General features: G+C 62.2%; 56 protein-coding genes (2 of these 56 cut by a window edge). 32 read left to right on the top strand and 24 right to left on the bottom strand.

Features of this window, described 5'->3' with window-relative positions:
• From C4J83_RS13690 to C4J83_RS13665, 6 genes are all read left to right on the top strand, one after another.
• A protein-coding gene (locus tag C4J83_RS13690) for an FAD-dependent monooxygenase (RefSeq protein ID WP_124417300.1) crosses the window boundary here: on the top strand, positions 1–640 show its 3' portion. 494 nt of this gene lie to the left of the window's left edge; 640 of the gene's 1,134 nt are visible here — the last part of the coding sequence; its start codon lies off the left edge, out of view; the stop codon is at positions 638–640.
• The gene (locus C4J83_RS13685; protein WP_124417299.1) at positions 637–1,434 is read left to right on the top strand and encodes an alpha/beta fold hydrolase; all 798 of its coding nucleotides are present in this window, start codon (positions 637–639) and stop codon (positions 1,432–1,434) included. Before C4J83_RS13690 ends, C4J83_RS13685 begins: the two co-directional genes overlap by 4 nt.
• A gap of 14 nt (positions 1,435–1,448) precedes the next feature.
• A complete protein-coding gene (locus C4J83_RS13680) occupies positions 1,449–2,201 on the top strand; it encodes a maleate cis-trans isomerase family protein (RefSeq protein WP_119739596.1) in 753 nt (250 codons plus the stop codon).
• 294 nt (positions 2,202–2,495) lie between these two features.
• Positions 2,496–3,128, top strand: a complete 633-nt coding sequence (locus C4J83_RS13675; protein WP_106577952.1) for an N-carbamoylsarcosine amidohydrolase — start codon at positions 2,496–2,498, stop codon at positions 3,126–3,128.
• Between the two features lie 294 nt (positions 3,129–3,422).
• Positions 3,423–4,733 (top strand): MFS transporter, encoded by a 1,311-nt coding sequence (locus tag C4J83_RS13670; protein WP_119735313.1) that lies wholly within the window; start codon positions 3,423–3,425, stop codon positions 4,731–4,733.
• Positions 4,734–4,761: 28 nt separating this feature from the next.
• Positions 4,762–5,838: a nucleoside hydrolase gene (locus C4J83_RS13665; RefSeq protein WP_124417298.1), complete on the top strand. Its 1,077-nt coding sequence runs from the start codon at positions 4,762–4,764 to the stop codon at positions 5,836–5,838.
• A gap of 41 nt (positions 5,839–5,879) precedes the next feature.
• Here the strand turns inward: C4J83_RS13665 and metC are convergent, their stop codons facing one another.
• The 10 genes from metC to C4J83_RS13615 are packed head-to-tail and all read right to left on the bottom strand — an operon-like array spanning position 5,880 to position 16,360.
• Positions 5,880–8,579, bottom strand: coding sequence for a cystathionine beta-lyase (gene metC, locus C4J83_RS13660; protein ID WP_124417297.1), 2,700 nt, complete (start codon positions 8,577–8,579; stop codon positions 5,880–5,882).
• A gap of 27 nt (positions 8,580–8,606) precedes the next feature.
• Positions 8,607–9,254, bottom strand: a complete 648-nt coding sequence (locus C4J83_RS13655; protein WP_124417296.1) for a glutathione S-transferase family protein — start codon at positions 9,252–9,254, stop codon at positions 8,607–8,609.
• A gap of 43 nt (positions 9,255–9,297) precedes the next feature.
• A complete protein-coding gene (locus C4J83_RS13650) occupies positions 9,298–9,894 on the bottom strand; it encodes a cysteine dioxygenase family protein (RefSeq protein WP_124417295.1) in 597 nt (198 codons plus the stop codon).
• Between the two features lie 16 nt (positions 9,895–9,910).
• Positions 9,911–10,735, bottom strand: coding sequence for an amino acid ABC transporter ATP-binding protein (locus C4J83_RS13645; RefSeq protein ID WP_124417294.1), 825 nt, complete (start codon positions 10,733–10,735; stop codon positions 9,911–9,913).
• Positions 10,722–11,405 (bottom strand): amino acid ABC transporter permease, encoded by a 684-nt coding sequence (locus tag C4J83_RS13640; protein ID WP_106577945.1) that lies wholly within the window; start codon positions 11,403–11,405, stop codon positions 10,722–10,724. Before C4J83_RS13640 ends, C4J83_RS13645 begins: the two co-directional genes overlap by 14 nt.
• Positions 11,395–12,120 carry an amino acid ABC transporter permease gene (locus C4J83_RS13635; protein ID WP_106577944.1) on the bottom strand — a complete coding sequence of 242 codons (726 nt, stop codon included), beginning with the start codon at positions 12,118–12,120 and terminating at the stop codon, positions 11,395–11,397. Before C4J83_RS13635 ends, C4J83_RS13640 begins: the two co-directional genes overlap by 11 nt.
• Complete coding sequence (locus C4J83_RS13630) at positions 12,117–13,319, bottom strand: aminotransferase class I/II-fold pyridoxal phosphate-dependent enzyme (RefSeq protein WP_124417293.1); 1,203 nt, start codon at positions 13,317–13,319, stop codon at positions 12,117–12,119. Before C4J83_RS13630 ends, C4J83_RS13635 begins: the two co-directional genes overlap by 4 nt.
• On the bottom strand, positions 13,316–14,737 hold the full coding sequence (locus tag C4J83_RS13625; protein WP_124417292.1) for an FAD-binding oxidoreductase: 1,422 nt from the start codon (positions 14,735–14,737) through the stop codon (positions 13,316–13,318). Before C4J83_RS13625 ends, C4J83_RS13630 begins: the two co-directional genes overlap by 4 nt.
• Complete coding sequence (locus tag C4J83_RS13620) at positions 14,730–15,536, bottom strand: transporter substrate-binding domain-containing protein (protein ID WP_124417291.1); 807 nt, start codon at positions 15,534–15,536, stop codon at positions 14,730–14,732. Before C4J83_RS13620 ends, C4J83_RS13625 begins: the two co-directional genes overlap by 8 nt.
• A 2-nt stretch (positions 15,537–15,538) precedes the next feature.
• A complete protein-coding gene (locus C4J83_RS13615) occupies positions 15,539–16,360 on the bottom strand; it encodes a transporter substrate-binding domain-containing protein (RefSeq protein ID WP_124417290.1) in 822 nt (273 codons plus the stop codon).
• Positions 16,361–16,604: 244 nt separating this feature from the next.
• On the opposite strand from C4J83_RS13615, the gene C4J83_RS13610 reads away from it, so the two are divergent.
• Positions 16,605–17,456 (top strand): LysR substrate-binding domain-containing protein, encoded by an 852-nt coding sequence (locus tag C4J83_RS13610; RefSeq protein ID WP_106577939.1) that lies wholly within the window; start codon positions 16,605–16,607, stop codon positions 17,454–17,456.
• 990 nt (positions 17,457–18,446) lie between these two features.
• On the opposite strand, the gene pdxR is transcribed toward C4J83_RS13610, so the two are convergent.
• Positions 18,447–19,835: a MocR-like pyridoxine biosynthesis transcription factor PdxR gene (gene pdxR / locus C4J83_RS13595; RefSeq protein ID WP_124417288.1), complete on the bottom strand. Its 1,389-nt coding sequence runs from the start codon at positions 19,833–19,835 to the stop codon at positions 18,447–18,449.
• Between the two features lie 132 nt (positions 19,836–19,967).
• On the opposite strand from pdxR, the gene C4J83_RS13590 reads away from it, so the two are divergent.
• The 5 genes from C4J83_RS13590 to C4J83_RS13570 all read left to right on the top strand — a co-directional run bounded on the left by C4J83_RS13590 (position 19,968) and on the right by C4J83_RS13570 (position 26,229).
• Positions 19,968–20,444 (top strand): carboxymuconolactone decarboxylase family protein, encoded by a 477-nt coding sequence (locus C4J83_RS13590; RefSeq protein ID WP_119735317.1) that lies wholly within the window; start codon positions 19,968–19,970, stop codon positions 20,442–20,444.
• Complete coding sequence (locus C4J83_RS13585; protein ID WP_106577936.1) at positions 20,437–20,877, top strand: GNAT family N-acetyltransferase; 441 nt, start codon at positions 20,437–20,439, stop codon at positions 20,875–20,877. Before C4J83_RS13590 ends, C4J83_RS13585 begins: the two co-directional genes overlap by 8 nt.
• Positions 20,874–21,467: an FMN-dependent NADH-azoreductase gene (locus tag C4J83_RS13580; protein ID WP_124417287.1), complete on the top strand. Its 594-nt coding sequence runs from the start codon at positions 20,874–20,876 to the stop codon at positions 21,465–21,467. Before C4J83_RS13585 ends, C4J83_RS13580 begins: the two co-directional genes overlap by 4 nt.
• A gap of 59 nt (positions 21,468–21,526) precedes the next feature.
• Entirely contained in the window at positions 21,527–22,672 is a 1,146-nt protein-coding gene (locus tag C4J83_RS13575; RefSeq protein WP_124417286.1) for a MalY/PatB family protein, read from the top strand.
• A 209-nt stretch (positions 22,673–22,881) separates the two neighbouring features.
• A complete protein-coding gene (locus C4J83_RS13570; protein ID WP_124417285.1) occupies positions 22,882–26,229 on the top strand; it encodes a hypothetical protein in 3,348 nt (1,115 codons plus the stop codon).
• Positions 26,230–27,281: 1,052 nt separating this feature from the next.
• Here the strand turns inward: C4J83_RS13570 and C4J83_RS13555 are convergent.
• Positions 27,282–27,497: a TOBE domain-containing protein gene (locus tag C4J83_RS13555; protein ID WP_003173733.1), complete on the bottom strand. Its 216-nt coding sequence runs from the start codon at positions 27,495–27,497 to the stop codon at positions 27,282–27,284.
• Between the two features lie 319 nt (positions 27,498–27,816).
• Between C4J83_RS13555 and C4J83_RS13550 the strand changes: the two genes are divergently transcribed.
• Genes C4J83_RS13550 through C4J83_RS13540 form a run of 3 tightly spaced genes read left to right on the top strand, consistent with a single transcriptional unit; the run spans position 27,817 to position 30,339 of the window.
• Complete coding sequence (locus C4J83_RS13550; RefSeq protein WP_124417282.1) at positions 27,817–28,788, top strand: aliphatic sulfonate ABC transporter substrate-binding protein; 972 nt, start codon at positions 27,817–27,819, stop codon at positions 28,786–28,788.
• A 10-nt stretch (positions 28,789–28,798) separates the two neighbouring features.
• Positions 28,799–29,626 carry an ABC transporter permease gene (locus tag C4J83_RS13545; protein ID WP_124417281.1) on the top strand — a complete coding sequence of 276 codons (828 nt, stop codon included), beginning with the start codon at positions 28,799–28,801 and terminating at the stop codon, positions 29,624–29,626.
• On the top strand, positions 29,623–30,339 hold the full coding sequence (locus C4J83_RS13540; RefSeq protein WP_106577929.1) for an ABC transporter ATP-binding protein: 717 nt from the start codon (positions 29,623–29,625) through the stop codon (positions 30,337–30,339). The genes C4J83_RS13545 and C4J83_RS13540 overlap by 4 nt, the downstream gene beginning before the upstream one ends.
• 262 nt (positions 30,340–30,601) lie before the next feature.
• Here the strand turns inward: C4J83_RS13540 and C4J83_RS13535 are convergent, their stop codons facing one another.
• The 3 genes from C4J83_RS13535 to C4J83_RS13525 all read right to left on the bottom strand — a co-directional run bounded on the left by C4J83_RS13535 (position 30,602) and on the right by C4J83_RS13525 (position 32,747).
• Positions 30,602–31,522 (bottom strand): FecR domain-containing protein, encoded by a 921-nt coding sequence (locus tag C4J83_RS13535; protein ID WP_124417280.1) that lies wholly within the window; start codon positions 31,520–31,522, stop codon positions 30,602–30,604.
• Positions 31,519–32,037 carry a sigma-70 family RNA polymerase sigma factor gene (locus C4J83_RS13530; protein WP_106577927.1) on the bottom strand — a complete coding sequence of 173 codons (519 nt, stop codon included), beginning with the start codon at positions 32,035–32,037 and terminating at the stop codon, positions 31,519–31,521. Before C4J83_RS13530 ends, C4J83_RS13535 begins: the two co-directional genes overlap by 4 nt.
• Before the next feature lie 92 nt (positions 32,038–32,129).
• Positions 32,130–32,747 carry an LbetaH domain-containing protein gene (locus tag C4J83_RS13525; protein WP_124417279.1) on the bottom strand — a complete coding sequence of 206 codons (618 nt, stop codon included), beginning with the start codon at positions 32,745–32,747 and terminating at the stop codon, positions 32,130–32,132.
• Positions 32,748–32,860: 113 nt separating this feature from the next.
• Between C4J83_RS13525 and C4J83_RS13520 the strand changes: the two genes are divergently transcribed.
• Together C4J83_RS13520 and C4J83_RS13515 are read left to right on the top strand one after the other, a co-directional pair.
• The gene (locus C4J83_RS13520) at positions 32,861–33,826 is read left to right on the top strand and encodes a threo-3-hydroxy-L-aspartate ammonia-lyase (RefSeq protein WP_124417278.1); all 966 of its coding nucleotides are present in this window, start codon (positions 32,861–32,863) and stop codon (positions 33,824–33,826) included.
• Complete coding sequence (locus C4J83_RS13515) at positions 33,823–34,203, top strand: RidA family protein (protein WP_124417277.1); 381 nt, start codon at positions 33,823–33,825, stop codon at positions 34,201–34,203. The genes C4J83_RS13520 and C4J83_RS13515 overlap by 4 nt, the downstream gene beginning before the upstream one ends.
• Here C4J83_RS13515 and C4J83_RS13510 read toward each other — a convergent pair.
• Complete coding sequence (locus C4J83_RS13510; protein ID WP_119735328.1) at positions 34,191–34,817, bottom strand: helix-turn-helix transcriptional regulator; 627 nt, start codon at positions 34,815–34,817, stop codon at positions 34,191–34,193. The two genes, C4J83_RS13515 and C4J83_RS13510, sit on opposite strands and share 13 nt — an antisense overlap.
• A 70-nt stretch (positions 34,818–34,887) precedes the next feature.
• On the opposite strand from C4J83_RS13510, the gene C4J83_RS13505 reads away from it, so the two are divergent.
• Complete coding sequence (locus C4J83_RS13505; protein WP_124417276.1) at positions 34,888–35,991, top strand: DSD1 family PLP-dependent enzyme; 1,104 nt, start codon at positions 34,888–34,890, stop codon at positions 35,989–35,991.
• A gap of 56 nt (positions 35,992–36,047) precedes the next feature.
• Here C4J83_RS13505 and C4J83_RS13500 read toward each other — a convergent pair whose 3' ends face one another.
• Positions 36,048–36,524 (bottom strand): GNAT family N-acetyltransferase, encoded by a 477-nt coding sequence (locus C4J83_RS13500; RefSeq protein ID WP_124417275.1) that lies wholly within the window; start codon positions 36,522–36,524, stop codon positions 36,048–36,050.
• Between the two features lie 271 nt (positions 36,525–36,795).
• On the opposite strand from C4J83_RS13500, the gene C4J83_RS13495 reads away from it, so the two are divergent.
• Complete coding sequence (locus tag C4J83_RS13495; protein ID WP_034108883.1) at positions 36,796–38,046, top strand: ribonucleotide-diphosphate reductase subunit beta; 1,251 nt, start codon at positions 36,796–36,798, stop codon at positions 38,044–38,046.
• Between the two features lie 152 nt (positions 38,047–38,198).
• Positions 38,199–38,687 carry a DUF1289 domain-containing protein gene (locus C4J83_RS13490; RefSeq protein WP_124417274.1) on the top strand — a complete coding sequence of 163 codons (489 nt, stop codon included), beginning with the start codon at positions 38,199–38,201 and terminating at the stop codon, positions 38,685–38,687.
• Positions 38,688–38,812: 125 nt separating this feature from the next.
• Here the strand turns inward: C4J83_RS13490 and mdeB are convergent, their stop codons facing one another.
• On the bottom strand, positions 38,813–41,491 hold the full coding sequence (mdeB, locus tag C4J83_RS13485) for an alpha-ketoglutarate dehydrogenase (RefSeq protein ID WP_124417273.1): 2,679 nt from the start codon (positions 41,489–41,491) through the stop codon (positions 38,813–38,815).
• On the opposite strand from mdeB, the gene C4J83_RS13480 reads away from it, so the two are divergent.
• The 4 genes from C4J83_RS13480 to C4J83_RS13465 all read left to right on the top strand — a co-directional run bounded on the left by C4J83_RS13480 (position 41,490) and on the right by C4J83_RS13465 (position 44,434).
• Positions 41,490–41,669: a hypothetical protein gene (locus C4J83_RS13480; RefSeq protein WP_124417272.1), complete on the top strand. Its 180-nt coding sequence runs from the start codon at positions 41,490–41,492 to the stop codon at positions 41,667–41,669. The two genes, mdeB and C4J83_RS13480, sit on opposite strands and share 2 nt — an antisense overlap.
• A 13-nt stretch (positions 41,670–41,682) precedes the next feature.
• Positions 41,683–42,597, top strand: coding sequence for a class I SAM-dependent methyltransferase (locus C4J83_RS13475; RefSeq protein WP_124417271.1), 915 nt, complete (start codon positions 41,683–41,685; stop codon positions 42,595–42,597).
• 149 nt (positions 42,598–42,746) lie between these two features.
• Positions 42,747–43,466: a phosphatidylcholine synthase gene (gene pcsA / locus C4J83_RS13470; protein ID WP_106577916.1), complete on the top strand. Its 720-nt coding sequence runs from the start codon at positions 42,747–42,749 to the stop codon at positions 43,464–43,466.
• Between the two features lie 188 nt (positions 43,467–43,654).
• Positions 43,655–44,434, top strand: coding sequence for a TSUP family transporter (locus C4J83_RS13465; protein ID WP_119741946.1), 780 nt, complete (start codon positions 43,655–43,657; stop codon positions 44,432–44,434).
• Here C4J83_RS13465 and nudC read toward each other — a convergent pair.
• Positions 44,402–45,235, bottom strand: a complete 834-nt coding sequence (gene nudC / locus C4J83_RS13460) for an NAD(+) diphosphatase (RefSeq protein ID WP_119741944.1) — start codon at positions 45,233–45,235, stop codon at positions 44,402–44,404. The genes C4J83_RS13465 and nudC overlap by 33 nt on opposite strands.
• A gap of 5 nt (positions 45,236–45,240) precedes the next feature.
• Positions 45,241–46,053, bottom strand: coding sequence for a crotonase/enoyl-CoA hydratase family protein (locus C4J83_RS13455; protein ID WP_119741942.1), 813 nt, complete (start codon positions 46,051–46,053; stop codon positions 45,241–45,243).
• 192 nt (positions 46,054–46,245) lie between these two features.
• Between C4J83_RS13455 and C4J83_RS13450 the strand changes: the two genes are divergently transcribed.
• Together C4J83_RS13450 and C4J83_RS13445 are read left to right on the top strand one after the other, a co-directional pair.
• Entirely contained in the window at positions 46,246–47,514 is a 1,269-nt protein-coding gene (locus C4J83_RS13450) for a chloride channel protein (protein ID WP_124417270.1), read from the top strand.
• A 60-nt stretch (positions 47,515–47,574) separates the two neighbouring features.
• On the top strand, positions 47,575–48,129 hold the full coding sequence (locus C4J83_RS13445; RefSeq protein WP_119741937.1) for a UPF0149 family protein: 555 nt from the start codon (positions 47,575–47,577) through the stop codon (positions 48,127–48,129).
• A 7-nt stretch (positions 48,130–48,136) separates the two neighbouring features.
• On the opposite strand, the gene C4J83_RS13440 is transcribed toward C4J83_RS13445, so the two are convergent.
• Positions 48,137–48,766 carry a lytic polysaccharide monooxygenase auxiliary activity family 9 protein gene (locus C4J83_RS13440; protein WP_106577910.1) on the bottom strand — a complete coding sequence of 210 codons (630 nt, stop codon included), beginning with the start codon at positions 48,764–48,766 and terminating at the stop codon, positions 48,137–48,139.
• Between the two features lie 329 nt (positions 48,767–49,095).
• Between C4J83_RS13440 and C4J83_RS13435 the strand changes: the two genes are divergently transcribed.
• Complete coding sequence (locus C4J83_RS13435) at positions 49,096–50,352, top strand: 3-phosphoshikimate 1-carboxyvinyltransferase (protein ID WP_106577909.1); 1,257 nt, start codon at positions 49,096–49,098, stop codon at positions 50,350–50,352.
• A gap of 32 nt (positions 50,353–50,384) precedes the next feature.
• Positions 50,385–50,774 (top strand): hypothetical protein, encoded by a 390-nt coding sequence (locus C4J83_RS13430; protein ID WP_106577908.1) that lies wholly within the window; start codon positions 50,385–50,387, stop codon positions 50,772–50,774.
• Position 50,775: 1 nt separating this feature from the next.
• On the opposite strand, the gene C4J83_RS13425 is transcribed toward C4J83_RS13430, so the two are convergent.
• Positions 50,776–51,375, bottom strand: coding sequence for an NAD(P)H-dependent oxidoreductase (locus tag C4J83_RS13425; protein ID WP_119741930.1), 600 nt, complete (start codon positions 51,373–51,375; stop codon positions 50,776–50,778).
• An 81-nt stretch (positions 51,376–51,456) separates the two neighbouring features.
• On the opposite strand from C4J83_RS13425, the gene C4J83_RS13420 reads away from it, so the two are divergent.
• Entirely contained in the window at positions 51,457–52,059 is a 603-nt protein-coding gene (locus C4J83_RS13420) for a TetR/AcrR family transcriptional regulator (protein WP_124417269.1), read from the top strand.
• Positions 52,060–52,171: 112 nt separating this feature from the next.
• Complete coding sequence (locus C4J83_RS13415; RefSeq protein WP_119741926.1) at positions 52,172–52,549, top strand: COG4315 family predicted lipoprotein; 378 nt, start codon at positions 52,172–52,174, stop codon at positions 52,547–52,549.
• A 63-nt stretch (positions 52,550–52,612) separates the two neighbouring features.
• Here C4J83_RS13415 and C4J83_RS13410 read toward each other — a convergent pair whose 3' ends face one another.
• Positions 52,613–53,284, bottom strand: coding sequence for a GNAT family N-acetyltransferase (locus C4J83_RS13410; protein WP_106577904.1), 672 nt, complete (start codon positions 53,282–53,284; stop codon positions 52,613–52,615).
• A 56-nt stretch (positions 53,285–53,340) separates the two neighbouring features.
• Positions 53,341–53,505: a type 2 periplasmic-binding domain-containing protein gene (locus C4J83_RS13405; RefSeq protein ID WP_372239304.1), complete on the bottom strand. Its 165-nt coding sequence runs from the start codon at positions 53,503–53,505 to the stop codon at positions 53,341–53,343.
• Positions 53,506–53,782: 277 nt separating this feature from the next.
• Between C4J83_RS13405 and C4J83_RS13400 the strand changes: the two genes are divergently transcribed.
• Positions 53,783–54,634 (top strand): CAP domain-containing protein, encoded by an 852-nt coding sequence (locus C4J83_RS13400; protein ID WP_119741924.1) that lies wholly within the window; start codon positions 53,783–53,785, stop codon positions 54,632–54,634.
• 172 nt (positions 54,635–54,806) lie between these two features.
• Positions 54,807–55,464, top strand: the start of a protein-coding gene (locus C4J83_RS13395) for a response regulator (protein WP_124417268.1). It continues 1,529 nt past the right edge of the window; only the first 658 of its 2,187 coding nucleotides appear in the window; it begins with the start codon at positions 54,807–54,809; the stop codon falls past the right edge of the window.

The raw sequence follows: 55,464 nt of genomic DNA, 5'->3' as shown, positions 1-55,464 counted from the left end.
CGGCGTGGAAAAACCGCTGTACAGCGGCTGGGTCGCGCACCGCGCATTGATCCGTGGCGACCAGTTGGCCAAGTACGACCTCACGTTCGAAGACTGCATCAAATGGTGGACCGAAGACCGCCACATGATGGTGTATTACACCACCGGCAAACGCGACGAGTACTACTACGTGACTGGCGTGCCGCATGCCGAATGGGACTTCCAGGGCGCGTTCGTCGACAGCAGCCGCGAAGAGATGTTCGAGGCGTTCCAGGGCTACCACCCCACCGTGCAGGCCCTGATCGAGTCCACCGAAAGCGTAACCAAATGGCCGCTGCGCAATCGCAACCCGCTGCCACTGTGGAGCCGAGGTCGCCTGGTGCTGCTCGGTGACGCCTGCCACCCAATGAAGCCGCACATGGCCCAGGGCGCCGGCATGGCCATCGAAGACGCCGCCATGCTCACCCGCTGCCTGCAGGAAACCGGCATCGGCGATTACCGCACCGCGTTCCAGCTCTACGAAGCCAACCGCAAGGAACGCGCCTCCCGCGTGCAGGCAGTGTCCAACGCCAACACGTGGCTGCGCACCCAGGAAGACCCGGACTGGGTGTACGGCTATGACCTGTACGCGCAGCCACTGAAATCGGGGGTGGCCGCGTGAGCACCTTTCTCTATGGCGGCAATGTCCAGGCCAACGGCATTCGCCAGCACTACCTGCGCTACGGCGGCAGCGGCCCGGCGCTGATTTTGATTCCGGGCATCACCAGCCCGGCGATTACCTGGGGGTTTGTGGCCGAACGCCTCGGCGCGCACTTCGACACGTACGTGCTGGATGTACGCGGGCGCGGCTTGTCGTCCACCGGACCCGAGCTGGATTACAGCGCCGAGACCTGCAGCGATGACATCGGCGCATTCGCCGATGCACTGAAGCTGGACCGTTACCACCTGGTCGGCCACTCCATGGGCGCGCGCTTTGCCGTGCGCAGTGCGGTCAAGCATCCGCAAGGCGTGAACCGTGTGGTGCTGATCGACCCGCCAGTGTCCGGCCCCGGTCGTCGTGAATACCCGAGCAAATTGCCGTGGTACGTCGATTCGATCCGCCAATCCCTGGTTGGGATGGATGCACAGGCCATGCGCGCCTTCTGCGCCACCTGGACACCCGAGCAACTGCAACTGCGCGCCGAATGGCTGCACACCTGCTTTGAGCCCGCCATCGTGCGCGCCTTCAATGACTTTCATACGGTGGACTTTCATCAGGACCTGCCTCACCTCAAGGCCCCTGCCCTGTTGATGGTAGCCGGGCGCGGCGGCGTGATCCTCGATGAAGACATCGCCGAAATCCAGAACCTGCAACCGGCCCTCCAGGTCGTGCGCGTACCCAACGCCGGGCACATGATTCCGTGGGATGACCTCGAGGGCTTCTTCGACGCCCTCGGCGACTTCCTCACCCACTAAGAACGGAGACCACCATGCAGAAGCTTTACCGCATCGGCCAGATCGTGCCGAGTTCCAACACCACCATGGAAACCGAGATCCCGGCGATGCTCAACGCGCGCCAGGCCATCCGCCCGGAGCGTTTTACTTTCCACTCCAGCCGCATGCGCATGAAGCAGGTGCGCAAGGAAGAACTGGCGGCAATGGACGGCGAGTCCGACCGCTGCGCCATTGAGCTGTCCGACGCCAAAGTGGATGTGCTGGGGTACGCCTGCCTGGTGGCGATCATGGCCATGGGCTTGGGTTATCACCGCAAATCCGAGCAGCGCCTGCGTCAGGCCACTGCCGATAACGACGCCAACGCCCCGGTGATCACCAGCGCCGGCGCACTGATCGAAGGCCTCAAGGTCATGGGGGCTAAACGTATCGCCATCGTCGCGCCGTACATGAAGCCGCTGACCGAACTGGTGGTGAATTACATCCGCGAAGAGGGCTTTGAGGTGGTGGACTGGCGGGCGCTGGAAATCCCCGACAACCTCCAGGTTGCGCGCCACGACCCGGCCAACCTGCCGGCCATCGTCGCGGGCATGAACCTGGAAGGCGTCGATGTGATCGTGCTCTCGGCCTGCGTGCAGATGCAGTCGTTGCCAGTGGTCGCCAAGGTCGAGGCGCAAACCGGCAAGCCGGTGCTCACTGCCGCCATCGCCACTACTTACGCGATGCTCAAGGCCCTGGATTTGGAGCCTATCGTGCCCGGTGCCGGCGCCCTGCTCTCCGGTGCGTACTGAACATGCTGTCGTGGCTGGCGGGCTTGCTGTGCCAAGCGGGCCTGTCGTGGCTGGAGGGCTTGTCGTGGCGAGCGGGCTTGCCCCGCGTTGGGGCGCGAAGCGGCCCCTCGTCCAGGCAATGGGTTTCGTCAGGCAAACCGCATGGCAGGTTTTGGGGCCGCTTCGCAGCCCAACGCGGGGCAAGCCCGCTCGCCACGACAAGCCCGCTCGCCACAGTAAACCCGCTTGGCACAGTAAACCCGCTAGCCACAGTTAACCCGCGCGCCACGACGCAGAGAATGAGGTGAAAAACCAATGAGCGAACAATCTGCCGACGCCAACTACCAAGGCGTCTGGGGCAATCGCATCGGCTTCGGCAAAAAGGCCGCGCTGCTGATGATCGACTTCATGCAGGGCTACACCACCGAAGGCGCGCCATTGTTCGCACCGGGCGTGGTCACGGCCGTGGCCGAAAGCGTCGAGTTGCTGGCCACTGCGCGCCAGCATGGGATTGCGGTGGTGCACACCAATATCCGCTACCATCGCGGCCATTTCGCCGATGGCGGCATCTGGGTCAAGAAAGCCCCGGTGATGAAAGACATGGTCGAGGGCAACCCACTGGCGGCGTTCTGCGCCGAGGTGCTGCCCCAGGACGATGAGGTGGTGATCACCAAGCAGTACGCCAGCGCCTTTTTCGGCAGCAGCCTGGCCCCGATGCTGCACGCTCAAGGCATCGACACCGTGGTACTGGCCGGCTGCTCCACCAGCGGCTGCATTCGCGCCACGGCGGTGGATGCGGTGCAACACGGGTTTCGCACCATCGTCGTGCGCGAATGCGTCGGCGACCGACACCCGGCGCCCCACGAAGCCAATCTGTTCGACATCGACAGCAAGTATGGCGACGTGGTGAGCAAGCAGGAGGCAATGAGCAAGTTCAGGGAGCAATAACGATTCACCAGGAACCACGACAAAGAGCGTGGTCCGGAAAAAACTGAGCGTCTCCCACTTTGGAATGCAATCGAATGTGGGAGCGGGCTTGCTCGCGAAGGCGGTCTGTCAGGCAAAAATGCACTGACTGATCCACCGCTTTCGCGAGCAAGCCCGCTCCCACACTTGATCTCCTCTAACAGGGAAATCTCAGTCTTCTGACACTGCCTTTGGAAGTCGCTTTTACAGCACTCCGAAGTGCTGGAACAAAAGCGGCTGTATAAAAACCATAAGTCACCGCCAGGAGACACCCCAATGCCCATTGCGAATGCAGCGCCCGCGACCACCGTCGCCGACCCCGTCACCACGCTCTACCACAAGATCACCTGGAAGCTGATTCCGTTTCTGTGTTTCTGCTACCTGGCCGCTTACCTGGACCGCATCAACATCGGCTTCGCCAAACTGCAGATGCTCGACCAGCTGCACTTCAGCGAAACCGCGTTCGGCCTTGGCGCCGGCTTGTTTTTTGTCGGCTACATCATCTTTGAAGTGCCGAGCAACCTGGTGCTGGAACGGGTCGGCGCGAAAATCTGGATCGCGCGCATCATGATCACCTGGGGCCTGCTCTCGGCCTGCACCATGCTGGTCACCTCTACCACGCAGTTCTACATCCTGCGCTTTCTGCTCGGCGCCGCCGAAGCCGGGTTTTTGCCGGGTGTGTTGTATTACCTGACCACCTGGTTCCCGACGCATCGGCGCGGACGCATCATCGCGCTGTTCATGATCGGGCTGCCGCTGTCCAGCGTGATCGGCGGTCCGTTGTCCGGCTGGGTCATGAGCCACTTCGACAACCTGGGTGGCCTGCGCGGCTGGCAGTGGCTGTTCCTGATCGAAGCAGTGCCCAGCGTTTTGCTCGGCGTGCTGACTTTCTGGGCGCTGCCCAATACTTTCCAGCAAGCCAAATGGTTGTCGGACGACGACAAGGCCCTGCTCGAAAGTGAGCTGCGCAAGGACGAAGCCGATGCCACAGGCAGCAAGCACAGCTTCCGCGACGGCTTCTTCAACCTCAAAGTGTGGATGCTCGGCGGTATCGACTTCTCGATCCTGCTCAGCGCCTACGCCATGGGGTTCTGGATGCCGACGTTCATCCGCAACGCCGGGATTACCGACACGTTCCATATCGGCATGCTGACTGCATTACCCAGCGTGGCGGCCTTGCTCGGCATGCTGTTGATCGGCGCCAGCTCCGACAAACATCGCGAACGCCGCTGGCACATTATTGTGCCGTTCCTGGTCGGTGCGGCCGCCATGGCCACCAGCACATTCTTTACCCATAACGTGGTGGCCACGGTGGTGCTGTTCGCCATCGCCTCGGCCGCGATCATCGGCGCCGTGCCGGTGTTTTTCAGCCTGCCGGCAACCTTTCTCAAAGGCACCGCAGCAGCCACCGGCTTTGCCCTCGCCTGCTCGGTGGCGAACATCGCCGGCCTGGTGAGCAACTCGCTGATGGGCGTGGCCATCGACGTCACCGGCAGCAGCGCGGGCGCCTTGTGGTTTTTCGCCGGCTGCCTGATCCTCAGCAGCTTCCTGGTCATCGCCTTGCCGGCGAAACTGGTGAACCGTTAACAACAACAATTTCTGCGGATGAATCACCATGCAAGGTTTGTTTAAAAGCTGTGCGCTGCTTGTTGCGGTCGGCCTGTGTGCCGGCACCGCGCACGCGGCGGAAAAAGTCATCTTCGACACCGACTTCAACGTGCTCAACGATGACGGCCAGGCCTTTATCATGCTCGCCCAGCTGCAGGCGCAAAAACGCATCGAGCTGCTGGGCATGACCCTGGTCAGCGGCAACGCCTGGGTCGACCAGGAACAGGTCGATGCCCTCAAGGCCGTGGAACGCATGGGCGTGGAAAAAGAGGTCGGCGTCTACTCCGGCGCCGCCTACCCGCTGCTGCATGACTACGCCACTTACGAGGCAGAGAAAGCGCTGTTTGGCGCGGGTTGGCCGGGCGCGTTCAAAAACCCGCGCCCTGCCTCGCCCTCGCAGTTGATCGCGCCACCGGATGGCCTGGCGACGCACACCCAACTGCGCAGCGAGACCGCCGCGCAGTTCATTGTGCAAAGCGTGCGCGCCAATCCCCATCAAGTGACGATCCTCGCCGTCGGCCCCTTGACCAATATCGCCCTGGCGATTCGCTCGGCGCCGGACATCGTGCCGCTGATCAAGCGCATCGTGTACATGGGCGGTGCGTTCCAGATCCCGGGCAACACCACACCGGCGGCGGAATTCAACTGGTGGTTCGACCCGGAGGCGGCGAAGATCGTCCTGCGCTCACCCATTGAGCACGTGATTTTCCCGAATGACGTGTGCGAGAAAGTCACCTTCGACAAGTCGGTGTACCAGCGCGTGGTTGCGCAAAAAGGCGCGATTGCCGACCTGTACAAGCACGAGTTCGGCCCGCTGTTCGATAAAGACCCCAGCTACCACAGCTTCACCTGGGACAGCTTGCCGGCGCTGTTCCTGGTCAGCCCGGACATCGTCACCGAGTCCCGCGATTTGTGGGTGGATGTGGACGCAACGTTCGGCGCCGACTACGGCCGTGCGCTGGGCTACCAGAAAGGTGCACCGGTTGGCACGCAGAAAGCCAAGGTGGTATTTGGCGTCGATCAGCAAAAGTTCTGGGACAGCTACGTCGGCCTGGTGACGCTGCCGACGCCGGTCAAGCACTGATAAAAGGCATCGCTCCCACCTTGCGTGGGAGCGATCTTCACTCAGCCTGCCAGGGCAAAGCCGCGCTGCAGATCCTCGATCAGCGCCGCCACGTCTTCCAAGCCGATATGCAAGCGCACCACAGGGTTCAAGGCCCGGTCGGTCGCGCTTTCACGGTCGCGCGTGTCTGCCACGGTGACCAGGCTTTCATAGCCGCCCCACGACGCGCCCAGGCCGAACAACTGCAGGCCATCGATAAAGCGCTCAAGGTAAGCCGCGTGCGCATTCGCCAGTTCGAACGACAGCAGACCATTGCTGCCGCTGAAATCCCGACGCCACAACGCATGCCCTGGATGCTCCGCCAACGCCGGATGGAACACGCGCCTGACCTGCGGTTGCGCCTGCAACCACTGGGCAATTTCGACGCCCTGGCGCTCGTGCACATCCAGGCGCGAAGCCAGGGTGCGCGCGCCACGCAGGATCAAGTAGGCATCGTCGGCGCTGACCGCATTGCCGAAGGTGTCGCTCATTTTGCCCAACGCCGGCCAGGCAGCAGCGGTCGTGCAGACGCTGCCCATCATCACGTCGCTGTGGCCGCCCAGGTATTTGGTCAGGGCCATGATCGAGATGTCCGCGCCCAGTGCCAGCGGTCGGTACAGGTAGCCCGAGCCCCACGTATTGTCGACGGCCAAGAGGATATTGCGCGGCTTACACAGCGCCGCAATCGCAGGCAAATCGCACAATTCATACAGCAAAGAACCGGGCACCTCGGCGTACACCAGCTTGGTGTTGGCTTGCAGCTGCGCTTCCAATCCCTTGCCATCGGGTGAGAAATAGCTGACGTCGATGCCAAACGGCTGGAGAAACTCGCGGGCCAGTTTGCGCACGGGCGAATACACGGCGTCGGTGATCAAGACATGATCGCCGGGGCGCAGGTAGGCCAAAAAAACCTGAGCCGCTGCCGCCAGGCCAGTGCCGTAGAGCCGCGTGCGATAGCCGCCTTCCAGCTCGGTGACCAGATCCTCCAGGGCATGGGCCGTGGGATTGCCGCGCGCACCGTAGCTCAGCACACGTTCGCTGTCGCGCCGGGCACGGGCGTCGCGCATTTGCGCCAGGTTATCGAACAGCACCGTGCTCAACCGCGTGATCGGTACATTCACGGCACGGCCGCCGTGGCCTTTTTCAGTGCGCGCGGCGTGGATCAAGCGCGTGCGCACCCGCGAGGCGGGCGTCAGCGGTTTGAGGCTGGCGATCTCGGCATCGCTCATCTGCGCCAACAGGCCGATTTCCCAGGCCAGGTACTGGCGCGCGGCATCCTTGTTGCCGCTGTGACGGTCATGGGTGAAAAACAGGAAATCGATGCACTGTGCGTCGGGCAAAGTTTGCGGGCCCTCATTGACCGGTAAACCGGCGGCGGCCCAGGCCGCGAAGCCGCCGTCCAGCAGCCTTGCCGACAAGCCTTCGGCAGCAAAGGCCGCCACCGCCGGATCATCCGCGACCAGCACCAAGGGCCGGTGATCGGTTTTGAGCAACGAGCGAATCGACCACTGCGAGCCGGCAATATGCCCTTTGCGATACACCATGCTCGGGCGCAGGTCGATCAGGTTGACGTCGTTCAATGCCAGCGCCAGTGCCTGAACACTGATCAACGGCAGTGGCTCATACGCCACCGGCTGCAGCACCGGCAAGGCCAGGCCGCTGTGGATACCGCCGCTCAACACATAGGCCTCATGCCCCAGCTGGCGCAGCCAGCTGGCCACAATCGGCGCACGCACGCCGTCGCTGTCCACCAGCACAACGCGCGCCTGACGCACGCCGATGTACAGGTCGGTGGATTGGATCAACTGCCCGCCCGGCGTGTGCTGGGAACCCGGCAAGCTGCCGACGGCAAACTCTTGGGCGGTGCGCACGTCGCACAGGAACAGGCTGCGTTGCGCATCGTCCGCCCAGCCTCGAACCTGATCCGCCGAGACATCCACCACGCCGGCCCGCTCGGCCAACTGCCGCGCGGCCAGGCGCTGGCGGGTCAAGTCGCCGCTGACCTGCTCGGCATAGCGCCGGGTGCTGCCGTGCTCCAGCTGAAAGTCTTCCAGGTACCAGCCCTGGGTGCCGTTTTCCAGGGCATAGATCGGGTTTTTCAAGCCGAGGTTGATCAGCGTCTGCGCGCCGATAATGCTGCGCGTGCGTCCGGCGCAGTTGACCACAATCGGCGTGCTCTCATCCGGCACCAGATCATGCACGCGATACCCCAGCTCGCCATTCGGGCAGCAGATGGAACCGGGAATGGTCATCTTGCGGTATTCCTCGAACGGCCGCCCATCAAGCACCACCAACGGCTCGCCACGCGCCTGCCATTCGGCCAATTGCTGGGCGGTGACGTGGGGCGTGTGGCTGGCCTCTTCGACCAATTCGCCAAAGGCTTTGGACGGCACGTGCACCCCGGCAAACAGCTGCAAGCCCGCTGCTTGCCACCCCTGGGCGCCGCCTTCCAGCACCTGCACGCGGCTGTAGCCAAGCGCATGCAACCGCGCCGCCGTGCGCGCCGCCACCTCGCCGCCGTCCTGATCGTAAATGACCAGGCGCACCTGAGGATTGGGCGCCAGGCGACGGACCTCCAGCTCCAGGCGGCTATAGGGCAAATTCACCCCGTGGAACAGGTGGGCTTCGCCGTATTGCCCGTGCTCGCGCACGTCGAACACGGCGATTTCCTGCCCGTCGAACAGCCATTGCTGCAGTTGACTAGGGGTGATGGTCTGGCTCATGGAAGTCCCAACAAAGTAAGAAAAGAGTTACTGCAACGCCAGCGAACGCTCGCCCGGTGCTACTTCGCGCCCCTTGGCATAGGCACGCTGCACCGCCGGCCGGGCCTTGATACGCAGGCGCCAGGCCTGGATATGCGGGTAGTCCGCCAGGTCCTGGCCCTGGCGCAATGGTTGAATCCACGGGAAGATCGCCATGTCGGCCACCGAGTATTCACCGGCCACGAACGGCACCTCGGCCAGGCGCTGTTCCAGCACGCGGTACAGGCGCGTGGCTTCGGCATTCAGCAGGTCCAGGGCGAACGGAATCGGCGCCGGCGCCTTTTCCTTGAACACCTGCAACTGGCTCAGGTACGGGGTGATATGCCCGACTTGCCAGAACAGCCATTCCTGCACCTTTTGCCGCTCGGCAGTACCGGCCGCCGGCAGGAATTGCCCGGCGCCGTCGGCCAGGTAATTGAGGATCGCACCGGATTCGAACAGGCTCAGCGGCGCTTCAGGGCGATGATCGACAATCGCCGGGATCCGCCCGTTGGCGCTGATGCGCTGGAAGCTCGCCGTCTTTTGCTCGCCTTCGCGGATGTTCACCGGCAGCAGGCGGTAGTCGAGACCCAGTTCTTCGAGCAGGATGCCGACTTTCAGGCCGTTGCCGGTTGGCCAGTAATACAGGTCAATCATGAAAACCTCTGGATGAACACCGAACAGTTGATCGGGGGCGTGCTTAGGAATAAGCCTTGATCGACGGCGCCATCTGCGAGGCGTTGTAATTGAGAATGCGCCCGTCCGCTTCCACGCCGTAACGGCCGTTCAGCGACTCCAGCGGCAAGCCGTAGAGGTGGAAGTGCAACGTCGCCTGCTCGCCTTCAACCTTGATGCCATGCAGGTCTTCACCCAGGAACGAGATCGACGTACCGGGCTGCACGAGCACTTCTTTTTCCAGTGTCAACGTGGTGAAACCCGGCTCGCGGCCCTCGTCATTGCGCGCGTAGACGTAGTTGATTTCCTGGCCCTCGATGGCGCTGATGATCGCCCAGGTCTCATGGTTGTGAGGGATCGTGCTTTTGCCCGGCAACAGCGAGTTGAGGTACAGCGTCGGGGTGTCACCGTCGTCATTCAGGCGATAGCGAAACGCGGTGCTGCCCTGCCCTGGCACCGGCGCGGGGAATTCGTCAAAGTTGAACAGGTCGCGGCGCTCGGCCAGGGTTTCCAGCAGGCCGACGATTTCCACCAGGGCCGCACGGTCTACGCCGCGCTGATTGATGACGCGGATGTGCTGCAAGAACGCTTCGATAACGCCAGCACGGTTTTCGCTACTCATGACGGATTTCCTCTTATCAGACGGACAGGCTGTAACGGCTCAAATTGGTCAACAGGTACGGGTCGTGGGCGATGGGGCCACGGCGCCCCGAATCGCCCAGGGCATGGCGCAGGAACGTCTGGGTGCGTACGCTGGCCGGGCTCTGGAAGATCTGTGCAGCGCTGCCGTGCTCGACAATCACGCCGTTTTCGGTGAAGTACACGTGGTCGCTGATTTCTTCGGCGAAGCGCATTTCGTGGGTGACAAGCACACAGGTCATGCCCTCTTCGGTCAGCTCGCGGATCACCGTCAACACTTCGCCGACGGTTTCCGGGTCGAGTGCCGAGGTCACTTCATCGAACAGAATCAACTCCGGGCGCATCGCCAGGGCGCGGGCAATCGCCACGCGCTGCTGTTGACCGCCGGACAACTGGCCGGGATAGGCGTCGGCCTTGTGTTCCATGCGCACCTTGGCCAGCAACGCTCGCGCCTCTTTTTCGGCGTCGGCGCGGCTGCGGCCCAGCACTTTGCGCGGGGCGATCACCAGGTTCTGCAGCACCGATAAATGCGGGAACAGGTTGTATTGCTGGAACACAAAGCCAACGCGCTTGCGCAACTCGATGCGCTGGGCTTCATGGGCCAAGGTATCGACGCGGGTTTCACCCACGCGAATGGTCCCACGCTGCGGCTGCAACAACCCGGTGATGCAACGCAGGATCGTCGACTTGCCCGAGCCCGACGGGCCGATGATCGACACGGCCTGGCCGCGATGCACCTCCAGGTCGATGCCCTTGAGCACCGCATTACTGCCGAACGACAGGTGCATATCCCGCAGGCTCACCAGGGGTTCAATAGAAGGCATAACGGCGCTCCAGGTGTTGGGTCAGGCGGGAAATCGGGTAGCAATAGGCAAAAAACAGCACCAGCAGGCTCAGGTAGATCACCACGGTAAAGCCGGTCAGGTTCACGGTGTTGCTGGCGATCTGCGCGGTGTCGATCACGTCATGCACGCCCACCAGTGAGGCCAGCGCAGTGCCCATGGTCACCACGGCGTAGAGGTTCATCCAGGGCGGCAACATGCGCTTGAAACACTGCGGCAGGATGATCGAGCGAAACAGCTGGCCACGGGTAAACGCCAGCGACCGCGCCGCTTCCCATTGCGTGCTGGGGATCGAACTGATGGCCCCCCGGAAGATCTCCGCCACGTTGGCACTTGCCGGCAAAGCCAGGCCGATGGTGACCTTGACCCAGTCGGGGAACGACACATAACTGCTGCCGATATGAATCTCGAACGGAAACACGTAGGTGGTGAAGTAGATCAGCACCAGCCAGGGCGCATTGCGAAACACCTGCACCCACAGCCGCGCGACAAACCCCAGCGGCGATAACGCCAACGCGCCGATCAACAGGCCAAGCACCGAGCCGATGGCAATCGCCAACAGGCTGATCAGGATGTTCTGACCAAAACCTGCCACCAGCGCCGGTGACCACTGCCACAAGGCCGACAGCACCGGAAATGATTCAATGGCCATAGCCGGGCATCCTCAGGCGCGCTTCCAGCCAGCGCCCCACACAATTGACGGTAAAACTCAGCAGGCCGAAGAAGCTCAGGATCAGGATCATCAGTTCCAGCACGTTGTCGCTCTGGGTCCAGATCATGATTGCGGCGTAGGTGATGTCGCCCACGGCAATGGCCGATGCCACGGCGGTCATCTTCACCAGGTCGATCAGGTTGTTGATCAGCGACGGCAGGGCAAAGCGCAGTGCCAGCGGCAACTGCACATTCCACAACAGTTGGCGTCTGTTGAAGGCCAGCGAACTGGCGGCTTCCAGGGTGACTGCGGGCACTGCTTCGATGCCGGCGCGCAAGGCCTCGGCATGGAACGCGCCCTTGTGCAGGGAGATCACAATCACCACCCACGCGAACGGCGTCAGCGGGTTGGCCGCGCCTACCGCCTGGGTCAGCAACATGTTCAACACCAGAAACGCACAGTACAACTGCACCAGCGTTGGCGTGTTACGCGTGACTTCGACAAACACCCGCGCCGGCCTGGCCAGCCAAGGGTTGCCCGAGGTGAGCATGGCCGCCAGGCTGATGCCCGCCAGCAGGCTGCCGATGATCGTGAACAGGCACAGCCAGCCGGTGGTCAACGCGCCCTGAACCAGCGTGCCGCGCTGGTAGGCGTCCAGCAGGAAGTTGTAGTTCAGGCCAAAGCCGGCAGCCCAATGGACGAACGCCTCCATCATCGCAACTGCCTGCAGGCCGCCGCGATGCGCCGCCCCGCCTCTGCGACATGCTCGGTGGCGGTGGCGATGGACAAGCGAAACCACGGCGACAAGCCGTAGGCACTGCCCGCCACACCGGCCACGCCCTCTTCGAGCAGCCAGGCGACCACATCGCCGTCGTTTTCAATGCGCTGGCCGTCCGGCCGATGACGGCCCAGCAGTCCGGCGCAGCGCACGAACACGAAAAAGCCGCCCTGGGGTTCGAGCACGTCCAGGCCTGCAACGGTTTTCAGCGCTGCAACCAGCGTATCCCGACGCAATTGATAGGCCGCGACCTGCTCGGCGAGGAAATCCAGCCCGCCGTTATAGGCCGCCAATGCCGCCGCCTGCCCCACCGATGAAGCGCCGGAAGTGGATTGCGATTGCACCACCGCCATCGCGTCAGTCAGGGTTGTTGGCCCCGCGCCAAAGCCGATCCGCCAGCCAGTCATGGCGTAGGTCTTGGACACACCGCCCACCAGCAGGCAGCGGTCCTGCAAGTCCGGTGCGAGGTTCAACAAGCTCTGGGCCGGGCGACCATCGAAGCGGATGTGCTCGTACAGCTCATCCAGCAAGATCAGCACGTGGGGATGGCGACGCAGCACCGCGGCCAACGCGTGTAATTCAGTTTCGCTGTACACCGCACCGCTGGGGTTGCCCGGGCCATTGAGAATCAGCCAGCGCGTGCGTTCAGTGATGTGCTGTTGCAACTGCGCCGGCAGCAACTTGCAGCCCTGCTCCAGCCCGCACTCGATGAACACCGGCACGCCGCCGTTGAAACGCACGCTGTCCGGGAATGACGGCCAATACGGCGTCGGCACCAGCACTTCATCGCCGTCATCCAGGGTGGCGGCGAAGGCATTGAAGATGATTTGCTTGGCGCCGTTGGCGATCACGATGGACGCCAGCGGGTAGTCCAGGTGGTTTTCTTCGGCGAGCTTGCGCTGCACCGCAACGCGCAAGGCCTTCACGCCTGGCGTTGGCGTGTACTTGGTCGCGCCGGCGGCGATCGCGGCATAAGCGGCCTGCTTGATGTGCTCAGGCGTATCAAAATCCGGCTCGCCGGTGGTGAGATCGAGGATATCGCGGCCTGCATCACGCAATTCGGTGGCGCGGGATTTGGCGGCCGCGTTGGCCGACAGCGACACGCGCTGCACGCGTTTGGACAAGCGTACGGTCATGGCTGCACCTCAAGGACTTTGCCGGGGTTGAGCAGGTTATGCGGGTCCAGCGCCTGTTTGATGCGGCGCATCAGGTCCAGCTCTACCGGGCTTTTGTAGCGCCCCAGCATGCCGACCTTGCGCTGGCCGATGCCGTGCTCGGCGCTGATCGAGCCGCCATGGGCGTGGGCGCTGTCATGCACCAGCGCGCTCAATTGGGCGTAATGCGCCATGTGTGCGTCTACCGTCGAACCCAGCGGATGCGCCACGTTGTAATGCAGGTTGCCATCGCCCAGGTGGCCGAAGGTGAAGTTGCGCACGCCCGGAAAATGCTGCTGCAGCAACGCATCGGTGTGCGCGACGAATGCCACCACTTGGGAAATCGGCACCGAGATATCGTGCTTCATGTTGCGCCCGGCACGCTTTTGCGCCTCGCTCATGTTCTCGCGCAACAGCCACAGCGCCTCGCTTTGCGCCAGGCTTTCGGCGATCAGGGCATCACTGATCAGTTGCTGTTCGAAGGCATCGCCCAGCACGTGCTCGAAGGCTTCCCGCGCGTGCGCTTCGCCGTGATTATCAGAAAGCTCAATCAATGCAAACCAGGGTTGGCGTGCTGCTTTGAACGGCTGCGGGCCGTCCGGAAACTGCTCGCGCAACACTGCCAGGCAATCGGCGGACAGCAGTTCGAAGGCCGTCAGGTTGGCGCCAAACCCGGCACGCGCATGGGACAGGAACGCCACTGCCTGCGCCAACTGGTCAAACGCCAACAGCGCCGTGGCCTGAGCCTTGGGCAGCGGGAACAGCTTCAAGGTCGCGGCGGTGATAATTCCCAGCGTGCCTTCGCTGCCGATGTACAAGTCGCGCAGGTCGTAGCCGGTGTTGTCCTTGCGCAAACCGCGCAGGCCATGCCAGATCTCACCTTCGGCGGTCACCACTTCCAGGCCCAGGGTCAGCTCGCGGGTGTTGCCGTAACGCAGCACTGCGGTACCACCGGCGTTGGTGCCCAGGTTGCCGCCGATGGTGCAACTGCCCTCGGCGCCCAGGCTCAACGGGAACAGGCGATCGGCCTCGCGGGCCACCGCCTGGATGTTTTGCAGGATGCAGCCGGCTTCCACGGTGAGCGTGTCGTTGTCGGTGTCGACATGGCGCACGCGGTTCATGCGGTCGAGCAACAGCAGCACCGAACGCCCGCTGGCGTCCGGCGTGGCGCCGGCCATCAGGCCGGTGTTGCCGCCTTGCACCACCACAGGCACGTGCAATGCCACGCAGGCGCGCACCACCGCGGCCACCTCGTCGGTGTTGGCCGGGTGCACCGCCGCGACCACCTGACCGGTGTAGCGGCCCTGCTTGTCGGTCAGGTACTGGGCCGCTTCAGCACTGGTTTGTACATGGGCGGCGCCGAGCAGTTGTTGCAAGGTGGCGAATAGCGTTTCACTCATGGCTGTACTGCTCGTGCAGGTCACGCAGAGCCTGGGACGGCGCCATGCCGGTGCGTTCGCCGAGGGCGATCAGGAAGCCGGTTTTATGCCAGTCGCGCACGATGGCATCGAGCTTGGCCTGGGTGTCATGTTCGCCCTTGCGAATCCAGATCACCGACTTGGACGGAATCAGGTCGCCCGGCAGCGGAATTTCATAGCCGTCCCACTCGGCATCGCTGAGCAGCGCATGCATGGTCGGGCTGACGTGCACCGCCGCCACGCAACCATTGCCGCGCAACGACAGCAGCGATTCGGACTGGCTGCGGAACGCCTTGATCTGCGCGCCGTAGGTCTCCTGCAGCGGCTTGATGAAGTTGCTGCCCTGGGACACGCACACCGGCTTGTCCTTCAGGTCAGCCCATTGCTTGATGCCCGCACCTTTGCGAATCAACGCCGCGCCGCCGACTTCTTCGTACGGGGTGGGTACGTAGTCGAGGATCTCGGCGCGCTCTTCGGTGAACTGCATGTTAGCGATCAGGATGTCGACCTTGCCTTGTTGCAGGAACTGCACACGGTTGGGCGCCAGCACCGAGACGGTCTTGGTCTCGACACCCAGCGCCTGGCCGATGCCTTTGGCCAGTTCGACGTTGTAACCCAGGTGCTCGCCAGTCTTGGGGTCGAGGGTGCCGAACGGCGGGCCGCTGAGGATCACGCCGACGCTGATGGCATGGCGTTGCTGGATTTTGTCGAGGGTGGCATCGGCGTGGACGAGGCCGGCGCACAGGGCCAGGCCGAGTGCTGTGAGGGTTTCAAACCGCATGCTCAGGCGCCCTTGAACTGTTGTTGAAGTTCTACCAGCGCCGGCGATGCCGGGCTGATGCGGTTGCGGGTCTGGGCCTCGATCAGCCAGCCGCTGCGGTGCAGCTGCTTGACGATCGGGTCGAGTTTGGCCTGGGTGTCGCCTTCGCCGCGACGGGTCCAGATCACCGATGGCGCCGGGTTAAGCTCAGGGCCGATGGTGCGGTAATCCTTCCATTCGGCGCTGTCGTTGATCAGCGGGTTGATCAGCGTGGAGTCATGCACCGCCGCCACACAGTTGTTGCCGCGCAGGGCCAGCAGCGATTCCGACGAGCTCTTGAACGCCTTGATCTGCGCCCCGAACTCGGTCAGCGGCTTGACGTAGCTGCTGCCTTGGGAGGTGCACACCGGCTGGCCCTTGAGGTCTTCCCAGCGGGTGATCGCGCTGTCTTTAAGCACCGCCGCGGTGCCGCCGATGCGGTAGAACGGCGTCGGCACAAAGCCCAGGATTTCACCGCGCTCGGCGGTCCACTCCATGTTGGCGATCAGCAGGTCAACCTTGCCTTGCTGCAGGAATTGCACGCGGTTGGCGGGCAGCACCGGCACCAGTTGCACCTGGGCGTTGAGCTGACGGCCCAATTCGTTGGCCAGGTCGACGTTCAGGCCCTTGGGCTGCTGCGTGGCGGGATCAATGCTGCCAAACGGCCCGCCGGACAACAGCACGCCAACCACCAGCACATGGCGCTGCTCGATTTTGTCCAGCGTGGCATCGGCCTGGGCCGCGACACTGGCGCCCAGGGCGATCATCGATCCCAGGGCCACCGGCAACCACTTCTTGAACATCATTGGACTTCCCCCTGGCTAATGATCGGCGTACCCCGACCTGATGGAGGGGCATGCTAGGGAGACTGGGGTAGCAACGGAAATTCAAATATCTCATATCGTTATAACTTGCCGTGTATGGGCGACCTTTGATTCAGGCATAACCCCTGATTTGTTGGCCCTTGGAAAAATCCGCTTCAACAACACATTAAAATCTGTAATGTTTAAGTTCATACCCTTGATGTAAAACTGCCTTTGGAAATGGCCTATGTCGACACTCGACCTGGAGTTGCTGCGTACCTTTATCGCCGTGGTTGACCACCACAGCTTCGCCGGAGCCGGCACGTATCTGGCGCGTACCCAGTCGTCCGTGACTCAGCATATGCAGCGCCTGGAGCAGCAGGTGGGCGTGAGCCTGTTTGAAAAGCGCGGGCGGCAGAAGCAGCTGACCGAGCCGGGTATGCAGCTGCTGCGGCATGCGCGGCAGATGCTCTCGCTCAATGACGATGCGTTGAATTCGCTGCGTGAAAGCAGCTTGAGTGGCGTGTTGCGCATTGGTTCGCCGCATGACATCGCTGACACGATCCTGCCGCCGATCCTCAGCCACATCGCCCGCTCGGCACCGCGCCTGCGTTTGGAGATTGATGTGGGGCGTAGTCCGTTTTTGATGGATGACTTGCATCGGGGCAAGGTGGACATGGTGATTTCCACGCGTTCAGATCCGAATCTGGAGGGGTTTGCGTTGCGTACATCGCCGGTGTGGTGGATATGTTCGGCGCAGTACATTCACCAGCCGAGTGAACCGTTGCCGTTGATTCTGGTGGATGAGCCGAGTATTTATCGGCGGTATGCGCTGGAGGCGCTGGAGCGGGCGAACATTGCGTGGCGGCAGGCGTATCTGGCGTCGAATTTGATTGGGATCAAGGCGGCGACCCGCGCGGGGTTGGGGGTGACGCCGCGCAGCATGGAGATGTTGGGGCCGGACATGCGGGTGCTGGGGGAGACGGATGGGTTGCCGCGCCTGCCTGAGGTTACGTACTACTTGTGGATTCGGCCGAATACGGCGAATCCGATTGCGCGTAAGGCTTATGATTTGATTCGGGGGAGTCAGGGGTTGTAGTGGTTGGGGTGGGGTATATCCGTTATTTGAGTAACGGCCGCTATGGGTTCCGCTCTTACAGCGGGTCACTTTGGAAAAGCCCCAAAGTAACCAAAGGGCTCTTGCCCCACCACTCGGCACCTCGCCTAGGCTCGGTGTGCCCGAACGAAGGCTTGAATCCGTGGGCCGCCGTGACGGGCCATCCATGGCCCAACACGGCTAACCCGGCGTCCTGCCGGGTTACCCACGGATTCAAACCTGCGTTCGGCCAGCGTGGTTTAACGGGGCGCCTAAGATCAAAGTCAAAAGCAGATCAAGATCAAGATCAAAAGCAGAGCACGGCGGCCTAGTAGCCGACCTGAGTGGTTAGATCAAAAGCAAAAGCGAGGCGGCCTGACAGCCGACCTGTTCTTGGAAGCTGAACCCAATTCAATGTGGGAGCTGGCTTGCCTGCGATGGCATCAACCCGGTGTATCTGATAGACCGAGGCGCCTGCATCGCAGGCAAGCCAGCTCCCACAGAAAAGCAAAGCAGTGCAGTGCTGGCGGCTGAACTCGGTCAACTTGTGGGAGCGGGCTTGCTCGCGAAGGCGGTGGGTCAGTGACATATGAGCTGACTGAACCACCGCATTCGCGAGCAAGCCCGCTCCCACATTTGGATCTCAGTGCATCAGATAGAAGTGTGTTGCTGTGCTGTTGCCCTGCTTTTGCTTCAACCACTCAGGTCGGCTACTAGGCCGCCGTGCTCTGCTTTTGATCTTGATCTGCTTTTGACTTTGATCTTAGGCGCCCCGTCAACCACGCTGGCCGAACGCAGGTTTGAATCCGTGGGTAACCCGGCAGGACGCCGGGTTAGCCGTGTTGGGCCATGGATGGCCCGTCGCGGCGGCCCACGGATTCAAGCCGGAGTGAGGGCATGCCGAGCCTAGGCGAGGCACCGAGTGGTGGGGCAAAGACCTTTTGGTTACTTTTGGGGCGTTTGCCAAAAGTGACCCGCTGTAAGAGCGGAACCCTAAGTGGCCGTGACCGCAGCAACGGATATGCCCCCCGCAATAACCCGATGTAAAACCAAAGCCAACTCCACCGCCTGCCCAGCTGTAGCCACATTCGTAAACCCCATCAACAGCCCCCGCTCCCGCCCCGGCTCAATCATCCACCCCGACAACGCCTGAACCCCCAACCCCGCGTTGTCAGCCGCCACCGCCACCACATCATCGGGCACTTCCACCAACAACCGCGCCAGCAGATTAACCCCACCCGCCTGCTCATCCACGCGCAAAAACCCCGAGCAATGCACCCTCAGAGCCTCCACCAACCACCCCCTGCGCTGCGCATACAGCTGCCGCATCTGCTTCAGGTGCCGAGTAAAATGCCCCTGCTCCAGAAAGTCCGCCACCGTCAGCTGCAACAACTGCGCACTGCGCTGTTGCAACGCCTCGGCACTGCGCTCAAACGCCTCCACCAATGCAGCGGGCACCACCAGATACCCCAACCGCAATCCCGGAAACAGCATCTTGCTGAAACTCCCGGCATGGATCACCCGATCCCCCACATCCTGACTCTTGAGCGCCGCCAACGGCTGCCCGCGATAGCGAAACTCACTGTCGTAATCATCCTCGACCACCCAGCTCCCCTGCTCGCGCGCCCATTCCAGCAAAGCCAGGCGCCGCGCCGGGCTCAACGCCACGCCCAGCGGACTCTGGTGCGCCGGCGTCACGATCGCCAACCGCGCCTGCCGATCACGCTGCATCCCACGCTCTACCTCCAAGCCGTCGGCGTCCACCGGCACCGGCACCACTTCCACACCTTGATGGATCAACAACTGCCGCGCATGCAAATACCCCGGATCTTCAAACCAGCAACGCTGCCCCGCCATCTGCAGCGCATCGCACAACAGCATCAAACACCCCGCATACCCGGCGCACACGAACACCTGCCGTGGCGCACACTCCACGCCTCGGTACAGCGCAAGGTAGTTGGCAATCGCCACGCGCAACGCTTCAACGCCCCGCACATCGCCCATCGCCAGGCTATCTGCATCGGTGCGGCGCACTTGCCGGGTGACCAGCCGCGCCCACAGCTTGCGCGGGAACGCATCCAGCGCCGGCAGCCCCATTTGCAGCGGCCGAGGCCCGCTGGTGGCTGACAGCACGACAGGTGGCGGCTTCACTGACACCTGTGGCAAAGCCCCGGCAATCACGGTGCCCGCCTGCCCACGCGCCTCGAAAAAACCCTCGCTGACCAGCAACTGGTAAGCCGCCTCCACCGTGCCCCGCGCCACCTTGAGCTCAAGCGCCAGGCTGCGCACCGACGGCACACGATCACCCGGGCCCAGTTGGCCCTGGTCGATGGCCAGGCGAAAACGCCGGTAGATCTCCTGGTATTTGGGCAGTGACGACATCGCAGGCGGGCTCGGCAGAAAGACAAGGCCAAGTCTGATCATGTCCCAACCCGCTTGTCCATTCATGCCCCTGTTGAGCGCCCGTCCCGCCGTCGAAAATGGCGCATCCCTTAACGACCACAAGGATCGCCGATGAAACACCGTCTTGATTACGCCCAGGCCGCGCCCGCCGGCTACAAAGCCCTGGGCTCGGTGCACAGCTATATCCACGGCTGCGGCCTGGAAAAAGAATTGATCGACCTGGTGTACTTGCGCGTCTCGCAACTCAACAGCTGCGCCTATTGCCTGGATGCCCATTCCCGCGACCTGCTCAAGCAAGGCGTGAGCCTGGAAAAAATCATGCTGCTGGCCGCCTGGCGCGAGGCATTGCCACTGTTCACCGCGCGCGAAAGCGCGGCACTGGCCTGGGCCGAGGTGGTCACCGAAGTGGCGCACACCCAGGTGCCGGATGCCGATTACGCCGAGGCCGCAGCGATGTTCAGCGCCAAGGAAATCGCCGACCTGACCCTGGCCATCTCCCTGATGAACGCCTTGAACCGCGTCGCCATCAGCTTTCGCAAAGTACCGGCCGCGATCAAGGCCCACCTGGAGAACCTCAACCATGAATGAACTCGTTGAATTCGTGCCGATGCGCACCCACGCCGACTACCTCGAAAGTTTCGCCGTGATGCAGCAACTGCGCCCGCACCTGACCGACGCGGTGGCATTCGCCGAGCAAATCCAGCGGCAACGGGAGAATGGCTACCACCTGCTCGCCGCGCGCGAGCACGGTAAGGTGATCGGCCTGGCCGGTTACCGACTGACGGAAAACACCCTGTACGGCCGTTTTATCTACGTCGATGACCTGGTGGTGGACGCCGCGCTGCAACGCCGGCGCCTGGGCGAGCAATTGCTTGATCGGGTCCGTGAAGAAACCCGTGCCCGTGGCTACCGTTTCCTGGTGCTGGATACCGGCATGCACATGGCCCTGGCTCAGCGCTTTTACTTCCGCCAGGGCCTGCTGCCGTTGGGGATGCACTTTTCCCAGGACCTGAGCCAATGACCCGCGCCCTGCTGCTCAGTTTCAGCCCCCATGGCAAGGCCGCGCAGACCTTCAAGCTGGCGCGCGCCCTGCTCAGCGACCTGGTGCCGAATGCCCACATCACCGAGCGTGACTACGGCGGCCAGGCGTTGCCACCATTGACCCGCGAATACGCCAACGCCCTCACCACGGCCGGCGGCTTGAGCGGCAGCGCCACGGCACTGTCGGAACAGTTGATTGTGGAGCTGGAAGCCTGCGACCTGCTGATCCTCTGCACCCCGGTGCACAATTTCACGGTACCGGCGGCGCTTAAAGGCTGGATCGATCACGTGGTGCGCATTCAACGCAGCTTTACGGTCAACGCCAGCTTCGAAAAGGTCGGCTTGCTCAAGGATCGGCGCACCTTTGTGCTGGTCAGTTCGGGCAATGCACGCAAAGGGCATGAGCCGGACTTTCTGACGCCGTACCTGACCGCCATCCTGTCCACGGTGGGCATTCGCAGCGTGGATTTCGTTTATCTGGGCGCCATGGTGCGCGGTGAAGAAGCGGTCAACCGAGCCGTGGAGCAGGCACACCGGCAACTGTGCGAGGCAATCAGCTCTGGCCTATAAAAATAATGGCGCTAGAATCAGCGCCATTCTTGCGCCTGCCTCCCTGACATGAGCCTCCCATGAGCTTTGATTTCGACACGATCCACCCCCGCCTCGGCACCGGCAGCACCAAGTGGAACCGTTACCCGCAAGACGTCTTGCCGATGTGGATCGCCGACATGGATATCGCCGCGCCACCTGCCGTACTGCAAGCCCTGCACCAGCGTCTCGACCAGCACATCCTGGGCTACAGCGTGGCCGGGCCGGATGTGCGCGAAGCCATCGTTGCCGACCTGTGGGCCAAATACGCCTGGCGCGTACTGCCAGACGAACTGCTGTTTTTGCCCGGCGTCGAACCGGGCTTCAACATGGCGCTGCACGCGTTCGTGCAGCCGGGCCAGCCGGTGGTGCTGCAAACCCCGAACTATCGCCCGATTCGCCTGGCGCCGGCGAACTGGAACCTGCCGCGTATCGAAGTACCATTCGCGTTGCACAACGGCGAATACCTCACGCCACTGCCTGCCCTGCGCCAGGCGCTGAGCGGTGCCGGCGCGCTGCTGTTGAGCAACCCGCACAACCCCATCGGCAAAGTCTTCCCGCGTGAAGAACTGCTGGCCGTGGCCAACGCTTGCCTGGAAAGCGGCGCGCTGATCATCAGTGACGAAATCCACGCCGAGCTGTGCTTCGATGGCCGTCGCCATACGCCTACCGCCAGCCTCAGCCCCGAGATCGCCCAGCGCACCATCACCCTGATGTCGGCGAGCAAGGCCTACAACGTCGCCGGTTTGAAGACCTGCTTTGCCGTGGTGCAAAACGCCGAGATGCGCGAGCGCTTTAATAACGCGCGTTGCGGCATGGTCGACAGCGTCAGTCCGCTTGGCCTGGAAGCCACCCGCGCAGCCTACAGCCAGTGCGGTGAATGGCTGGAGGCGCTGGTGAACTACCTGCAAGCCAACCGCGACTACCTGCTCAACGCCGTGCAAACCCGTTTGCCCGGCGTGGTGATGCATGCCCCGCAAGGCACCTTCCTCGCGTGGCTGGATTGCAGCGCCCTGGGCCTGGACGATCCGCAGCAGTTCTTCCTGGAACAGGCCAAGGTCGGCCTGAGCGCCGGCATTGAGTTCGGCGATGACAGCCAGCAGTTTGTGCGCCTGAACTTCGGCTGCCCGCGCGCAATGCTCGAAGAGGGCTTGCAGCGTATGGAGCGCAGCCTGAAAAACCGCTGAGCGACTGGCCCCATTACCGGGGCCAGCCCCACTCGAACCTCGGGCTTGCCCGCCTCAACGTTCAGTCTGTTGACTTGCACAACCCGGCCGGATGAGCCCGTTGGCGCGGGTCGCCGGCGTTAATTCACAACGTTTCGCAACGAATGCCGAACCCCTGCTGTTACTGTTTTTGCCATCCGTCCCACCGGCAACAGCAGGAGTTTCATGGTATGGCGACCCAGCCCCTTGATCGCTCGTCCGATTCCAAAACCCTTCCCCGCACGCCGTCCAAGTCGAGCACCGCGTTTCATGTGCTGCTCAAAAACAGCGCCAACAAAAAAGTCGAATCCCAGGACAAGACGCCATCGGGGCTCGATGCCAGCCAGCAACAGGGCTATACACTGGCGGCCAAGGACGCCACGCCACCGCCGGCCCTCGCCGACTACAAAGCCATCGGTCCACCGGATGAAGTCGGGCCTGGGTTGATTCGTTATGAAACCCAGGACGGCAAGAAAGTCATCGTCAGCGAACAGGACAGCCCGGAGCTGTTCAAGCAAGTGAGTGCCGATTTCAAATCGCTCACGGGCGTGGTGGCCAGCCAGAACGCGGGTTACCAGAGCCTTGGCGCGGATGCAAAAGCGCCGGAAAAGCTCGCCGACTACAAATCCCTCGGACCGCCCGACGAGACCGGTCCGGGCGTGATCCGCTATGAAACCCAGGACGGCACCAAGGTCGTGGTCAGCCAGCGTGACAACCCCGAAGCCTTCCAGAAAGCCAAGGATGACTATGCGAGCTTCACCGGCCTCGCCAGCAGCGAAGACGCCGGCTACAAACGCGCCAGCGACAACGAAGTGTGGCCGCCCTACACCGGCACCACGGTCGGCCCCGAGGATGAAGTCGGCCCGGGCTTGATCCGCTTTGAGAGCAACGGCCAGAAGATGGTCGTGGCCCGTGACGACAACCCCAAGCTGTTCGACTACCTGGCGGGCTTGCACGAGGTCTACACCGACCCTGGCAAGAAGGCCGTGGTGGAAGGCGAGCTGAATAACGGGGCGGCCCTGGCCGACGCCAACACGCCGGTGCCGGGCCTCAATGACTACAAGACGTTCAGCTGGAACAACGACCAGAAAGACAGCATCCTCACCTACGAACTGCATGATGGCACCAAGGTGGTGGTGTCTTCCGACGTCAGCCCCGAGCTGTTCAAGAGCGTCGCCACCGCCCACGACACCTGGGACAAAATCCACACCAGCGAAGCCGAAGGCTATAAGTTGGCCGGGCCGAATGACTTCCTGAAAAACACTGACATCACGTTCGGTTCGCCCGACGAACTGGGCGATGGCCTGATCCGCTATGAAACCAGCGAAGGCAAGGTCATCGTCTCCAAGGAACTCAGCCCGCAGCTCTACGATGACGTCAAGGCCAAGTGGGACGCCTTCAGTGCCGGCGCGGTCGATGACACGCGCACCCAGCACAACCTGCCCAAGGCCGGTGACCTCGACGTGCTGAACATGGACACCGGCGTCCATGCCGATGACAAAGACGACAAGTCGCCAACCTTGAGCGTCAGCGAGCTGGCCACCACCCAGTTGATCGACACCTACCGCGCCGGCGTCAAGGATGGCTCGATTCCCAAGGACGACCCGCGCGCCAAGCTGGTGCGCGCGCTGGAAGCCCAGGCCGCCTACCAGAATGGCCACGGCATTACCGGCTACGAAGAAGCCAAGCGCCCGTTCAACACCACCTGGCGCGAGTTCGATGACAAGCAGACCGAGCTGACCTCGGCCGATATGCACGACATCATCGACGGCAAGGCAGTGCAGGAGCAGATCGGCGAGCTGTTCAAAGACCCGACCGTGCAGGCCGACTACAAGTCGAAAATGGACGACGCGATCAACAAGCTGCCGAACAAGGACGAGATCAAGCAAAAGCTCCTGGACCTGACGTCCAACCCGGATTACGTGCTGTACCTCAAGGACCTGCAAGACCAGGGCAAGACCTCGGAGGCGCAGAAGGACCTGAGCGATACCCTCACCTCGCTGTCGTTGTTCGACCCGGAAGCGGCCAGCAAGGCGGCGCAGAACATTCAGGCCGACGGCTTGACCACCGACCTCAACGCGATCCTTTCGGACCCGAGCAAGATCTCCGACGAGAACAAGGAGCTGGCCACCAAGGACCTGTTCGGCCTGCTCAAAGGCGTCTTGAAAGGCAGCCTGCTCGACCTGCCACGGCGCACCCAGGAAACCCTGGAGAAATTCCTCAACGAAGGCCTGCAGGGCAAGGAAAAATCCGCTGGCGTGACCAAGGCCCTGGAGGAGTTGGGCGAGGTCTACAAGAACAATGGTTCGATCAGCGAGGCCGACCTGAAAACCGCGCTGAGCAAACCCTATATCCCGGTCGCCGACCGCGGCATGCTCGGCGAGGTGTTTCATACCCTCAACAGCAAGGGCATCCTGGGTTCTCTCGGTGCTGGCGTGACCCTGTTTTCGGCGATTTACCAATTGGTCGGCAAAGGCGGCAAGCTCGGCGAAACGCCCGCGCAGCGCATGTCCATCGCCAAGGACTTCTTGAGCTTTGCCGGCGGTTCCAGCCACTTCGTGCGCCTGGGCGACAAGATTGGCGAGACCCTGGGTAAAGGCGGCTTGGTGGACTTCCTTGGTCTGGACAAAACGCTGCCGGAAATCTGGGGCAAGACCGGCCTGCAGGAGCCGAACTTCGAGTTCCGCGTCAACGACCTGCCCCCCGATGTAAAAGCCAAGATCACCAGTGCACTCGATGCCGTGCCCGACAGCCAGTACGACGGCATTTCGAAGATGTTTGGCGAAGGCGACAAAGCCGTCACCGAGGCCACCGAAGGCCTGGCGACTCACCTGGATGACGGCCTCGCCGCTGCAGGCGCGGCCAAGCTCGGCGCGTCCAAGTCAGCGAAAATTGCCGGCTCGGTCATCAAGGTGCTCGGCCCGGCCACGGACATCGTCGGCGGGTTCGCCGATATTGTATTGGGCGCGCTGGCGATCAAAAGTGGCGTGGACAGCAAAGACCCGCTGGCCCAGGCGGCTGGCGGCCTGCAGGTGGCCGGTGGTGCGTTCGGTGCGTCGGCCGGGGTACTCGGCGCGGCGGCGCTGTTTGGCGCAGGCACGGCGGCGGCATTGACCGGGCCATTGTTCCTGGTGGGCGTGGTGCTGGCGGTGGTGGGCGGGATCATCGGCTACTTCGTCGACCACAACAAAAAGCAGAAAGCCACCGAGAAAGAAAACGACTGGTACCGCGACCTGGCCGGCGACGGTCTATTGCAGGACAACTGGGCCGACAAGGTCGAGTACGCCCACTACGAAATCCACCATTACCACGGCCGCGACACGCCGACCGATGACAGCATCTTTCGCTTCCAGCAATCGGAATGGGAGCACTTCGACGAGACGCCGCAAAAAGGCGGGTCGTCGAGCAATCGGCTGGATGGGGACTTGCACAAGCACTATGAAGACCCGAACACCCCACCCAAAAGCCTGCCCAGCGATGCCCCACCGGACAAACCGCAACCGCATCAACCGGGCGGCGGCGGCCCGCGCATCAACTGAGATTCACTGGGCTGGCGTCTATCAATGTGGAATGGGCTTGCTTGAGAAGGCGGTGCATCAGCGACAGAAAAGCTGAATGCCCCACCGCATTCGCGAGCAAGCCCGCTCCCACATTTGGATCCGGGTGCATCAGGGTAGTGGGAGTACTGGTCCAAATGTGGGAGCTGGCTTGCCTGCGAAGGGATCGACTGGGTATGCCTGACGCACCGAGGTGCCCGCATCGCAGGCAAGCCAGCTCCCACAGAGAAGCAGACCTGCTTTTGATCTGATGCTGATCTTGATTTGACAGGTCCCGCCAACCACGATGGCTGTCGCAAAGGATAGGCACCCGGTCTCCCGAGTGACCTACCCAAACAACCCAGCCCCACATTTGGATCTGAGTGCATCAGGTGAAGAGTGTACCGGGTCCAAATGTGGGAGCTGGCTTGCCTGCGAAGGGATCGACTGGGTATGCCTGATGCACCAAGGTGCCCGCATCGCAGGCAAGCCAGCTCCCACAGAGAAGCAGACCTGCTTTTGATCCGATGCTGATCTTGATTTGACAGGTCCCGCCAACCACGATGGCTGTCGCAAAGGATAGGCAACCGGTCTCCCGAGTGACCTACCCAAGCAACCCCGCCCCACATTTAAATCTGAGTGCATCAGGTGAGCGTACCGGGTTCAAATGTGGGAGCTGGCTTGCCTGCGAAGGGATCGACTGGGTATGCCTGATGCACCGAGGTGCCCGCATCGCAGGCAAGCCAGCTCCTACAGAAAAGCAGATCTGCTGTTGATCCGATGCTGATCTTGATTTGACAGATCCCGCCAACCACGGTGGCTGTCGCAAAGCATAGGCACCCGGTCTCCCGAGTGACCTACCCAAGCAACTCCGCCCCACATTTAAATCTGAGTGCATCAGGTGAGAGCGTACCGGGTCCAAATGTGGGAGCTGGCTTGCCTGCGAAGGGATCGACCGGGTATGCCTGCCGCACCGAGGTGCCCGCATCGCAGGCAAGCCAGCCCCTACAGAAAAGCAGATCTGCACTTAATCTGCTTTTGCTACAACCACTGGTTTACAGCTTGGCAATGGAAACTTCGGTCGACTTCACAAAGGCAATCACTTCGCTGCCCACTTTCAATTCCAGGTCACGCACCGAGCGCGTGGTGATCACTGAAGTCACGATGCCGGACGCGGTTTGCACGTCGATCTCGGACACCACTTCCCCCAGCAGAATCTCCTTGATCACGCCCTTGAACTGGTTGCGCACGTTGATCGCTTTAATGGTCATGTCGGCTTTCCTTTTGGCTGTTGGGTCAATCCGCACGAATGCGCAGGCCCTCAAAATGCGCCATCCAATCGGACATTAAAAGGAATATATAACTCTTTATTTATTCGATATGGATATATATGAACTGTTCGCCTGGCAACAGCTGATCAACAAACTGCCCGCTGACATCACAGCAACGGCGGCTTAAACCCGAGCAAATCCGCCTTCGGCGTAGATGGCACAGAGACTGCATATTCCGATAAAGCATGATGGAACATGCCAGTTCAATTTTCTGAATATAAGAAAAGCCTTCTCTCATCGCCTTGTCCGGAGCTGTTCCATGAAACCCTTTGCTCAACGTTTACTGGGCGCCTGCGCCCTCGCCTTGTGCCTGCAGCCCCAGGCCTTTGCCGCCGAGGCCGACCCGGCGCAAGTCAATCTGGATTACGCCTACTATTCGCCGGTCAGCCTGGTGCTCAAGCATTTCGGTTGGTTAGAGCAGGCGTTGCCGCACACCAAAGTCGGCTGGGTACTGAGCCAGGGCAGCAACCGCTCACTGGAGTACCTCAACAGCGGCGGCGTGGACTTCGCCTCCTCCGCCAGTTTGTCTGCCGTATTGAGCCGTGCGAATGGCAGCCCGATCAAATCAGTGTATGTATACAGCCGCGCCGAATGGACGGCTTTGGTGGTACGCAAAGACTCGCCGTTCACCAGCGTGACGGACCTCAAGGGCAAGAAAATCGCCGCCACCAAAGGCACCGACCCGTACCTGTTCACCCTGCGCAGCCTGCAACAAGCCGGGCTGAAAAAAGATGACGTGGAGCTTGTGCACCTGCAACACCCGGACGGCCGCACCGCCCTGGAGAAAGGTGACGTGGACGCCTGGGCCGGCCTCGACCCACACATGGCCGCCAGTCAAATCCAGGCCGGTTCGCGCCTGCTGTACCGCAACAAAGACTTCAACAGCTACGGTGTGGTCAGCGTCACCGAGACGTACGCCAAGGAGCATCCGCAGACCATCACCAAGGTGCTCGGCGCCTATGAAAAGGCCCGCGACTGGGCGGTGAAGCATCCGGATGCGTTCGCCAAATTGCTCGCCGATGAGTCCGGGCTGCCGCTGGAAGTGGCCAAGCTGCAACTCTCGCGTACCGACCTCGGCAGCCCGTTGCTGACCCGCCAGGATGTGGTGTCGTCCAAGGCCGCGGCGCCGATCCTGGTGTCCGAGGAACTGGTCCGTCGCGGGGTCAATGTGGATCAGGTGATCGACCAACTGATCGACACCTCGTTCGGCCAAGCCTTGCCGAAGCCGTAAGGGGCACGTGATGACCAGCAAAACCCAAACCGTGCCGCTCGCGGCGCCGCTCGTCATGCAGCGCAGTGCCTGGCCACGGCGTTTGAAAGGACTGGTGTTGCCGGTGCTGATCCTGCTGGTACTGGAGGGGGTGGTGCGTATCGGCTGGCTGCCGTCGTACCAGATGCCGGCGCCCAGCGAGATCGCCGTAACCCTGACCGACCTGGCCGAAGGCGCGTTGTGGAAGCACATCGGCGTCAGCCTGTTGCGCGTACTGGCGGGCTTCACCATCGGCGCGAGCCTGGCGTTGGTGTTTGCCGCCTGGGTAGGGCTCAGCCGCGAAGCCGAGGCGTACCTGGAACCCACGTTTGCCGGGCTGCGCTCGATCCCGAGCCTGGCCTGGGTGCCACTGTTGCTGCTGTGGCTGGGCATCGATGAAACCTCGAAGATTGTGCTGATTGCGATTGGCGCGTTCTTCCCGGTGTACCTCAATGGCGTCGCGGCGATCCGCGATATCGACCGCAAATGGGTGGAGGTCGGGCAAATGTACGGCTTCAGCCGGCGCCGTCTGGTGCGGCGGATTCTGTTGCCCGCCGCCCTGCCCGGTCTGTTTACTGGCTTGCGCAGTGGCCTGAGCCTGGCGTGGATGTTCCTGGTGGCGGCCGAGTTGATCGCGGCTACCAAGGGTTTGGGCTACTTGCTCAGTGACGGGCGCGAAACCTCGCGCCCGGACATCGTGCTGGCCGCAATCATCGTGCTGGCGCTGCTCGGCAAAGTCAGCGATGGCCTGCTCGCAGCGCTCGAGAAACACTGCCTGGCCTGGCGTGACACCTTCAACGGCCAGGGTGCGGAGCAATGAGCATGCAGCCTTTATTGGACATTCGTGTAGAGCGTAAAAGCTTTGCCAGCACCCCCGTGCTGACCAACGTGCACCTGGCCTTGCAGCCACGCGAAGCGGTGAGCCTGCTGGGGCCCAGTGGTTGCGGTAAAAGCACGTTGCTGCGCATCGTTGCCGGCCTGGAAAAAGACTTTCAAGGCCAACTGCGCAGCCCCGAAGGCGAAGTGGCGTTTGTGTTCCAGGAACCGCGCCTGATGCCCTGGCTGACGGTAGAGCAGAACATCGGCTTCAGTGATGACAGTCACTATGACAAAGCCTGGGTCGCGCAATTGATCGACGAAGTCGGCCTCAAGGGTTTCGCTCAGGCACTGCCCAAAGCGTTATCGGGCGGCATGGCGCAACGGGTGGCGATCGCACGCGGCCTGTATTCGCGCCCGCAGGTGTTGCTGCTGGACGAGCCGTTCAGCGCTGTGGACGCCTTCACCCGCATGAAACTGCAGGACTTGCTACTGCAACTGGCCAAGCACCATGCCATCGCGTTATTGCTGGTGACTCATGATGTGGACGAAGCGCTGTACCTGAGTGATCGGGTGCTGGTGATGGACAACCGGCCGAGCAGCATCCGCCAGGAACTCGCGGTGGACCTGCCGCACCCACGCGACCGTCGCGACCCGCTGCTGGCACGGCTCAAGGCACTGGCCTTGACCGAGTTACAGCGGGCGCATGTGATTTAAAGACAGATGATCGCCCATGGCATGCGGGCGCCCTATGGCAACCACGCTCCCTGTGGCAATCAGGCTTCCTGTGGCAAGCACGCCCCTGTGGCAACCAGACTTCCTGTGGCAAGCAGGCTTACTGTGGCGAGCGGGCTTGCCCGCGTTGGGCTGCGAAGCGGCCCTAAAATCCCACGACGCGGTCTATCAGTTTTACCTAAGTGTCCGAATTGGAAGCGCTTCGCACGCCAACGCAGGCCAAGCCCACTCTCCCAGTGAAGCGTCACACCAGTGTGCGGCTCAAGGTCACCCAGTACCGCGTCCGCGCGCGCACTTCAAACCCCAACGTCTGGGACAGCAGCGTGAGAATGCGGTCGGTGTCGTCCAGCCGGAAGCTGCCGGTCACGCGCAGGCTTTCCAGGCTCGGGTCCCAGCGCAACACGCCTGGGCGATAACGCGCCAGTTCGCGCAAAAAATCCCCCAGCGCCTGGTTCTGCGCGGTCAACACGCCGTCGCGCCAGCCCAGTTGCAGCGCATCGAACGCTACCCAGGCGCCAAGCCCCTTGGCCTGCAACGGCGCCTGCTGCCCGCTGCTCAATGTCGCCACGTGCCCCTGCACGTCGCGCACCTGCACCGCGCCCTTGAGCACCGAGACCAAACAACCGGACGCCAATTGCCGCACACACACTTCGGCCTGGCTGACGTGAACCTCGCCGTAGCGGGTGTTCACGGTCATCGACGCCGCGCCTGGCACATTCACGGCCAGCTCACCGTCCACCAACGTGATGCGCCGCTGCTGGAGATCAACATCCGCCGCCGTGGCAGTGTTGAGTTGCAGGCTGCTGCCATCGGCCAACGGCAGGCGCCTGCGCTCGCCGGTGGCGGTGTGCACGTCGGCCCGCCATGCCTCGATGGGCAACTGCCGACTCACCAGCCAGGCGGTCGGCACCAGCGCCGCCACACCCAGCGCACGCTTGAGCATGGCCCGCCGCGACGGCTGGGGCCGGTCGAGGCTGGCCATTGCCAATGCCTGCGGCACGTCGCTGAAACGCTGGCGCAGGGCTTGGGCTTTCTGCCAGGTCTGTTCGTGCTGGGGGTGGCTGTCGCGCCACTGCTGCAACGCGGCGTGATCACGTTCGGTGGCCGCGCCGGATTCCAGCAAGGCCAGCCACTGCGCGGCGGCGCGCGCGACCTCGCGGCTCACAGGTCTGCCAGCAAACAATGTTCGTAGGCTTGCGCCATGTAGCGCTTCACCGTGCGCTCAGAAACGTCGAGCCGCTCGGCAATCTCGCGATAACCCAGGCCTTCAAGTTGGCTCCACAAAAATGCGCGGCGCACCAGCACGGGCAAACCGTCGAGCAACTCATCCAGCGCCTGCAGGGTTTCCAGCAGCAGCCAGCGTTGCTCCGGCGACGGCACACAGGTGTGAGGAAGGCTTGCCAAGGCCGTCAAGTAAGCCTGCTCAAGGCTGCGCCGCTGATGAAAGTTGACCAGCAAGCGCTTGCCGACCGTGACCAGGTACGCGCGCGGCTCCTGCATCTGCGCAATCGGCTGGGCACTGGCGAGCACGCGCAGGAACGTATCCTGGCTCAGGTCCGCAGCATCCCAGGCATTGCCCAGGCGCCGCCGCAGCCAGCTTTCGAGCCAACTGCGGTGGTCGCGGTACAAACTCGACAAGGTGGGTTCGGCGGCGTGGGTCGGGACAACTGCATCATTCATGGCAAGCGACCTGCGCGGCGCGAGTGAGTCTCAAATGAGATTCATTCTATTTAATATCGTGCCGGTGCACCATGCCCTTTTCAACATTGCGTTTATACAGAGGCTTCTGCGTCGAACACTTGCCCGCGCCCGATGACACTGGCAGGGGCTAACACGGCCCCCGGCGCCAGCACCGCATTGGCGCCAATTCGGCACTGATCGCCGAGCAACGCGCCGAATTTGTCGCAACCGGTGCGCTGTAACTGCCCGTCAATGCGCACCAGCACCTCTTTGTCCACGCGTTCATTGCGGTAGTTGGCGACGATGCTGCCCGCCTCCAGGTTGATCCCGTGGCCAAGCACCGAATCACCGACAAAATTGAAATGCGCCAGCTTGCTGCCCTTGAATACAAATGAGGTTTTCAGTTCGGCGCCTGGCCCGATGATGCACTGCGCCTCCAGCCAGCAACCACCACGCAGTAGCGAACCGCTGGCGATAAAGCACTCGGCGCCGATGATCAATGGGCCCTTGAGCAAGGCGCCGGGTTCGACCGTGGCGGTGCGGTGCACGGCGATTTCATCGTGAATGGCGTAATCCTCAACCGCCAGTTCGGTGAGCAAGTGGCGGACGATGGCGGGCGCCTGGGTCACCAACGCCCAGGGTGCCAGGTCGGCCCACGGCGCCAGCGGTGACTGGGCAAGGTTGGCGATGTAGTCGGTGAGTCGGATCAACGTCGAACCCTCGGGCGTTCAGAGAAGCTCGAAACGCTAGCATGAACACAGGAAACTTTACTATTTGTCTTGATATGGATATTTTATCCAGACACGCACATGAGGTCCGTCGCATGCAACTGCCTACCTATCAAGACGTCACCGCTGCTGCCCAGCGCCTGGCGGGCTTCGCGCACGCCACGCCGGTGCTCACCTCGCGCACTCTCAACGCCGAAACCGGCGCCGAAGTGTTCATCAAATGTGAACACCTGCAACGCACCGGCTCATTCAAGTTTCGCGGCGCGTTCAACGCCCTCTCGCAGTTTGATGCGCAGCAGCGCAAGGCCGGTGTGGTGGCGTTTTCTTCGGGCAACCACGCCCAAGGCATCGCGCTGGCGGCGCGTTTGCTGGGCATGCCGGCGACGATTGTGATGCCCACCGACGCGCCGGCCGCCAAGGTCGCCGCGACCCGTGAATATGGCGCCAGCGTGGTGCTGTATGACCGTTTTACCGAGGACCGCGAGCAGATCGGCCGTACCCTGGCCATCGAGCAAGGGATGACGCTGATCCCGCCTTACGATCACCCGCACATCCTCGCCGGCCAAGGCACTGCCGCCAAGGAACTGCTGGAATTCACCGGTCCTCTGGACGCGCTCTTCGTCGGCCTGGGCGGCGGCGGTATGCTCTCGGGCACAGCACTTTCGACCCGCGCGCTGGCACCGGATTGCCAACTGTTCGGCGTCGAACCGGAGGCCGGCAATGACGGCCAACGCTCCTTGCGTGCCGGCAGCATTGTGCACATCGACACGCCGGCGACCATCGCCGACGGTGCGCAAACCCAACACTTGGGCAACTACACCTTCCCGATCATCCGTGATCAGGTGAACGACATCTTCACCGTCTCCGACGCGCAGTTGGTGCAAGCCATGCGCTTCTTCATGCAGCGCATGAAGATGGTGGTGGAACCCACCGGCTGCCTTGGCCTGGCGGCATTGCGCCAACTGGGCGAGCGGTTCAAGGGCCAACGCGTGGGGGTTATCGTCACCGGCGGCAACGTCGATATCCAGCGCTACGCCGCATTGCTCAGCGAGGCGCCATGAACATCATCAACACCGCGACTGCCGCGCCGCCTGCCGGGCATTATTCGCAGGCCGTGCGCCATGGCGACACGCTGTATATCTCCGGGCAATTGCCGGTCAGCGCGCAGGGTCGCCACAACCTTGAGGCGTCGTTTACCGAACAGGCGCAGGTGGCGCTGGACAATGTGTTGGCGATCTTGAAAGCCGCCGGTGGTTCGCCCCAGGACCTGGTCAAGGTCACGGTGTACGTGGCCGGGGTCAACCACTGGCCGGAATTCGACCGCCTTTACGCCGCCGCGCTGGGCGAGCACCGCCCTGCCCGCGCGGTGGTGCCGGTGCCCGAGTTGCATCACGGGTACCTGGTAGAGATTGAAGCGCTGGCGCGTTACTTGGCGTAGGTGTAGACCGCCGCGCGCGACACGCCCAGGTGCGAGGCGACGGTTTCCATGGCCCGACGAACGTCCATGCAGCCGGAGTCTTTGAGTTCTTGCAAAAGCAGCCGCCGATCCGCCGCCTTGAGTGCCCGCGGCGTGGTAGCCAGGCGTGCGGCGAACTGGTCGATACGCGCACGAATCACATCGGCGCCGGACGGGTCGAGGGACTCATTGGGCTTGTCGCCACTGACTGAACCAAACTGCTCCAGCATGCCCTGCAAGCCCCGGAACAACGAGAGATCGACGTTCATGCACAAGGCCGCGACGTACTTGCCGCTGGCGTCCTTGATGCCGATCGACGTGCTCTTGACCTGACGCCCATCGGCGAACTGGTTCTGGTAGTTGGCGATGACCTGCGGGTAGTCCGGGTCGGCAATCCGCGCCAGTCCCAGTTCGGTGGCCGGGTCACCGGGTTGGCGTCCGGAAAGGTTGTTATGGATCGCCAGGATCGCGTGCTGCGGGTCGCGCAAGTCGTGCAGCACCACTTCGCAGAACGGGCTGAAGGTTTTGCTCAGGCCTTCGGCGATCTGTTCGAGCTGGCTGATCAGGGTGGTTTGTTCGGGAGAGGTCTTTTTCATGCAAGACAACATATCCAGTCCTGGACAGGGCGTCAATTTGGCCGCTGTCCTTCATTGTGGAGTTTCAACCATGGACACGCCTGCCGCATTGATTGACACGCTGAAGATGCAGCGCAATATCCAGCGCATGCAACTGCGCGCTGACAGCCTGGGCGTGCACTTGCGCCCGCATGTCAAAACCCATAAATGCGCCGAAGTGGTGGCCGCACAGATCGCTGCGGGTGCGCGCGGCATCACCGTCTCGACGCTCAAGGAAGCCGAGTACTTTTTCGAGCGGGGCATCCACGACATTCTCTACGCAGTCGCCATGGCGCCCCATAAGCTGCCCCAGGCCTTGGCGTTGCGGCGCCAGGGTTGCGCGCTGACGCTGATCACCGACAGCCCCGCCGGTGCCCAGGCCATCGTCGATTTTGGCCGGCAGCACGGCGAGACCTTTGCGGTGATGATCGAGATCGATTGCGACGGCCATCGCTGCGGGGTCAAGCCGCAGTCGCCTGAATTGCTGGTGATCGCCCAGCTGCTGGGCGCCAGCCTCGCCGGCGTGCTGACCCATGCCGGAGAAAGCTACGGCCTGGATACGCCTGAAGCCTTGCAAGCGATAGCGGAACAGGAACGCGCACGTTGCGTCGAGGCGGCCGAGCGCATTCGTGCGGCGGGCTTGTCATGCGAACAGGTCAGCGTCGGCTCCACGCCCACCGCGTTGTCGGCGCTGAGCCTGCACGGCGTCACCGAACTGCGCGCTGGCGTGTATGCGTTCTTCGACCTGGTGATGCACAACATCGGCGTGTGCCGTGCCGATGAACTGGCCTTGAGCGTGCTGACAACGGTGATTGGCCATCAAGCGGAAAAAGGCTGGGTCATCACCGATGCGGGCTGGATGGCCATGAGTCGGGATCGTGGCACTCAGTCGCAGAAACGTGATTTCGGGTATGGCCAGGTGTGTGATGAATACGGTGAGCCCATCGACGGGTTGCTGCTCAGCAGCGCCAATCAGGAACACGGTGTGGCGCGGTTTGAGCATAGCCATGTGGATGTGGTCACGCACTTCCCACTCGGCACGCGCCTGCGCATTTTGCCCAACCATGCGTGCGCGACGGGCGCGCAGTTTGGTAGCTACATCGCCGTTTTGCATGACGCTGATGTGCAGGTATGGGAGCGCTTGCGCGGCTGGTAGCCCTCCGTTCAAGCACCGCTGGCTCAACGCGGAAGGTGGCTTGAGTCGGCGGCGCATTACGTTTCCTGAAAAGCCCGCTCCATCTTGATGATCTCAATGGAAACCGGACTGTTGCCACGGCTGAACCTGCCCTCGCCGATTTTGCGAAACCCGAAGGCGGCATAGAATCTTTCGGCGGTCAGGGTCGCTTCCAGGTAGGCCTTGGCATGGCCCGCGTGTTGGATGTGCTGCAAGGCTTCACTCAGTAAACGCGCACCAATGCCCTGTCCGGCCGCATCACCGCGCACAAACAATTTGCTGATTTCATGGCCGTCAATTTCGACGAAACCTTGCAGGGTATCGGTGTACGCCAGCCACAGCGTGCCCGCGGCGATGGCCGCGCGGTACGTCTCAGGCGAGCGGCCATCGAGCCACATTGCAATCTGCTCAGGGCCGTAGTCGGCATTGCACAGGTTTTCGACCGAGTTTTGATGCACCGCGAAGATGCTTTCGGCGTCCTGCTGGGTGGCCGCGCGCAGCAGAATCTTTTTCATTCCCTTGAGTATCCCTATGTGGCCAGTGAACCCTGGCTTTATAGCTGAACCAGCGCCGGGCAGCGACCCATTACCGCACATCTTGTGCGTTGACCTACTTTGTTACACACCATATAGTGTGCCCACAAACAAACCAGACCACTACATAGTGTGCAGCATCGGTATTTACCGACCACACTACGCGCAGTATTTCAATGCCGAGTAGCCTGCAAACCGCATATTTTTGGACGGGTTCACACACCGTCAGAACAGACCAGGAAGGAGTATTTCAATGCTGAGTTGGGATGAAGTCGATAACGAAGACACCGGTGCAGCGGTGATCAAGGGCGCCAACGCCGGGCATGCCAGCGAAGCCAACATGGACCGCCTTGACGGTGCCGGCGCCGCGGCCGCACTGGAAGCGCGCAACGTGACTGCCAACGACTCCGCCGCCATCGTGCGCGCCAAGGCCGCCCTGGACAAACTCGACGTCGCCGAAGGCCTCGCCGAGCTGGAAGGTTCCGCCGCCCGCGTCGCCGTTGACGAAAAGCGCATGATCAACTGCCGCGCCGACCTCAACCAACTCGTGCCCTTCAAGTACGACTGGGCCTGGCAGAAATACCTCGACGGCTGCGCCAACCACTGGATGCCGCAAGAGGTCAACATGACCGCCGACATCGCCCTGTGGAAAAACCCCGAAGGCCTGACCGACGACGAGCGTCGCATCGTCATGCGCAACCTCGGCTTCTTCTCCACCGCCGACTCCCTGGTTGCCAACAACCTGGTGCTGGCCGTGTACCGCCTGATCACCAACCCGGAGTGCCGCCAGTACATCCTGCGCCAGGCCTTCGAAGAAGCGATCCACACCCACGCCTACCAGTACTGCATCGAATCGCTGGCCATGGATGAAGGCGAGATCTTCAACATGTACCACGAGATTCCATCGGTCGCTAAAAAAGCCGCCTGGGGCCTGAAGTACACCCGCTCGATCTCCGATCCGAAGTTCGAAACCGGCACCGTCGAAACCGACAAAGAATTGCTGCGCAACCTGGTCGCCTACTACTGCGTCCTGGAAGGCATCTTCTTCTACTGCGGCTTCACCCAGATCCTGTCCATGGGCCGTCGCAACAAAATGACCGGCGTCGCCGAGCAGTTCCAGTACATCCTGCGCGACGAGTCGATGCACCTGAACTTCGGTATCGACGTGATCAACCAGATCAAAATCGAAAACCCACACTTGTGGGATGCCGAGATGAAAGAAGAAGCGACCCAGATGATCCTGCAAGGGACTCAGCTGGAGATTGAATATGCGCGTGACACCATGCCGCGCGGCGTGTTGGGCATGAACGCGGCGATGATGGAGGACTACCTCAAGTTCATCGCGAACCGTCGTCTGTCGCAGATCGGCTTGAAGGAAGAGTATCCGGGCACCACCAACCCGTTCCCGTGGATGAGCGAGATCATGGACTTGAAGAAAGAGAAGAACTTCTTCGAAACCCGCGTGATCGAGTATCAGACCGGCGGCGCGTTGAGCTGGGACTGATCAACAACACAGATCTAAACGTGTGGGAGCGGGTTTGCTCACGAATACAGCGTGTCAGTCGATGCATCCGGTGACTGACTCACCGCATTCGCGAGCAAGCCCGCTCCCACATTGGGTCTGCGGTGCTCTATAGACTTTGCAAATTGCCCTTTATGCCCAATCACACCATCAAGACCCCCTGCGTCGGCCTGTGCTCTACCGTTTACGGTGACCTGGTCTGCCGGGGCTGCAAGCGTTATCACCATGAGGTGATTCAGTGGAATGGCTACAACGCCGAGGAGAAGCAGGCGGTGTGGCTGCGCCTGGAGCAGTTGCTGGTGCAGGTGATGGCCAGCAAGCTGGAAGTGTTCGACTCACAACGCCTGCGCCAGCAGTTGGAAGACCGCAAGATTCGCTTTATGCCGCACCAGTCGCCGTATTGCTGGGCGTACCAGTTGATTGCGCGGGGCGCGCGGGTGATTTCCAAGCTGGATGCGTATGGCTTGGCATTGTTGCCGGAGTTTCGTGAGCGCAACCTTGCGGATTTGCGTGATGCGATTGATCGGGAATTTTTCCTGTTGTCCGAGGCGCACTACGAGCGCTACATCGCGCCGGTTTTTTTGAAGGAGGCATTTGGGCCAGCCCTGATTGCCACGCGCTAACACCACCGCAACCCTAAAGTGTGGGAGCGGGCTTGCTCGCGAATGCAGTCTGTCAGTTAATAAATCTGCTGACTGATTCACCGCCTTCGCGAGCAAGCCCACTCCCACATTTGGATTTTCGCCAGTCAGCAAACCCAGGACGCTTGGCGTTCCGTCTGCAAGCCATAGCGCTCAATCGCCTGCTGACACACCTCCCGCGCCACACTCCCCTGCTCCGCCAACGCCGTCAGCGCTGCCAGCACCAGGTGATGGCGATCCACTTCAAAGAAATCACGCAACGCTGCCCGTGTATCACTGCGACCAAAACCGTCGGTGCCGAGCACGGTGTAGCTGCAGCTCAGGTAAGAAGTGATCATCTGCGGCACCGCCCGCACATAGTCGGACACCGCAATCACCGGCGCGCCGTTGGGCAAGCAGTCACTCACATGGCTGACGCGCTTGGCGTGCTGGGGATGCAAGCGATTCCACCGCTCCACTTCCCGCGCATCCCGCGCCAGCTCACTGTAACTGGTGACGCTGAACACCTCGCTCGCCACTTGCCAATCCTCGGCCAGTAACTGCGCGGCGGCCTGGGCCTCGCGCAGCAGCGTGCCCGAACCCAGCAAGCGCACTTGGGCATCTGGCGCACCTTGCAAGCGGTACATGCCTTTGATAATCGCTGACTCCACGCCCTGCGGCAGGCTTGGCTGCGGGTAGTTTTCGTTCATCAGCGTTACGTAGTAGAACGCGTCCACATCGTGTTCCAGCATCTGGCGCATGCCGTGGTCGAGGATCACCGCAAACTCGCCGGCAAACGCCGGGTCGTAGGCGTGGCAATTAGGCACGGTGGCGGCGCTGAGGTGGCTGCTGCCGTCCTGGTGCTGCAACCCTTCGCCGCCCAGGGTGGTGCGCCCGGCCGTGGCGCCAAGCAGGAAGCCGCGGGCGCGCTGGTCGGCGGCGGCCCAGATCAGGTCGCCGACGCGCTGGAAGCCGAACATCGAGTAATAGATGTAGAACGGCAACATGCGCAGGCCGTGCACCGAGTAGCTGGTGGCCGCTGCCACCCACGAGCTGATGGCACTGGCTTCGCTGATGCCTTCCTCGAGGATCTGCCCGTCGGTGGCCTCGCGGTAGCTGAGGATCGAGCCGATGTCTTCGGGCTCGTAGCGCTGGCCAACGCTGGAATAGATGCCGATCTGCTTGAACAGGTTGGCCATGCCAAAGGTGCGCGCCTCATCGGCCACAATCGGCACGATGCGCGGGCCGAGGGCCTTGTCCTTGAGCAGGTGGGTGAGCATGCGCACGAAGGCCATGGTGGTGGACATTTCCTTGCCGTCAGCCGCCGTGGCGAAACCGGCGTAATCCTTCACTGGCGGCACCGCCACCGGCGCTGCGACCTGACTGCGGCTCGGTACGTAACCGCCGAGCGCCTGGCGGCGTTGATGCAGGTAGCGCAGTTCAAGGCTGTCGTCGGCCGGTTTGAAGAAGTTCAGCGATTCGGTCTGCTCGTCCGTCAGCGGCAACTGGAAGCGATTGCGGAAGGCGATCAGCGCCTGCCGATCAAGCTTCTTCTGTTGGTGCGTGGTCATCCTGCCCTGCCCGGCTTCGCCCATGCCGAAGCCCTTTTTGGTCTGCGCCAGGATCACCGTCGGCTGGCCCTTGACCCGGCGCGCGGCGTGGTAGGCGGCGTGGATCTTGACCATGTCGTGGCCGCCACGCTTAAGGCGGTCGATTTGCTCGTCACTCATGCCCTCGACCAACTTGGCCAGTGACTCGCTCTGCCCGAAAAAGTGCTCACGGTTGTAGGCGCCGTCTTTGGCGGCGAAGGTCTGGAATTGCCCGTCGACGGTCTGCGACAGCGTGCTTACCAGCGAGCCGTCACTGTCCTTGGCGAGCAAGGCGTCCCAGTCTGAACCCCAGACCAGCTTGATCACATTCCAGCCGGCACCGGCAAACAACGCCTCCAGTTCATCGATGATGCGCCCATTGCCGCGCACTGGGCCGTCGAGGCGTTGCAGGTTGCAGTTGACCACCCAGGTCAGGTTGTCCAGGCCTTCGCGGGCGGCCAGGGTCAGTGCCGACATGCTTTCCGGCTCGTCCATTTCGCCGTCGCCGAACACACCCCAGACGTGACGGTCGGTGGTGTCGAGCAGGCCACGATGCTGCAGGTAACGCATGAAACGCGCCTGGAAAATCGAGCTGATCGGGCCGATCCCCATGGAACCGGTGGGGAACTGCCAGAAGTCCGGCATCAACCACGGGTGCGGATAGCTGGACAGACCCCGTGCGCCCGCTTGTTGCCCGCCGATCTCCTGGCGGTAGTGCGCGAGGTCGTCTTCGCTCAAGCGGCCCTCCAGGAAGGCGCGCGCATAAATGCCCGGCGCGGAATGCGGCTGGTAGAACACCAGGTCGCCGCCAAAGTCTGGGTTGCGGGCGCGGAAAAAATGGTTGAAGCCGACTTCGAACAAATCGGCGGCACTGGCGTAGCTGGCGATATGGCCACCGAGCTCGCCGTACGCCTGATTGGCGCGCACCACCATGGCCAGCGCGTTCCAGCGCACCAGGGAAGCCAGACGCTCTTCGGTGGCGAGGTCACCGGGAAAGACCGGCTGCTGCTCAACGCTGATGCTGTTGATGTACGGCGTGCCGTGACGTGGTTTCCAGTTGATGTGCGGGGCGCTGCCTTCGCGGGCCAACAGGTCGAGGATCTGCCGCGCCCGTTCGGGACCGGCGTTGGCCACCAGCGAAGCCAGTGCGTCACGCCACTCGTCCTGCTCTACTTGATCCAACGCCGTGTGATTGACTGCACTGGCGAAACCATTCATGCGCACCTCCGGGCTTTTTTTCCAGTTTATGCTGGCGCTGAAGGATTTTTTGCCTGTTATCAGGCGCAGATTCGGGCATTTTGAGCATGAATCACTGCCAATCCGCTTTTTGCCAGCACGTTGTGCTCAAGCCACACGCAACGCCGCAACTGTGTTTAAAATGCCGCCCGCTCAATGACCGACGCTGACCGATGACCCCAGACGCACTTGCCACCCTGCACGCCCACCTGCTCACCGCCCTGGCCAGCCCGCCCGCCGAGACCCGGCGACTGTTCCACGGCCGTGGCCGCTGCTGGCCGGGGCTGGAACAACTGACGGTGGACTGGTTGCAAGGGGTGATTCTGGTTGCGTTGTTCAAAGCGCCGGAGGCCGAACAGCTGGACGCGTTGAAACAGATGCTCAAGGAACAGCTCAGCACCTATACCGTGGCCCTGCAACACCGCTACCTGCCGCAAAGCACCACAGAATGGCTGGTGGGTAACGCTGTTGATGAGCTGACGATCACCGAAGGCGGCCTGCGCTACCTGATCGACCTGGGAAAGAAACAGAACAGCGGGCTGTTCCTCGACATGCGTTACGGCCGTAACTGGGTGCGTGAGCAGGCCAAAGGCCAGCGCGTACTCAACTTGTTCGCGTATACCTGCGGGTTCTCGGTCGCGGCCATCGAAGGCGGCGCCGACCATGTGGTGAACCTGGACATGGCCCGTGGCGCCCTCAGCCGTGGCCGCGACAACCACCGCCTGAATGGTCATGACTTGAGCAACGTCACCTTTTTGGGCCACGACCTGTTCAAGTCCTGGGCCAAGGTCACCCACAGCGGGCCTTATGATTTGGTCATCATCGATCCGCCCTCCTTTCAGAAAGGCAGCTTCCTGCTGACCAAGGACTACCAACGCGTGCTGCGCCGGCTGCCGGATTTGCTCACGCCCCAGGGCAGCGTACTGGCGTGCATGAACGACCCGGCGTTTGGCGAAGACTTCCTGATCGACGGCGTCACCCGCGAAGCACCGGGCCTGCGCTTTGTTGAGCGGCTGCAAAACCCGCCTGAATTTCCGGATATCGACCCCCAAAGTGGCTTGAAGGCGCTGGTGTTCCGTCAGGGTTGATGCCGAAACGTGCTGCGCTTGCTACGCTAAGTGATACACCGGGGTGGTGAACCTTATCCCCCCCTTCCCGGTCGATACCTGCATTCCCCGGCCAGACTCGACGGCGTTACGTTGTCGGCTGCCCTGTTTGACCTTTTGGAGAAACGCCCGTGATATCGACCCTGCATGTAGCCAGACTCAAAGCCTGGGGCGCCCACGGCTTTACCGCCACCGGCGTCGTGCTGGCCTTTCTGGCCACGCTTGCGCTGCTGGAAAACTCACCCAAGGCTTGCCTGCTCTGGCTGGGCCTGGCACTGGTAGTCGATGGCGTAGACGGCTCCCTGGCCCGACGAGTGAATGTCAGCACGGTATTGCCAAGCTTCGATGGCTCGGTGCTGGACCTGGTGATTGATTACCTGACGTATGTGTTTATTCCGGCGTTGTTCATCTACCGCTATATCGACCTGCCCGACTTCACTCACCTGTTTACGGTGTCGGTGATTCTGGTGTCGTCGCTGTTCTGCTTCTGCAATGTGAACATGAAGAGCAAGGACAACTACTTCGTCGGCTTCCCCGCCGCCTGGAACGTGGTTGCCCTGTGCGTGTACATCATCCAGCCGGACGCCTGGGTCACCTTGCTGACGGTGATTGGCCTGGCGCTGCTGACCGTGACGCCGATGAAGTTTTTGCACCCGTTCCGGGTCAAGCGCTTTATGCCGATCAACATTGCCGTGACCACGATCTGGTTGCTGTGCAGCTTTTTGATGGTGGTGGACTACCCGAATACCAACCCATGGACGTTCGGGTTGTGGTCGCTGATGTCGGCGTATTTCCTCGGCATTTGTGTGTGGCGCACAGCGCTGGAGTGGCTGGACAAGCGTCACGGTTGATCGCGGTTAAACCTGTGGGAGCGGGCTTGCTCGCGAAAGCGGTGGATCAGTCACAGATATATTGACTGACCATGCCGCCTTCGCGAGCAAGCCCGCTCCCACATTTGGCTCTCTGTTGATCTGACAGGTAAGATGCGGGCCTTTGGTGCAGCCCCTTCGCTGTGCCCTGCCAATAATAAGCCCTGCCCATGCCCTTCGAACTCAGCGTCGACCTCACCACCCTCGCCATCCTGGCCATCGTGGCCTTTATCGCCGGCTTCATCGATGCCATCGCCGGCGGCGGCGGGCTGCTCACCACGCCCGCCCTGCTGACCGCCGGCATGCCGCCCCACCTGGTGCTGGGCACCAATAAACTCAGTTCCACCTTCGGCTCGGCCACCGCCAGCTTCACCTTCTACCGGCGCAAACTTTTTCATCCCCGTCAGTGGGTGCATGCCATCGTCGGCACGTTGATCGGCGCGCTGGCCGGTGCGGTCGTCGCGCACTACCTGCCGGCCGAAACCCTGAACAAAATGCTCCCGGTGATCGTATTCGGCTGCGGTGTGTACCTGCTGTTTGGCGGTACGCCCAAGGCGCCGCTGGATGCCGACGCGCCGATCAAGAAGAAGTGGCAATCCACCCAGGGCTTTGGCCTGGGCTTCTACGACGGCGTGGCCGGCCCCGGCACCGGCGCGTTCTGGACGGTCAGCACGATGCTGCTGCACCCCATCGACCTGGTAAAGGCCAGCGGCGTCGCGCGCAGCATGAACTTCGTCAGCAACGCGGCGGCGCTGTCGGTGTTCATCTTCAACGGCTCGGTGGACTGGATCGTCGGCCTGGCGATGGGCTTTTCGGTAATGTGCGGCGCATTCTTTGGCGCACGCAGCGCGATCAGCGGCGGCGCCAAATTCATTCGCCCGGTGTTTATCACCGTGGTCCTCGGCCTGACCGTGCGTCTAGCCTGGCAACACTGGTTCAGCGTGGCCTAAACGACGCGCCAGGTAGAGGTCGATCAGGTAACGCGCAATCGAACGTGACGCCGGCAGCGGCGGCAGGTCGTGGATGTTGAACCATTGCGCGTCCTCGATCTCGTCAGCTTGGGGCACGATGTCGCCACCGGCATATTCGGCATGGAAGCCGAGCATCATCGAATGCGGGAACGGCCAGCATTGGCTGCCCATGTACTGGATATTCTTGACCTCCACCTGCACTTCCTCGCGCACCTCGCGGATCAGGCAGTCTTCGGCCGACTCACCCGGCTCGGCGAACCCGGCCAGGGTGCTGTAGACGCCCGTGACAAAACGCGGCGAACGCGCCAGCAGAATCTCGTCGCCTCGGGTCACCAGCACAATCATGCTCGGCGAAATGCGCGGGTAACTGCGCAGGTCGCAGGCCGGGCAATGCATCGCACGCTCACGCGGCACCTGGACCATGGCCTGGCCGCAGCTGCCGCAAAACCGGTGCTCGCGCGCCCAGGTGCCGATCTGCGCGGCGTAGCCGAGCACTTTGTACAACGTGTGATCGCCCTGCAGCATGAAAGCGCGCAAACCTTGCCAGCTGCAGCCCGGCACGTCACTCGCCGAGTTCAGTTCCAGCAAGTACACCGGCTCACCGTCGAGGTGGCCGATGCCGTGTTCGGCGAACACCGACAGGTCCTGGCGCTTGAGCCATTCGCGCGGGAACAGCGGGCCGTTGGTGTCATGCAAAAAGCCTTCGCGGCTGCGGGCGACGGCCCAGCCACCGGGGGCGTCGTTGTCCAGCAGCGTTGTGGTAATCCAGCCTGGGGTCATGTCGGTCAATCCACGAATTCGGGTTTCTGCTTACTCATATGGGCCGCGATGGCCACGCGCAGGTCGTTGGATTGCAACATAGCCGAGTTCCAGGTGGCAACGTATTCCAAACCATCATTGACCGTGTGGTCACGCATGTAGCTGATCATCGCCTTGGTGCCGGTCACGGCAATCGGCGACTTGGCGGCGATTTGCTGGGCAATGTCCATGACGCCGGCCAACAGGCTTGCATAGTCCGCATACACGCGATTGACCAGGCCGATGCTGCGCGCTTCCTCAGCACCGAACTGGCGGCCGGTGTAAGCCAGTTCACGCAGCATGCCGTCGCCGACAATGCGTGGCAGGCGCTGCAAGGTGCCCACGTCGGCGGCCATGCCGATGTCGATTTCCTTGATCGAGAACTGCGCGTCTTCAGCGGCGTAGCGCATGTCGCAGGCACTGATCAAGTCGATGGCGCCGCCGATGCAGTAGCCGTGGATCGCCGCCAGCACCGGTTTGCGGCAATGGTCGACGGCGTTGAACGAGGCTTGCAGCTCGAGGATTTTGCGGCGCAACAAGCGCGCATTGCGGCCCACGTCCTTGCCGAATTCGTTGGCCACCGAGGCCAGCAGCATCAGGTCGATGCCGGAAGAAAAATGCTTGCCGGCGCCGCTGAGTACCACGGCGCGCACGGCGTCGGTGTCCTCGACCCACTGGAAGATGTCGATGATTTCGGTCCAGAACGCCGCGTTCATCGCGTTGATCTTTTCCGGGCGATTGATCTGCACATGGGCAACGTTGCCGGTGAGTTCGACGACGAAAGCTTGGTATTCGGACATGGCAGTGATCCCTGACTGGCGAGTGATAAGGGCCGAACTATAACAAGGGAGCGCGGCGGCGCATCGGCCAAAAACGGGACTGGCAAACGTAATGAAATGTTGTGAGGACGCGGTTCATGGCCTGCCGATACATTTCACCCGGGAACGCGACTTTATCGGCTATACAATCTGGGCCACTTCCTGGAGCCGTCTATGCCGACCACGTTTCGCTCATCGTTGATTCTGGCCCTGGTGGTCGTGCTGACTGGCATCGGCGCCGGGCTTGGCGGGATGCTCCTGGCGTTGCTGCTGCACGGCATCCAGCACCTGGCGTACGGGTACAGCCTCGACAGCCTGGTCAGCCATGAAACCTTTCTGTGGGGCGTGACCGCCGCCGCGCCACAGCGTCGGTTACTGGTTTTGGTCATTTGCGGCCTCGTTGCGGGTGTGGGCTGGTGGGCGATTTATCGCTACGGCCGCCCGCTGGTGAGCATCAAGCAAGCGGTTGGCGAAAAGATGCCGATCATGCCGCCCAAGACCACCCTCGCCCACGCCATCCTGCAAATCATCACCGTGGCCCTCGGCTCGCCGCTGGGGCGTGAAGTGGCGCCGCGTGAAGTCGGCGCACTGGCGGCGACATGGTTATCGCAGCGTGCGCGACTGGAACCGTCGATGCATCGGCTGATCGTAGCCTGCGGCGCGGGTGCGGGCCTGGCGGCGGTGTACAACGTGCCGTTGGGCGGCGCGGTGTTTGTGCTGGAAGTGCTGGTCGGCACATTCAGCTGGCCAGCAGCGGTGATTGCGCTGGCAACGTCGGCGATTGGGGCCGCGGTGGCGTGGATCGGCCTTGGCGCAGAGTCGCAATACGTGGTGCCGCATTTTCTGCTGAGCCCGGCGTTGATCGCCTGGGCCGTGGTGTGTGGCCCGGTGTTTGGCGTGGCGGCCTACGCTTTCAGCCGCGTTACCGGCGCCGCCAGGGCGAACGCCGCGCGCGGCTGGCGTTTGCCGGTGCTGGCGTTGATCAACTTTACCCTCATCGGTGGGTTGGCCATGCTGCTGCCGCAGATCCTCGGCAACGGCAAGGGCCCGGCGCAACTGGGTTTCGACAATGAGCTGACAATCGGCCTGGCCGCCATCCTGCTGCTGGTCAAAGTGCTGATCACGACCAGCAGCCTGCGCGCCGGGGCCGAAGGCGGGCTGCTGACCCCGGCCCTGGCCAATGGCGCGTTGCTGGCGATCATCCTCGGCGGCGCCTGGAGCCTGGCGTGGCCCGGCGTGCCGCTGGGCGCGTTTGCGATCATCGGCGCAGCGGCGTTCCTGGCGGCGAGCATGAGCATGCCGCTGACGGCGATTGTGCTGGTGGCGGAATTTACCCGGATCGACCATGACTTTCTGGTGCCGATCATCCTGGCGGTGGTGGGTTCGATGTGCGTGAGCAAACTGCTTGTGCGCTGGGAAAACGCTGGAAAAAAGCCGGCCTAAGCGCCATCCTTCGCGCTTTAAGCCGCCCCGCAGCGGCGCTCGACGCTCAAAGGAATTGCCATGCACGCCCAACCCCTCGCCCCCGCCGATTTCGAATTCATCGACGAAACCCTGCTCAAGTACGGTGACGATCACTCGGTGCTGAACCTGGCCGAACTCGACGGCTACTTCACTGCGCTGGTCTCAAGCCCGGCACAAGTGGACGTCGCTGAGTGGTTTCCGGCGATCTGGGGTGGGCAGAACCCGGACTGGGAAAGTGTGGAGGAGGCCCAACGTTTTCTCGAACTGTGCGTGCGCCATATGAATACCCTGGCCGCGCAGTTGGCAACCGACGCGCAAGGCTTCAAGGCTCGCTTTGATGACACGGAGCATCAGGGCCACGTCGTCACCCTGGCGGAGGAATGGTGCTTTGGCTATATCCGTGGCGCCGCGATCGGCCACTGGCCCGAATTGCCCGCCGAACTGGCCGGGCAACTGGAGAAAATTTCTTGGTGCGCCGAGCAGGACAACTTCGAATTGCCGGCGGACCTGGATGTAAACGCCCATCAACAGCGGGTCAGCGCAATCGAACCGGCTGCGCGGGCGCTACATGATTACTGGTTGAGCAAACGCTGAGCCGGGCTTATTTGAAGTCCAGGTCAAACGCCTGATAGAACGCGTTGCCGGTGTTGGCCACGATCCACATCAACACCACCACGTGGCGGCCTTTTTTGCCCTTGGGCAAGGTCACCTGGTGCTCGACCCTGGCTTTCATTTCGTCGGCGTGCTGGTAATACGGCACCTGGGTGTAGAAGTCTTCAAAGAATGGTTTTGCCTCAAGCTGGGCGCGGCTGATGCGCTGCTTGGGGTCCCAGCCATCCTTGGTGATGAGCCAGCGATAACCCCGGGTGACGTGGGCAGCGGTGTATTGCCACTGCACCTTGAACACCTGGCCGGCCTCGACATTGAGCAATGGCCAAGTGAACGGGGTGTTGAGCTTTTTGCTCATCTCCTCATCGGTGAAGTTGATGCAATCGCGCTCATCGGTTTTGCCGCCGCTCAGGATGTGCCCGTCGGCCGGCGGCGTGACGCTTTGATCATCGGTTTGATAAGGCGCAGGGAAAGGCCCGGCGGTGAGTGCCGGGAAGTTCTTGCCGCCTTCCATTTCATTGACCTGCCAGTTGCCCAGCAGCCCACGTTCTACCGCCACCGAGCCTCGGCTGGCGGGGGTCACGACACGGCCGTGCCTAAGTTGCGTCTGAGGTTTGTTCATTTCATTCACTCCTTGATTGAAAGCGCCCCGTCATGGGGCGTGCCTCGAACTTACCGTGGTGGGTTTTATTGTCCAATCGATGCTTCTTTCGGAACATTCGTACAGCGACGCCGTTTCGCGGCGTAAAGGCCGTTGTCCTGCAACGCAAGGGTTGTTTGTCCTACCCGGCTGAGGGCAGTAAGGCTACACGCCCTGTCCGCGAGTTGATCACGCCGTAATACGCGCCGTACAACGATCCCTGCTCGACAAGCGTGGCGTGTTTGGCTGATTATTCGGGTCCGCCCGTCGGCCACTCCACACCACCTTGCCTTGATCAGGAGCCTTGTACCTTGAGTTCGCAGAAAACCGTGACCGTGACACCGCCCAATTTCCCCCTGAACGGCAAGGTCGCTCCTCCCGGCTCCAAATCCATTACCAACCGCGCCCTGTTGCTGGCGGCGCTGGCCAAGGGCACCAGCCGTTTGAGCGGCGCGCTGAAAAGCGATGACACCCGCCACATGTCGGTGGCCCTGCGCCAGATGGGCGTGACCATCGATGAGCCGGATGACACCACCTTCGTGGTCACAGGCTCCGGCAAACTGCAATTGCCCGCACAGCCGTTGTTCCTCGGCAATGCCGGCACCGCCATGCGGTTTCTCACGGCGGCCGTGGCAACGGTCGAAGGCACCGTGGTGCTGGACGGCGACGACTACATGCAAAAACGCCCGATCGGCCCGCTGCTGGCCACCCTTGGCCAGAACGGCATCCGCGTCGACAGCCCCACGGGTTGCCCGCCGGTGACCGTGCACGGCGTGGGCAAGGTCCAGGCCAAACGCTTTGAAATCGACGGCGGTTTGTCCAGCCAGTATGTGTCGGCCTTGCTCATGCTTGCCGCCTGCGGCGAAGCGCCGATTGAAGTGGCGCTGACCGGCAAGGACATCGGCGCCCGTGGCTACGTGGACCTGACCCTGGACTGCATGCGTGCCTTTGGCGCACAGGTCGAAGTGGTCGACGACACCACCTGGCGCGTCGCCCCCACCGGCTACACCGCCCATGACTACCTGATCGAACCCGATGCCTCCGCTGCAACGTACCTGTGGGCCGCTGAAGTGTTGACCGGCGGGCGCATCGACATCGGCGTGGCGGCGCAGGACTTCACCCAGCCGGACGCCAAGGCCCAGGCCGTGATCGCCCAGTTCCCGAACATGCAGGCCAACGTGGTCGGCTCGCAGATGCAGGACGCGATCCCGACCCTGGCAGTCTTGGCCGCGTTCAATAACACCCCGGTGCGCTTCACTGAACTGGCCAACCTGCGCGTGAAGGAATGTGACCGGGTGCAGGCGCTGCACGATGGCCTCAACGAAATTCGCCCAGGCCTGGCCACCATCGAAGGCGACGACCTGCTGGTCGCCAGCGACCCTGCACTGGCCGGCACCACGTGCAACGCGCTGATCGACACCCATGCCGACCACCGCATTGCCATGTGCTTTGCGCTGGCCGGGCTGAAGGTCGCGGGAATCCGCATTCAAGACCCGGACTGCGTGGCCAAGACCTACCCTGAGTACTGGAAGGCCTTGGGCAGTCTTGGGGTCGCACTGAGCTACTGAAGCAGCAGCGCCGGAATGGGGAGGGAATGCACATGACGATTCGCCCGCCCTGCCCACCCGGCGCCTGCGTCTGCGACCGCGAGCAACTGCTGCAAGCGCCCGACGCCGACGTGCGCATTCTTCACCTGACACGCCAGGAAGAAAAACGCCTGCTCGAGCGCCTCGAAGACCTCAAAAGCCTGCAAGACCTGGAACACATGCAACAGCGGATGTACGAGCAATTGGGCATCCGCGTACACGTCGCACCGGGCCACACCGAGGTCAAGAGCATGCGCGGGATTCAGATCGTCATCGACGACCTGCCGGGCATGTGTCGCAAGACCCGGCAATCAATTCCCGCAGCGATTCGTCGCGGCATGGAAAAACGCCCGGAGATTGCCTACCGCTTGCTCGATGCCCACGACCTGTTTCGCGAAGGCTGAATCACCCGGCCACGGTTTCGTCCTCAAACAGGCCCTGCCCCACGACCTTCGCCGCCTGTAAATGCGCTTGCGCCCCCCCGCTCTCGGATTCCAACAGCAGCGCGGACGTCACCACCTGAGCACCGCAATAATCAAAAATCCCGTAGTCAATTTGCGTGCGCATCGCCTGGGTGTACCCGTGGCGGTCGAACGCACTGTGATCCGCCGCGCCGAGGGCCAGCAGGTGCACCTGCAAGTGCCGCAGTTTCTTCACCACCGGCGTATCGGGACCGTAGTCGATGGCCCAGCCGTTGACGAACACGCGGTCGATCCAGCCTTTGAGCAAGGCTGGCAGCGACCACCAATAAATCGGGAAGGCGATAACCAGCGCGTCGGCGCGGTCGATGCGTGCTTGTTCAGCGAGGATGTCGGCCGGGGGCGTGGCTCGGGTGCGGTGCACACGGTGGTCGGCAGCGGTGTAGCGCGGGTCGAAACCTTCGGCGGCGAGGTCGGCGATCTCGAACGTGTGGCCGGCGGCAGTCAAGCCTGCCGCCACTTGCGCGGCGAGGCTGTGGGTGAGCGATTGCGGGTCGTGATGAGCAACAACGATCAGAGCGTGCATGACATTGACTCCCTTTGCGTTTAGGCTGGGCTAAACTACTTTTAGTAAGTTACTCCATCAAGTTACTTTTGGTATATAAGCATGTCAAGCACTGAATCCCCAGCTCCACGCCGGCGCCTTGCGCGCGAAGATCGCCTGCGCCAATTGCTCGATGTGGCCTGGCAACTGGTACGCGAGGAAGGCACCGAAGCGCTGACCCTGGGCCGTCTCGCGGAACTGGCGGGCGTCACCAAGCCGGTGGTCTATGACCATTTCGTCACCCGCGCAGGCTTGCTCGCCGCGTTGTACGAAGATTTCGACGGGCGTCAGAACCAGCTGTTTGCCCAAGCCCTCGACAGCAGTGGCGCGACACTCGATGACCGCGCGCAGGTGATCGCCGCGTGCTATGTCGATTGTGTGTTGCTGCAGGGGCGGGAAATTCCGGGGGTCATTGCCGCGTTGAGCAGTTCGCCGGAACTGGAAACCCTCAAGCGCAAATACGAGGCGATCTTTCTCGACAAGTGCCGCGACGCCCTGGCGCCGTTTGCACCCGGCGCCACCGTGTCGCAAGCCGGCTTGCGGGCGATGCTCGGCGCGGCGGAGGCGTTGTCACAGGCGGCAGCCAGCGGCGAGATCAGCCGCGATGAGGCGCAGCAGGAGCTGCTCGCGACGATCCTGGGCATGGTCAATCGCAGCCGCGGGTAAATAATTATTCACGCCGCAGGAATAAAGCGTCGCGACGGGTGTTTACCTGAGTACGGCTTGTGAATACAGCACAAGGCCAGTACCTAAATCCAAAAACACCCAGGAGCTCGTCATGCTGAAAAAACTCTCCCTCGCTGCTGCCGTCCTGATTGCCTGTGCGGCTTCCACGGCCTTCGCCGCTCCAGCCAACGTGGCCGACAGCGCCAAGGGCAAAGTGCTGGTGGACAGCAAGGGGATGACCCTTTACACCTTCGCCAAAGACAGCGCAGGCAAATCGGCGTGCAACGGCCAATGCCTGGCCAACTGGCCCGCGTTCACTGCCCAGGCCACGGCGAAAGATGCCGACGGCTACAGCGTGATTACCCGCGATGACGGCAGCAAGCAATGGGCCTACAAAGGCCAGGCGCTGTACACCTGGGTCAAGGACAGCAAACCGGGCGACATCACCGGTGACGGCGTTGGCGGTAATTGGAACCTGGCCAAGCCATAAGGTGTGAGGCCAATGCAGCGTACCGGTGGCGAGGGAAAACGCCCTCGCCACCGGTTGGCCTTTTCACGCCAAGTGCTCATTCACATATAGCCGCACCTTGCGCGCCAGCTGATCGAGATGGCGGTCGCGTTGCTTCTCGGCATCCACCATGGCGCGCTTGCCGTGTTTTTGCAGCAGGTAGGTATGAATCTGCCGCACTTCCAGCGAGCGATAGATCGCCGCCACATCCAGCACGCCCATCAGGCCGTCAGTGCCGTAATCGCGCGTGTTCATCAGCACCTGCGTGTCGCGCGCACCGCGTACCTGAAAGCCCATGGCCGTGAACGCCGGGACCTTTTCCACGGCACACGCCAACTCGGCGTGGGGATAACGCGCCAGCACGTCCTGCATCATTGCGCGCGCCACGCCCTGGCGCCGCCTACCCGCCTGCACTGCCATGAACGCGATACCGCAGGCTTGAGGGTCGTCTTTGACCGGCAGATAAAGGCAAAAGCCGACCAGCGTGTCCTCCTCCATCGCCACCACCAGCTCAACGGCGATGCCCTTCGAGCCATCCAGCGCTTGCAGGTACAGGTGCACCTCAAAGCCGGTGGTGTACTGGTAAATGTTGTAGAGCAGGTTGCTGGGCGGCAGCGCGACGCTGCTGATGTCGGTGAGGTTATCCACCACCATCTGCAGGATCTGGCTGGTGATCGGCTCGGGGCACGGCGCGGTGTAGCGGGTAAGGCTGAACATGCAAATTCCTGGGGTTTCGCGTCAAGGCAGCGGCGATTGTACCTGCTGCTGCGCGTTTATTGCCCGCACAGCTCGCGTAAACAACCGCGCAACCCGCGGTGGGCCAGGTCGGCATCCGGCCGCGGGTGCCAGCGCATGGCCACGGTAAAAGACGCACGCGTCAGCGGCAGCGCAACGCGGTACAGCCCATCGCGCTGGTGGGCGGTGTAGCGTCCGGGCACGCGGGCGATCAGCCGGCACCTCGGCCCTGGGCGCAGTATTTGTCTGGGCCAGCCCGATATAACCCACGCAACCGCGCAAAGCGTGGCGAATGGCCTGCACGTGACCTTTGCCGTGGCACTGGCGCCGATCATCCTCGCACGCCGCTTCGCCTGGCGCCGCCACAACGCCGTGAACGGCGCGCAGAACACCCGTTGAGGCAAAAAAACAAAAAAGGCGTTGCGCCAGACCGGGTTACATCGCGCATCATGGGCACTTTCAAGCTCAAGGGTAACGTCCATGCGCGTTCTGTCATTGATGATGGGTTTTACGACGCTGGCCGCCAGTCTGGCGTTCTGCGCCAGCGCGATGGCGAATGAAGAAAGTCAGTTGGTGCAACAGATCAACCAGTACCGCAGCCAGGTGCAGCGCTGCGGTGACCAGGGTTCACAGGAACTGCCACCGCTGGCCAGCGACACACGGCTGGTGCTGCCGGCCACCAATGTCGGCGATTTGCAGCAAGCGCTCGCGCGGGCTGCGTACCCGATGGTCAACGTGCAAGCCATCAGCCTGTCGGGGCCCAAGGATGCCCAGGCGGCCATGAAGGCGGTGCGGGAAAGTTTCTGCCGCGTAGTGCTGGACCCGCAATTTGTCGACATCGGCGTGAGCAACAGCGGCGAGGACTGGCGCATTGTGCTTGCCCGCCCCCTGCTCTCCAGTGGTTTGGGTGATTGGCAGACCGAAGGCCGGCAGTTGCTCAACCTGATCAACGCCGCCCGTGAACAGCCGCGCCAGTGCGGCACCCAGGCATTTGCCGCGACCACGCCCGTGTCGTGGAACGACGACCTGGCCAGCGCCGCCAACAGCCACACCCGCAATATGGCCAACGGCAACTTCTTCGACCACCTGGACCACGACGGCCGCACCCCGGGCGATCGCGCTGAACTGGCAGGCTATATCGCGAAAAACATCGGCGAGAACATTGCCGCCGGCCTCGACACGCCGCGCAAGGTGGTGGATGGCTGGCTCGCCAGCCCAGGGCACTGCGCCAACCTGATGAACCCGCAATTTCGCGAGTTGGGCGCCGCTTATGCAATGGACCCCAAGAGTGATGCGGGCATCTACTGGACCGGTTTATTCGGCACGCAATAGCGGTTGGGCAAGCGCCCAACCCGGCCCAAGCACACCTATTCAAATGGATAAGACATCAAAGTGCCATCTCGTTGATAATTGCGCTGAACTGCTAACGATCAACCGTGTCTGTAGCTGGGTGCCATGAATGTTCAGGCGCGCTGAAGACTCTGGCAAACAAGGTGTTCTCCCAATGATGAATTGGCTGCAAGGCAGCAGCGACATGGCCGAACGCGTGCGTCAGCATGATTGGGCGAGTACGCCATTGGGTCCGCTGGAAGACTGGCCCGACGTACTCAAAACGACGGTCGCGCTGTGCTTTGCCTCAAGCTTCCCCCAGTCCATCAGTTGGGGGCCACACCTGATCACGCTCTACAACGATGCGTTTGTCCCCATTCTTGGCGATAAACCCTACTCGTTGGGCCGCCCGTTCAGTGAAACCTGGCGTGAAGTCTGGGATGAAGTAAGCCCCATCGCCCGCGCGGCCTTTGAGGGGCACGCGACCTATATCGAGAATTTCCCGCTGGTGATTGAACGTGGCAACGGCCCGGAGCAATCGTATTTCACATTTTGCTACAGCCCTGTGCGCGACCCGTTGGGCGCAGTCGTGGGCATGCTCAATACCGTCACCGAAACCACCGCAACGGTATTCCTCAGCCGACGCCTGGCCGTATTGGATGCGATTGGCAGCGCGGTGGCCAACGCCACCGACGCCGAAGCCATCATGACCTTCACCACGCGCCTGCTCGCCGAGCACATGGGCGTGTCCATCTGCGCCTACGCCGACATGGAAGCCGACGAAGACAGCTTTACCATCCGCGACAACTGGGCCGCACCGGGCTCGCCGAGTA

The organism is Pseudomonas sp. LBUM920 (assembly GCF_003852315.1).
GTDB lineage: Bacteria > Pseudomonadota > Gammaproteobacteria > Pseudomonadales > Pseudomonadaceae > Aquipseudomonas.
Note: the sequence above shows the minus strand (reverse complement) of the source record. Positions and strands in the feature narration are given on the sequence as shown.

Bases quoted from the DNA above. Each gene is read 5' to 3' on its own strand.
- C4J83_RS13540 (WP_106577929.1), top strand. From the start codon at position 29,623: ATGAGCATGCAGCCTTTATTGGACATTCGTGTAGAGCGTAAAAGCTTT.
- C4J83_RS13530 (WP_106577927.1), bottom strand. From the start codon at position 32,037: ATGAATGATGCAGTTGTCCCGACCCACGCCGCCGAACCCACCTTGTCG.
- C4J83_RS13505 (WP_124417276.1), top strand. From the start codon at position 34,888: ATGGACACGCCTGCCGCATTGATTGACACGCTGAAGATGCAGCGCAAT.
- C4J83_RS13645 (WP_124417294.1), bottom strand. From the start codon at position 10,735: ATGCCTTCTATTGAACCCCTGGTGAGCCTGCGGGATATGCACCTGTCG.
- C4J83_RS13440 (WP_106577910.1), bottom strand. From the start codon at position 48,766: ATGAACAAACCTCAGACGCAACTTAGGCACGGCCGTGTCGTGACCCCC.
- C4J83_RS13570 (WP_124417285.1), top strand. From the start codon at position 22,882: ATGGCGACCCAGCCCCTTGATCGCTCGTCCGATTCCAAAACCCTTCCC.
- C4J83_RS13680 (WP_119739596.1), top strand. From the start codon at position 1,449: ATGCAGAAGCTTTACCGCATCGGCCAGATCGTGCCGAGTTCCAACACC.
- C4J83_RS13620 (WP_124417291.1), bottom strand. From the start codon at position 15,536: ATGCGGTTTGAAACCCTCACAGCACTCGGCCTGGCCCTGTGCGCCGGC.
- C4J83_RS13410 (WP_106577904.1), bottom strand. From the start codon at position 53,284: ATGTTCAGCCTTACCCGCTACACCGCGCCGTGCCCCGAGCCGATCACC.
- nudC (WP_119741944.1), bottom strand. From the start codon at position 45,235: ATGACCCCAGGCTGGATTACCACAACGCTGCTGGACAACGACGCCCCC.
- C4J83_RS13490 (WP_124417274.1), top strand. From the start codon at position 38,199: ATGCCCAATCACACCATCAAGACCCCCTGCGTCGGCCTGTGCTCTACC.
- C4J83_RS13510 (WP_119735328.1), bottom strand. From the start codon at position 34,817: ATGAAAAAGACCTCTCCCGAACAAACCACCCTGATCAGCCAGCTCGAA.
- C4J83_RS13580 (WP_124417287.1), top strand. From the start codon at position 20,874: ATGACCCGCGCCCTGCTGCTCAGTTTCAGCCCCCATGGCAAGGCCGCG.
- metC (WP_124417297.1), bottom strand. From the start codon at position 8,579: ATGAGCCAGACCATCACCCCTAGTCAACTGCAGCAATGGCTGTTCGAC.
- C4J83_RS13635 (WP_106577944.1), bottom strand. From the start codon at position 12,120: ATGATGGAGGCGTTCGTCCATTGGGCTGCCGGCTTTGGCCTGAACTAC.
- C4J83_RS13430 (WP_106577908.1), top strand. From the start codon at position 50,385: ATGACGATTCGCCCGCCCTGCCCACCCGGCGCCTGCGTCTGCGACCGC.
- C4J83_RS13420 (WP_124417269.1), top strand. From the start codon at position 51,457: ATGTCAAGCACTGAATCCCCAGCTCCACGCCGGCGCCTTGCGCGCGAA.
- C4J83_RS13445 (WP_119741937.1), top strand. From the start codon at position 47,575: ATGCACGCCCAACCCCTCGCCCCCGCCGATTTCGAATTCATCGACGAA.
- C4J83_RS13585 (WP_106577936.1), top strand. From the start codon at position 20,437: ATGAATGAACTCGTTGAATTCGTGCCGATGCGCACCCACGCCGACTAC.
- C4J83_RS13520 (WP_124417278.1), top strand. From the start codon at position 32,861: ATGCAACTGCCTACCTATCAAGACGTCACCGCTGCTGCCCAGCGCCTG.
- C4J83_RS13575 (WP_124417286.1), top strand. From the start codon at position 21,527: ATGAGCTTTGATTTCGACACGATCCACCCCCGCCTCGGCACCGGCAGC.
- C4J83_RS13555 (WP_003173733.1), bottom strand. From the start codon at position 27,497: ATGACCATTAAAGCGATCAACGTGCGCAACCAGTTCAAGGGCGTGATC.
- C4J83_RS13400 (WP_119741924.1), top strand. From the start codon at position 53,783: ATGCGCGTTCTGTCATTGATGATGGGTTTTACGACGCTGGCCGCCAGT.
- C4J83_RS13465 (WP_119741946.1), top strand. From the start codon at position 43,655: ATGCCCTTCGAACTCAGCGTCGACCTCACCACCCTCGCCATCCTGGCC.
- C4J83_RS13630 (WP_124417293.1), bottom strand. From the start codon at position 13,319: ATGACCGTACGCTTGTCCAAACGCGTGCAGCGCGTGTCGCTGTCGGCC.
- C4J83_RS13455 (WP_119741942.1), bottom strand. From the start codon at position 46,053: ATGTCCGAATACCAAGCTTTCGTCGTCGAACTCACCGGCAACGTTGCC.
- C4J83_RS13415 (WP_119741926.1), top strand. From the start codon at position 52,172: ATGCTGAAAAAACTCTCCCTCGCTGCTGCCGTCCTGATTGCCTGTGCG.
- C4J83_RS13545 (WP_124417281.1), top strand. From the start codon at position 28,799: ATGACCAGCAAAACCCAAACCGTGCCGCTCGCGGCGCCGCTCGTCATG.
- C4J83_RS13615 (WP_124417290.1), bottom strand. From the start codon at position 16,360: ATGATGTTCAAGAAGTGGTTGCCGGTGGCCCTGGGATCGATGATCGCC.
- C4J83_RS13550 (WP_124417282.1), top strand. From the start codon at position 27,817: ATGAAACCCTTTGCTCAACGTTTACTGGGCGCCTGCGCCCTCGCCTTG.
- C4J83_RS13640 (WP_106577945.1), bottom strand. From the start codon at position 11,405: ATGGCCATTGAATCATTTCCGGTGCTGTCGGCCTTGTGGCAGTGGTCA.
- C4J83_RS13475 (WP_124417271.1), top strand. From the start codon at position 41,683: ATGACCCCAGACGCACTTGCCACCCTGCACGCCCACCTGCTCACCGCC.
- C4J83_RS13450 (WP_124417270.1), top strand. From the start codon at position 46,246: ATGCCGACCACGTTTCGCTCATCGTTGATTCTGGCCCTGGTGGTCGTG.
- pdxR (WP_124417288.1), bottom strand. From the start codon at position 19,835: ATGTCGTCACTGCCCAAATACCAGGAGATCTACCGGCGTTTTCGCCTG.
- C4J83_RS13665 (WP_124417298.1), top strand. From the start codon at position 4,762: ATGCAAGGTTTGTTTAAAAGCTGTGCGCTGCTTGTTGCGGTCGGCCTG.
- C4J83_RS13495 (WP_034108883.1), top strand. From the start codon at position 36,796: ATGCTGAGTTGGGATGAAGTCGATAACGAAGACACCGGTGCAGCGGTG.
- C4J83_RS13625 (WP_124417292.1), bottom strand. From the start codon at position 14,737: ATGAGTGAAACGCTATTCGCCACCTTGCAACAACTGCTCGGCGCCGCC.
- C4J83_RS13650 (WP_124417295.1), bottom strand. From the start codon at position 9,894: ATGAGTAGCGAAAACCGTGCTGGCGTTATCGAAGCGTTCTTGCAGCAC.
- C4J83_RS13515 (WP_124417277.1), top strand. From the start codon at position 33,823: ATGAACATCATCAACACCGCGACTGCCGCGCCGCCTGCCGGGCATTAT.
- C4J83_RS13610 (WP_106577939.1), top strand. From the start codon at position 16,605: ATGTCGACACTCGACCTGGAGTTGCTGCGTACCTTTATCGCCGTGGTT.
- C4J83_RS13500 (WP_124417275.1), bottom strand. From the start codon at position 36,524: ATGAAAAAGATTCTGCTGCGCGCGGCCACCCAGCAGGACGCCGAAAGC.
- C4J83_RS13425 (WP_119741930.1), bottom strand. From the start codon at position 51,375: ATGCACGCTCTGATCGTTGTTGCTCATCACGACCCGCAATCGCTCACC.
- C4J83_RS13480 (WP_124417272.1), top strand. From the start codon at position 41,490: ATGCGCACCTCCGGGCTTTTTTTCCAGTTTATGCTGGCGCTGAAGGAT.
- mdeB (WP_124417273.1), bottom strand. From the start codon at position 41,491: ATGAATGGTTTCGCCAGTGCAGTCAATCACACGGCGTTGGATCAAGTA.
- C4J83_RS13655 (WP_124417296.1), bottom strand. From the start codon at position 9,254: ATGATTGACCTGTATTACTGGCCAACCGGCAACGGCCTGAAAGTCGGC.
- C4J83_RS13675 (WP_106577952.1), top strand. From the start codon at position 2,496: ATGAGCGAACAATCTGCCGACGCCAACTACCAAGGCGTCTGGGGCAAT.
- C4J83_RS13670 (WP_119735313.1), top strand. From the start codon at position 3,423: ATGCCCATTGCGAATGCAGCGCCCGCGACCACCGTCGCCGACCCCGTC.
- C4J83_RS13590 (WP_119735317.1), top strand. From the start codon at position 19,968: ATGAAACACCGTCTTGATTACGCCCAGGCCGCGCCCGCCGGCTACAAA.